Genomic DNA, 53,235 nt, shown 5'->3' on the forward strand with positions numbered 1-53,235 from the left:
GCGCGCCTGAAGCCGCAGGAAAGCCTCGCGCACGGGCACGTGGCTTGTCTCAAACGCTCGGGCAATGTGATCCTGCCGCAGCTTTTCATCCGGTGCCAGATCGCCCCGGATGATCTGATCGCTCAGAGCCTCCGTGATACGGTCGGAAATGGTGGATTTCGCGGCGGTTTCCATGGGTTTTTGATAGGGCGGCGAAGCCCCCGATGCAACGGAAATGGGCAGGCCAGCCCGGCGGCAAGCGCCGGGCGTTTCGCTTTATTTCTTGCGCATCGCGTCCAGCAGCGCGGCGCCCAGCGCGCCGTTGCCAGCCTCTTTCGGCGCGGCCCCGCCCTTGCGCGGCGGCTGCTTGCCCCGTGCACCGCCCGAAGGCTTCGGCGCGGCCCCACGCTCCGCGCGGGAGTCCTTGGCCGAAGTACCACCATCCTTGCGCATCGAAAGCCCGATGCGCTTGCGGGGCACGTCCACATCCGTCACCCGGACGCGCACCACGTCGCCCGCTTTCACCACCTCATGGGGATCCTTCACGAAACGGTCGGCCAGCTGGCTGACGTGCACCAGCCCGTCCTGATGCACCCCGATATCGACGAAAGCGCCGAAGGCGGCCACATTGGTGACGGTGCCTTCCAGCACCATGCCGGGCTTCAGATCGGTGATCTCCTCAACCCCGTCGGTGAAGGCGGCCGTCTTGAAGCTGGGGCGCGGATCGCGGCCGGGCTTTTCAAGCTCCGAGAGGATATCGCGCACCGTAGGCAGGCCGAAATTCTCCTCCACGAAATCCTCCGCGCGCAGGGCTTTGAGCGCCTTTTCATCGCCCATCAGGCTGCGCAGATCGCGCCCGCAGGCGGCGACGATCTTGCGCGCCACGCTGTAGGCTTCCGGGTGCACGGCGGAGGCGTCCAGCGGCTCGGCCCCGCCGTTGATGCGCAGAAACCCCGCGCATTGCTCAAAGGCGTGCGGCCCGAGGCGGGCGACCTCCAGCAGCTCCTTGCGGGAGGTGAAAGCACCGCGTGCATCGCGATGGGCCACGACGGCCTCCGCAAGGCTCGGCCCCAACCCCGAAACATGGGTCAGCAGCGCGGCAGAAGCGGTGTTCAGATCCACGCCCACGGCGTTCACCGCATCTTCCACCACGGCCTCCAGCGATTTCGCCAGACGGTGCTGGTCCACATCGTGCTGGTACTGGCCGACGCCGATGGATTTCGGCTCGATCTTCACCAGTTCGGCCAGCGGATCCTGCAGCCGCCGCGCAATGGAAACGGCCCCGCGCAGCGAAACGTCCAGATCCGGAAACTCCCGCGCGGCCAGCTCAGATGCGGAATAGACCGAAGCCCCGGCCTCCGACACCACCACTTTCGTGGGCAGCTTCTGGCCCTTGGGGATCATTTTCAGCGCTTCGGTGACCATACGCTCGGTCTCACGGCTGGCGGTGCCGTTGCCGATGGCGATCAGCTCCACGCCATGTTTGGCCACGAGGCTCAGCACCGAATGCATCGCGCCGCGCAGATCGTTCTTGGGCTGGAAGGGGTAAAGCGTTTCGGTGGCGAGCAGGCGGCCAGTGGAATCCACCACAGCGGCCTTCACCCCGGTGCGGATGCCCGGATCAAGCCCCAGCGTGGCGCGGGGGCCGGCGGGGGCGGCGAGCAGCAGATCCTTGAGGTTACGCGCAAAAACGTTGATCGCTTCCTCATGGGCGCGGGCGCGCAGATCGCCCAGCAGATCGAGGAACATGGAGGTCGAGAGTTTCACCCGCCATGTCCAGCCCGCGACCTTGCGCAGCCACTCATCGCCCGGCGCGTTGCCCTCGATGCCGATGGTGCGCGTGATGATCCCCACCGCGCGGTCAGCGCCGGTTTCGGGATCGGGGGCGATTTCCAGCGTCACGATGCCTTCCTTGGAGGCGCGCAGCATGGCCAGCGCCCGGTGCGAGGGCACATCGGCCCAGCGCTCGCGGTGGGCGAAGTAATCGGAAAATTTCGCGCCTTCCTGTTCCTTGCCTTCCACCACGGTTGCGGTGAGGAAGGCCTCCTTCTGCATGAAGCCACGCAGATCCGCGAGCAGCGGCGCGGTCTCGGACAGCCGCTCCGTCAGCATGTCACGCGCGCCATCGAGTGCGGCTTTGGCATCGGCGACGTTCTCGGTCAGGTAGCCCTGCGCCAGCGCCTCAGGCGCGGCCGCACGATCCACCAGAATCGCTTCCAGCAGCGGCTCCAGCCCGTTCTCCCGCGCGATCATGGCGCGGGTGCGGCGCTTGGGCTTGTAGGGCAGATAGATGTCTTCTAGCGCAGCCTTGGTTTGCGCCCCGGCGATGGATTTCGCCAGATCGTCGGTCAGCTTGCCCTGCTCCTTGATCGAGGCAGTGATAGCGGCGCGGCGATCTTCCAGCTCGCGCAGATAAGCGGAGCGGTCAGCCAGCGTGCGCAGCTGGGTATCATCCAGCCCGCCCGTCACTTCCTTGCGGTAGCGGGCCACGAAAGGCACCGTCGCGCCCTCGTCCAAGAGCTTCAGCGCGGCTTCCACCTGCTGGGGGCGGGCGCTGATTTCGGCGGCAATGGCATGGGCGATGCGGGCGGCGACCTGGGGGGCGATTTGGGCGGCAGTGCTCAAGGGGATCTCCGGGAACAAGCGGTCTGGGACCGCCTGTGTAGACCGGCGGCGCGGCACAGGGCAACGCGGATTTCAAACCCAAGGGCCTGCCGACGTGGTAGGATCAGCCATCCCGCCGAAGGAGCCCGATTGATGCGCGAAATCCCGCCTGCCCGCCTCTGCCTGATGCTTGGCCATGAGGCTGAAGCCGCCGCACGCTTTTACACCAGCACCTTCCCCGACAGCCACATGGGGGCCATCGCGCGCGCACCTTCAGACAACCCTTCGACCAAGGCAGGGGCGGTGCTGACGGTGGAGTTCACCGTGCTCGGCCTGCCTTGCCTCGGGGTGAACGGCGGTGATCACTTCACCCACGGCGAGGCGTTTTCCTTCCAGATCGCAACGGATACGCAGGACGAAACCGATCGCTATTGGGATGCCATCGTGCGCAACGGCGGGACCGAAAGCATGTGCGGCTGGTGCCGGGATCGCTGGGGCGTGTCGTGGCAGATCACCCCGCGCGTGCTGACCGAGGCCATGGCCGCAGGCGGCGCGGCCGCCGCGCGCGTCTTCGACGCCATGCTCACCATGAAGAAGATCGACATCGCCACGATCGAGGCCGCTCGGGAGGGCTAAGCCCTAGCCGCAGTATTTGCGCACTTCGGTATCGCGCAGGCCGGTTTCCACCAGCATGCAGCGGTTGCGCGCCTCATAGTAGTAACCGCGCGCGTACCACATCACCGCTTCCGGCTCATTGCCATCAGCCACAAGCCAGGCCCCGCGAAGGTATTTCACCGCGTAGTCGAGGTTGGTCTGGGCATCCAGCAAATCGGACGGCTTGCCGGAAAAGCCCATCTGGCCTGCGGTGGCGGGCAGGATCTGCATCAGCCCATAGTAGGGGCCGTTGCGCGCGCCGGGGCGGTAATCGCTTTCGCGCTGGATCACCCGGTGCACAAGGCTGCGCGGCACGCCGTGTTCATCGGCGGTTTGATTGATCATCGCCCGCAGCTCGGGCGTTTCGCCCGGGTACAGCCGCATCAGCTCGGGTCCGGTGTCTTTCGGGGCGCTGCCACAGGCAGACAGAAGGGCGGCGGCGGTCAGGATCAGGAATCGCATCGGGGCTCAAATGGGTTGCTGCTGTGGTAGGTTACTCTGCTGAATGAGGTCTGCCGATCAAGAGGCTTGTCGGGGAATGGGCGGCTTTTGGCCAGCTTTTTCGCGCTTCGCCCCTCAGGACAGTGCGGGAAGCTGGCGGGCGCAGGCCCGAAAGGCACGCACCGGGGCTGCGGCCCCATCGAGCGATACAGCAACGCCCTGAGATCCGGTGAAGGCCGTGGCGCGCGTGTTGAACTCCAGCCCGTCGAGCACATTGCCAAAGCCCCTATCGCTGACGGAAAGGGTTTGGCCCTCAACCGAATGCCTGTCGGTGCCGATGGTGATCGCCCTGCCCCCTTCAAAGGCCATGCCGAAGGTCGGGCTGGCGGCCCAAGGGGCGGATTTCAGGGTCACGTCGAGGCGATAGACAGGCACCGCTGGATCAAACACCACCGTCATCCGCGCGGCCTCCGAGTCATGGGATAGCGTGCAGATCGGCCGGGGCGTGAACTCCCACGCGAGTGTCTGAGTCGGCAACAGGAGCAGAGCAAGGAAAAGACGCATGGCAGGAAGGTAGCGGCCCGCCGGAAAACGGCAAACCCCGACGCGATCGCGCAGGCCCGTTCGGGCTGATCTCTAGGCTGTCATGCAGGGAGGAAAGTGGCGGACTGGGGAGGATTCGAACCCCCGACCCCTTGATTCGTAGTCAAGTACTCTATCCAACTGAGCTACCAGTCCGCTTGGGGTGAGGCGGTGTTTAGACCTGCCGTCTGGGGAGCGCAAGAGCGAAAACGCACTTTTTTCATGCCGTCGGGTCATCCCATGAAATTTCGCCTTTGGGCAGCCAGACGGCGAAGGCGCTGCCGGTTTCATCGCTGCGCAAAAGCTCCAGCTTGCCGCCATGGCCGCGCACCAGTTCGGCGGCAATCGCGAGGCCAAGCCCGGTGCCGCCCTTGCGTGTGCCGCCCTGAAACGGCTTGAACAGATGCTCCCGCGCCTTGGGCGGCAGGCCGGGGCCGGTGTCACGCACATGGATGATCCAGGCCGCGCTGTCTTCCTCAGCGGCAATCGTCACCGTGCCGGGCGTGCCGGTGGCGGCGATAGCCTGCCGCGCGTTGCGGGTGAGGTTGGAGAGCACGCGGTAGAGCTGTTCGGGATCGGCGCGCAGCACGAAATCGGCCGCCACGGTGCTTTCGATCGACACCCCTTCCTCTTGGCCGGCCAGAGATTCGCTCACAACCACATCCTCCACCAGCGTGGCCAGCGGGAAGCGGTTGAGCATCGGGGCGGGTTCCTCGGCCTTGCCGAAGGCGAGCGTGGATTCGCACAAGTTCACCGCGCGGCTGATCGAGCCCATCAGCTTGGGCACCGCGCGTTGCACTGCGGGATCGCTGCTGATCTCCATCCGGTCAGTGAACAGCTGCGCCGTCGTCAGGATATTGCGCAGATCGTGGCTCACCTTGGCCACCGCGCCACCAAGCTGGGCCAGCCGCTCTTTTTGGCGCAGGGCGCTTGTCAGTTCCGTCTGCATGGATTGCAGCGCTTCCTCTGCCTCACGCAACTCGGTAATGCCCGCGCTCGGCTGGATAATGCGGCGGGCATCCTCCGGCGCGACGGCATAGCTCTGCATCGCCGCCACAACCCGTTTGATCGGCGTGACGAGGAAGCCACGCACGGCAAGGAACAGAAGAACGGCCGTAAAGGCCGAGATGACGGCCGACAGGATCAGGATGCGGATGCCGTAGTCGATCATCGCGGCGCGCAAGGAATCGGTTTCGGTGGTGATCTCGATCAAGAGCCCCGCCTCGCGCACGGGCTGGCCGATAACCCGGATCACCTCCGGGTCCGGGTCCACGAGCCGCATCATCGCGTCGCGGATCAGTACCCAGGCGCTGGCATCGCGCAGATCCACCGTGTTGTCGATCGGGGCGGGCATCGGGGAAGACAGGATAAGCTGGCGCACCTCGTCGCGCCGTAGCACCACGTTGAAGACGCCCGCATTGCTCAGAAGCTCGGCCTCCAGATCCGGGTCGATCATGTCGTTGGCCAGCAGCGCGAGCGAGGCGATCTGCGCCTTCTCGAGCTTCAGCAGCAGATAATCCTCCCGGAAGCGCGCCACAGAGGGCACGAAGATCATCACCTCCGCCAGCATGACGAAGAGCACCGTCAGCATCAGGAAGCGCCCGGATAGCGATCTGAGGAACATGGCGCGCGTTATCTCCCTGGCCTACACCCTGCCCTGCCTGCGGCTACGGCAGGTATTTCTGCACGAAGCCAACAACCTTTTTTACTGTCGGATTGTCAAACAGCTTCGGCGAGAAGTAAGCCCCCGCCGCCCGCTTGTTGACCTCGCCCAGCGTCGGATAGGGGGCTATCATGTTGGCAACGGCGGACATTTTCAACTTGTTTGCGATGGCAAGCGACCAGACGCCGATCAGATCGCCCGCCTGCGCCCCGACGATGGACGCCCCCACGGGGCGGCCCTTCACCACCATGACTTTGATCAGCCCGGTGGTGCGGCCTTCCGCGATGGCGCGGTCATTCTCTTCAAAGGCAAAGCGCGCCACGGTTAGCGCCTCGCCATGCGCCGCGCGCGCCTGTGCCTCCGTCAGGCCGACCTGCGCGATCTCGGGATCGGTGTATGTGGCCCACGGAATGTGGTCTGTGCGCGCCTTCGAGGGCAGACCAAAGAGAATAGAGCGGATGATGACCCCCGCGTGGTAGCCCGCCACATGGGTGAACTGGAAACCTCCGGCCACATCGCCGATGGCATAGACGCGGCGGTTGCTGCTGCGCAGATCGGGGCCAACGGTGACGCCTTGCCGGGTGTAGTCCACCCCGGCGGCCTCCAACCTAAGGTTTTCAACATTCACCTTGCGCCCCACGGCCACCAGAAGGTGGGTGCCGGTGAAGCGGCGGCCGTCCTCGGCCTCCACGGTGATTGCGCCTGCCGCGCCGGATACCTGCGCCGCCTTCGTGCCTTCCTCGATCACGATGCCCTCGGCGCGCAGGCGTTCAAGCGCGATGGCGGAGATTTCGGGATCATCCTTGCCTAGCGCCTTTTCGCCTTCGATCACCGTCACCTCGCTGCCCAGCCGCCGATGCGCCTGCGCCATCTCTAGCCCGATAGGGCCGCCACCGATGATCAGCAAGTGGCCGGGCTGCTCGCGCAGATCAAAAAGCGTTTCATTCGTGAGGTAAGGCACATCTGCAAGGCCGGGGATCGGCGGCACGAAGGGGCCGGAGCCGGTGGCGATCACGAAACGGCGGGCGGAGATCACCGTGTCGCCCGCCTGCACCTCGCTCTCCGAGATGAAATGGCCGAACTCGCGGATCACCTTCACGCCAAGGCCCTCAAACCGCTCCTGGCTGTCCACCGGCTCGATGGTTTCTATCACCTTGTGCACATGATCCTTGGCCGCGCCGTAGCTCACCTCGGGCAGCACCGGCGTCACGCCGAAGGGGCGGCCTGTGCCCATGGCATGGGCGTGTTTGCCTGCCGCCAGCAGCGCCTTGGAGGGCACGCAGCCGAAGTTGAGGCAGTCGCCGCCCATCTTGTGGCCTTCCAGCAGGACGACCTCCGCCCCCATCTGCACGGCCCCTGCCGCCACCGAAAGCCCGCCGGAGCCCGCGCCGATCACGCAGATATCGGTTTTGATCTTCTTCATGGCTTACAGGCCTTTCTTGCCGGTCACGGCCTTGAGGAGGATGGGAAGGGCTGCCAGGGCACAGAGGCCGAGGATGGGCAGCAGGATCTGCGGCTCGAAGATGATGCCGAGGTTCGGCGTCTCGCCGCGCGCGAACACCTCACCCAGCCCAGCACCCACGGAGGTATAGACGATGCCGCCCGGGATGATGCCGAGGAAAGTGGAGATGACGAAGCGGTAAAGCGGCACGCCTACAAGCGCGGGCACGAGATTGGCCACGAAGAAGGGCACCACGGGCACCAGCCGGATCAGGAAGAGCATTGACCACTGGTTGTCGTCGATCCCGTCCTTGATCTTCTTGACGGCTCCTTGCGAGCTGTCCATCCGCGCCGAAAGCCGCTCGCCCATGCCCCATTTGGCGGCAAGGAAGATGGCCGTCGCCCCGATCGTAGCCGCCAGCACGTTGAACAGCGCGCCGGGGAAGACACCGAAGAGGAAGCCGCCGGTGAGCGTCGCCACTGTGGCACCGGGGAGCGAAAAGCCTACGATCAGGATGTAGACACCCATGAACAGCAGCGCCGTGAGCAGGTAGTGGGCGTCGCGATAAGCCAGCAGGGCCTCGCGGTTGGCAGCAAGTGTTTCAAACGAAAGGTAATCGCGCAGCGTGAAGGCCCCGACACAAGCCACGATCAGGATCGCGATCATCGGAAGCCTCCGGACGATGCCGGGCTTTTCGGTCAGGGGGGTATCAGTCATGCGTTTCATCCAAAGCCATGCGTTGCCTGTTGCGCTTCAACATGCGATTTTGGCGCACCCCGTGTAAGGCCGTTCACGCCGCCTTGATCGGGAGTGACGGGATTCGCGCCTTTTTGCGCCTACGGGCCGGTGGCTGTAACAAAGTGCCTGTAACAAATGGCGAAAAAGGTGGAAATTCCTGCAACAAACACGGGCTAGGCGAATTGACTTCCGGCAGATGAGCTTCTAAAGACCGGGCTTCGAACGCAACCGGCCTCCGAATCCATCCGGGATTCCTGGCTGACACCTGATGATGGAGACGGGCGATGAAACGCACCTACCAACCTTCGAACCTGGTTCGCAAACGCCGCCACGGCTTCCGTGCGCGCATGGCCACCAAAGCTGGCCGCAAGATCCTGAACGCACGCCGTGCGAAGGGCCGTAAAGAGCTGTCCGCATAAGCTCTTTGCCTGTCAGGCTTGAACGCTCGAACCGTCGGATGCCTCGCGCAGTCGGCGGTTTTTGCGTTTGTGCTGCGCCCAGAGCGCGCCTATCTAGGCTCTGACTGCCCATATTGGAAGCCCCGATGCAGGTTCTGACCAAACGCGCCGATTTCCTGAAAGCCGCCCGCGCGCGGCGGCAGGGAACGTCCGGCTTCACGCTACAGGCCCGCGCCCGCAGCGCCGAGGAGGCTGCGCGCGTGGATCCCGCATTGGTGCGCGTCGGCTTCACCTGCTCCAAGAAGGTGGGCAATGCCGTGGCGCGCAACCGCGCCAAGCGCCGCCTGCGCGAAGTGGCCCGCGCGCTGCTGCCTGAGGGCGGGCAGCCCGGCTATGACTACGTGCTGATCGGCCGCCCCGGCGCCACCGCAGAGCGCGCTTTCACAGATCTGCTGGGGGACATGCGCTACGCCCTGCGGCGCGTGCACGAAGCGCCACGGGAGAAACGCGGATGACACCGCTCGCCCATATCGCCGCGCTTCCCATCCGCGCCTACCGGCTGGTGTTTTCGCCTTGGGTCGGCTTCAACTGCCGCTACCAGCCCACCTGCTCGGCCTATATTCTGGAAGCGCTTGAGAAACACGGCGGCATCAAAGGCACCTACCTCGGCGTGCGCCGGGTCTGCCGCTGCCATCCGCTGGGCGGCTCAGGGATCGACAACGTCCCCGATTAAGCAGCTTTTGCAGATCGCTGCCCCAAAACCTCCAACACGGCCCTCACCCGCGCGGTTTCCTTCAGTTCCGGTGCCGTCAGCACCCAGACCCCCATTGTGAACGCAGGTTCCACATCAAGGCAGCGCAAGGTAGGATCCTGCCCCGCGATCTCGCGCGGAAGCAATCCCGCCCCCAGCCCCGCAGCCACGGCGCGCAGCATTACGCCCGGCGTGGGCACCTGCGCGCGCAGACGCTCCGGCGCGATGTTTGCGCGCAGCCAGCGGTTTGCGGGGGCTGCGCAATCGCGCTCGCCGTAGCTGATGAAATCCGGCTCCGCTCCCAGATCCGCCCGCGCGTAGGCGCAGAAATGCAACGTCTCCAGCTGCCGCCCGAACAGATGCGGCTCCGGCGCATTCGTCAGCCGCAGGCCGATCTCGGCCTCCCGGCGCGACAGGTTGCGCAGTTCCGGTGAGATTTCCAGCGCGAGGTCGATGCCGGGGTAGCTCTGGCGCAGGGCGGCAAGGCGCGGCATGTAGCGCTCGGCGAGCAGATCCACCGTCGAGAGGCTCACCCGCCCCTCCAGCCGCAGATCGCGCCCCTTGATCCGCCGCTCGGCCTCCTGCAGTTCCGCCCGCGCCCGGCTCGCAGCCGCAAGCAGCGCCTCTCCGGCCGTCGTGGGCACCATGCCCTCGCTTCCGCGAAAGAAAAGCTCCGCGCCGTAGTAGTGCTCCAGATCGGCCAGCCGCCGCGCAACGGTCGTATGGGCCACGCCCAGCAAGCGCGCCGCCGCCGACAGGCTGCGCCCCTGCCCCAAGGCCGAGACAACCGCCAGATCACGCTCTCCGGGGGTGAACATTTTTGCACATCCAAACTGCCTAATCGTGAATTGAATGTGCGAATTCGTTCAGCATCCTGTCAAGCATCCCAATCAAAGGCAGGACATCATGGAACTCTTCGCGCTTCTCGGCATCGGCATGCTCACCTTCCTCGCGGCCGCCGTACAGCACCTCTACACCGTCCGCCTGCGCGGGGTGGTCTTCGTGATGACCGACAGGTCCGAGCCCCTAGGCGACGCAGGTTTCGCGGGCCGCGCCGCGCGGGCCCTGCGCAACACGGTGGAGTCGGCGGCCATGTACGCGCCTGCAGCCACGGCGCTTGTGCTTTCCGGCGGGCAAACGCCACTGACAAGCGCTGCAGCAGGGGCCTATCTGCTGGCGCGCTGCGGCTTCCTTCTGGCCTATTGGGTCGGGCTCAACCGGCTGCGCTCCGGCTGTTGGGCCATCGGCATGGCCGCCATCCTGCTCACCTATGCGGCCACGGCTTTCGCGCTCACGTAACCGTGCGCGGCGCAATCGGCGATTGCAATCGCGGCAGGGGGCCATAGGTAAAGGCCATCCCCGCAAGGGCCGACATCAGGAAGGATACTCACATGAGCACCGACAGCTACACGCCCCCCAAGGTCTGGACCTGGGAGCCCGGCAACGGCGGCCAGTTCGCCAATATCAACCGCCCCATCGCCGGCGCGACCCACGACAAAGAGCTGCCCGTCGGCAAGCACCCGTTCCAGCTTTACTCGCTGGCCACGCCCAACGGCGTGAAAGTGACGGTGCTGTTTGAAGAGCTGCTGGAGGCGGGCGTGCGCGAGGCCGAATACGACGCCTGGCTGATCAAGATCAACGAGGGCGATCAGTTCGGCTCAGGCTTCGTGGACGTGAACCCCAACTCCAAAATCCCCGCCCTGATGGACCGCTCCGGCGACACGCCCGTGCGGGTGTTTGAATCCGGCGCGATCCTGCTGCATCTGGCCGAGAAATTCGGGAAGTTCCTCCCTGAAGATCCCGCCAAGCGGCCTGAGCTGCTGTCGTGGCTGTTCTGGCAGATGGGCTCCGCGCCCTATCTGGGTGGCGGCTTTGGCCATTTCTACGCCTATGCGCCGGAGAAATGGCAATACCCGATCGACCGTTTCGCCATGGAGGCCAAGCGCCAGCTCGACGTGCTGGACAGGCATCTGGCCAACAACAGTTTCATGACGGGCGATGAGTACACCATCGCCGATATCGCGATCTGGTCGTGGTACGGCCAGTTGGCCCTTGGCCGGCTCTACAATGCCGCCGAGTTCCTTGACGTAGAGAGCTACAAGAACGTGCAACGCTGGGCCAAGACCATCGACGCCCGCCCGGCCGTAAAGCGAGGCCGCATGGTCAACCGCGGCTGGGGCGAGCCGCAGGAGCAGCTTCACGAACGCCACGACGCCAGCGATTTCGAAACGAAGACCCAGGACAAGCTCGAAGAGGCGTAAAATCAGCCCTCGGACAAAGGAAAAGGCACCCTTTCCGGGGTGCCTTTATTGTTGGAGCCCCTCTTTGCCGGCACCGCCGGCCAGCCCCCGACCCTCCCCATGGGAGGGGGCTTCACCCCTACCCAGGGCCGGGGGCCTGCCTCAATTTCTCTAAAGAGGCCTATTTCTCAAACGTGATGATCACCTCGCCGATTGTCACGCCGAAGCGTTCCATGTAGGCGCGGTTCAGAAGGCGGTCCTCGCTCAGAAGCCACATCCAGTCGTCAAAGGTCACGCGCAGGGTGCCGTCGGGCACCGGCAGATCGATGGTGTAGCCCCAGCGGAAGGTATCGCCGCGCTCTTCGCCCTTGGCCACGCCGATCACACCGGGGGCCGTGCCTTCCCATGTCTGATCACCGGTCTTGCGCAGCGTCCAGATGCGCTGCTCGGTGCTGCCGTCCTCATAGACGAAATCCTCCACGAGCTTCAGCCATTCGCCATCCCACGTGCCGGTGATGTCCACTTCAAACCGGCGACGCACGGTGCCGAAGCGATCCTGAAACTGCCCGTAGGCGCGTGTTTCGCCCGCGAAGAATTCTTCAAGGTTTAACTCCCGGTCGCTCAAGGCGCGATCATCGAGCGAGGGCCGCCCGGTACAGGCCGCAAGCACAAACAGGGCGGAGAAAAGGGCGAGAAGGCGAAGCATGGGGTCTTCCTTTGTGTCAGCGTCTTTGAAGGGAGTACGGCCCAGCCTCGGTTTCGGATGTATTGGCGTTGGCCGAGGCTATCACACAGCCCGCACACCCCTTGCCCGCAAGGCCGATCTGCTCTATCGCAGCGGCCATGCTCGACGATCTCGATGATATCCACCCGCTCTTTGCCGGTGCGCCCTCCACCACGGAGTTCAAGAAGCTCCGCAAACGCATCGTGCGCTATGCGCGCGAGGCGATCGAGCAATATGGCATGATCGAACGCGACGCCCGCTGGCTTGTCTGCCTTTCCGGCGGCAAGGACAGCTACACGCTGCTGGCCGTGCTCTATGAGCTGAAATGGCGCGGGCTGCTGCCGGTGGATCTTCTGGCCTGCAACCTAGATCAGGGCCAGCCGGGCTTTCCGGCCACCGTACTGCCCGCCTTCCTTGAGAAGATGGGCGTCCCGCACCGGATCGAGTATCAGGACACCTATTCCATCGTCGTCGACAAGGTGCCGCAAGGCCGGACCTATTGCGCGCTCTGCTCGCGCCTGCGCCGGGGCAACCTCTACCGTATCGCGCGGGAGGAAGGCTGCTCGGCCGTGGTGCTGGGCCATCACCGCGACGACATCCTCGAGACCTTCTTCATGAACCTCTTCCACGGCGGGCGGCTCGCCACGATGCCGCCGAAGCTCGTGAACGAGGAAGGCGATCTGTTCGTCTACCGCCCGCTGGCCCATGTGGCCGAGGCCGATTGCGAGAAATTCGCCACCGCGATGAACTACCCGATCATCCCCTGCGATCTCTGCGGCAGCCAGGACGGGCTGCAGCGCCAGCAGGTGAAGCAGATTCTGGACCAGTGGGAAAAGAACAGTCCCGGCCGCCGTCAGGTGATGTTCCGCGCCCTGATGAACGCGCGGCCCTCGCATTTGCTGGACCCGAAGCTCTTCGATTTCGCCGGGCTGACCCGTGACCCAGAGGCATTTGATGAAAATGCCGCACAACTTCCCAAGCTGCGTTAACCGTCGGAAGAGCCACAGGCACTAGGGCTGGAAGGCAGAGATTGTCTTTCCTCCGGCCCTGAAAGGTGCCTTGCCGATGCGCGCGATCAGCCGCTCCGAACTCCTCCGCCTGCGCCGCAAGATGCGCAGCACGCTCAATGGCCCACAGATTCTGGCCTTCCTGCCCGCCGTCACGTTGGCCAGCTTCTGGATCGGCGGCGAAAGCGGCCTTCTGGTCTGCGCCCTTGGGCTGCCCGCGGCCTTTGCGCTGGCGGGATCCTTCGAATTCTCCGACGACGAGGCCACTTTCGGGTACCGTTCGGACGGGGAGGACACCTTCGTGCACGCGGTCGACATCGCCCTTGCCGCCGCTGAAAACAGCCTGCGCAAACCGGCCTGCTATCTGCTGCAGCTTGATGAATACAACACGCTTTCCGAACGCTATGGCCCCGACACCACCCGCACCGTGGAGCAGCGCGTGGCCGAACGGCTCGCCCGCAGCCTGCGCAGAGGGGATCGGCTCTTTCCGCTGGGCAATGGCCGCTTCGGACTGATCACCGCAGCCGAAGAGCGGCTGTCGCTCGAAGCGGCGATTCAGATCGGCACGCGGCTGCAATCGGCCATCGCGGAGCCTTTCAGCCTCGACGGGCTGTCGCTCTATGCCTCCTGCTCGGTGGGATTCTGCCTTTGCGGCAACGCCCCGCGCCCCGGTGGCGGCGAGACCCTCCGCGCCGCACAGGCGGCGCTGGATCTGGCGCATCAGCACGGCCCCGGCGCGATCCGCGCCTATTCGCCCGATCTGGCGCTGCGGGCGGAGGAGGATGAACCTCTCGCGGACCGCATGGCCGAAGCCATCGAAGAGGGTCAGATCATCGCCCATTTCCAGCCCCAGATCTCGGCCAGCACCGGGGAGATCACCGGTTTCGAGGCGCTGGCGCGCTGGCAGCATCCCGACCGCGGCCTCCTGCCGCCCGGCGCGTTCCTGCCCGCCGTTGCCGCTGCCGGGCTGTCTGAGCGGCTCTGCCACCGGATGCTGCAGGAGGCGCTCTCGGCCCTTGTCCATTGGCGCGAGGCCGGGCTTTCGGTGCCCGGTGTCGGCATCAACCTCTCCACCGAAGAGCTGCGCAATCCGCAGATCGCCGATCACATCCGCTGGGAGCTGGATCGCCACGGGGTGCCCGCGGCGCAGCTGACGCTCGAAGTGCTGGAGACTGTCGCGGTTGGTCACGGGGATGAGATGATCGCCCGCAACCTCGCGGCCCTCGCTGCGATGGGCTGCCAGATCGATCTGGATGATTTCGGCACCGGCTTCGCCGCCATCGCCAATATCCGCCGGTTCAGCATCCAGCGCGTCAAGATCGATCGCTGTTTCATCACCCATGTCGATACCGATGCGGACCAGCAGACAACCGTCGCCGCCATCCTCGCCTTCGCAGAGCGCCTAGGCATGGAGACGCTGGCGGAAGGCGTTGAAACCCTTGCCGAACAGGCCACGCTTGCGCGGATGGGCTGCGGCCACGTGCAGGGCTACGGGATCGCGCGCCCGATGCCTTTGGCCGAAACAGATACATGGATAGCGCGGCACAGCGCCCGGCTGGCCCACCTTGCCGGAGGTCTGGGCGCGGCATCGGGCAAGGCTCCACCGCCGCCCGCCAGCCGCCATGGCTGAGCCGGCGCCTGTGCAAAAACCAGCGTCGCGCGGCCTTGTGGCGCTGGCGCGAAACCGGAAAATGACTTGACCTTTTGGCCTGCGGCCTGTTGAACCACCTCTGACTTTTTACCCGGAAGGTGGCTGTCCCAGATGGACGATCAGAACAAGAATCTCATCCTCGCAACCGCGCTCAGCTTTCTCGTGATCCTCGTCTGGTTCGTGGTCTTCCCACCGGAAGAGCCCGTGATCGATCCGAACGCCCCCGAGATCAGCGATAGCGCCAATGTCCCGGCTGTGGATACCGCCCCCGTGGCCGCCACCGCTGGCAGTGGCGAGGCTGGCGGTGAGACCGCTGTCGCCGAAGCGGCGCGCATCGCGGTGAAAACCGACGCTCTGAGCGGCTCCATCTCGCTGGCCGGTGGCCGGATCGACGATCTGAAGCTGACGCAATACAACGAGACCATCGAAGACGGCAGCCCGCAGGTGACCTTGCTGCGCCCCGAAGGCACCGCCGGCGGCTATTTCTCGCTCTTCGGCTGGGCCCCGGGCGGCGCGCTCGATTTCGCAGATGTCCCCGGCCCCACCACCGCCTGGACCCAAGTTGGCACCGGCGAACTGACGCCCGAGACCCCGGTCCAGTTGGAATGGAGCAACGGCAAGGGCCTGACCTTCCAGCGCCAAATCGCCATCGACGCCGAGAATATGTTCACCGTCACCCAGACTGTGCAGAACACCTCTGGCGCTGACGTGCGTCTTGCGCCCTATGCAGAAGTGGTGCGCCAAGGCGAACCGGTTGATCTGAAAGGCTTCTTCATCATCCACGAAGGCGCGATCCAGCAAACGGGCGGCTCCCTGAACGAGCTCTCCTACAAGGATATGCGCAACCTCGGCCGTGACGAGACCTGGGGCGCCTCCACCGAGGTGACGGCCGTGGACCAGAACGGCTGGCTCGGCTTCACCGACCACTACTGGATGACGACGATCATCCCCGCCCAGACCGAAACCTTCTCCTCCGTGCTGCGCTACGAGCCGCAAACCGACCGCTACAAAACCATCGCCCGCCGCGATGCGATGACAGTGGCCGCAGGCACCTCCGCCACCGTGGAAACCCGCTTCTTCGCTGGTGCGAAAGAATGGGAACTGCTGCGCAACTACGAGCGCGAAGGCGTCTACCGTTTCGTGGATTCGATCGACTGGGGCTGGTTCTTCTTCCTCACGAAACCGATCTTCCGCCTCCTGCACGCCCTGAACGGCTTCATCGGCAACATGGGCTGGTCGATCATCGTGCTGACCCTGATCATCAAGGGCATCCTCTTCCCGCTGGCCTACCGCTCCTACGTCTCCATGGCGAAGATGAAGGAACTGCAGCCCGAGATGGAGAAGATCAAGGAAAAGGCCGGTGATGATCGCCAGAAGCTCCAGCAGGAGATGATGGCGCTCTACAAGAAAGAAAAGGTCAACCCGGCCTCGGGCTGTCTGCCGATCCTGATGCAGATCCCGATCTTCTTCTCGCTCTACAAGGTGATCTTCGTCACGATCGAACTGCGCCACGCAGCCTGGTTCGGCCCGTTTCAGGATCTGTCCGCGCCCGATCCGACCTCGATCATGAACCTCTTCGGCCTGCTGCCCTTCACCGGGCCCGAAACCGGCACGCTGATGGCGACGATCTTCCTCGGCATCCTGCCGCTGCTGCTCGGTATCTCCATGTGGCTGCAGCAGAAGCTGAACCCGGCGCCCACCGATCCGACGCAGGCCATGGTCTTTGCCTGGATGCCCTGGGTCTTCATGTTCATGCTCGGAAGCTTCGCCTCTGGCCTCGTCGTCTACTGGATCGCGAACAACACGATCACCTTCATCCAGCAGTATTCGATCATGCGCAGCCAGGGCTACAAGCCGGATGTGCTGGGCAACATCACTTCGGGCTTCAAACGCAAGAAACCGGAAAGCAAGGCGGGTAAATGAGCGCCCAGCTCACCGACATCTGGCGTCACCCGATCAAGGCGCATGGGCGTGAACGGCTGGAGGCGGTAACGCTCACCGCAGGCGCGCCCCTGCCCTATGATCGCGCCTGGGCGGTGAGCCACGAACGCAGCAAGGCCCGCAGCGACGCCTGGGTGCCTTGCGGCAACTTCTCTCGCGGGGCCAAGGCCCCGGGGCTGATGGCAATCGATTGCCGTTTCGATGAGGCCACAGGCCTGATCACCCTGACCCATGCCACGCAGGGCGAGGTGACCTTCGACCCCGACGGCGACGTCAGCGCTTTCCTCGCCTGGGTGGCACCACTGATGCCGCAGGACGGGCTGGCCTCCACGGGGCTCGTCCGGGTGCCCGGCATTGCTATGACGGATACGGATTTCCCCTCGATCAGCCTCAACAACCTCGCCTCGCACCGGGCCGTTTCCCAGAAAATCGGGCGCGAGATCTCGCCCCTGCGCTGGCGCGGCAACCTCTGGATCGACGGGCTCGCGCCCTGGGAAGAAGAGGAATGGGTGGGGCACGATCTGCGGATCGGCGAGGTGGTGCTTTCGGTGCGCGAACAGATCACGCGCTGCAAGGCCACCACGGCCAATGAGGTGACCGGCAAGCGCGACGCCGACACGCTCGCGGCCCTGAGTGACGGCTGGGGCCATCAGGAATTCGGCGTCTACGCCGTTGTGAAACAAGGCGGCGTGATCCGCGCCGACGATCCCGTGGAGCGTCTCTGATGGCTTTTACCTTCACCTTCGCGCCGGAGCCGGACGAACTATCTGCCGAGCGCGGCCGCAAGCTGTTCGCGGGCAATACCGATTTCCTCAAAGGCGTTGTCGCCATGGGCGGCATGCCCCCGGCGGACCGGATGGAAGTCTGTTTTGCCGGGCGCTCCAACGTCGGGAAATCCACGCTGATCAACGCGCTGACCGGGCGCAAGGCGCTGGCGCGTGCCTCCAACACCCCGGGCCGGACGCAAGAGATCAACTACTTCACCGTCGCCGACAGCCACTATCTCGTGGACCTGCCCGGCTATGGCTACGCCAACGCGCCTCTGCCGGTGGTGGAGAAATGGCAGAAACTGCTGAAAAGCTACCTTTCGGGGCGCCCTTCCCTGCGCCGCGCCTTCGTGCTGATCGATTCGCGCCACGGCGTGAAGAAGGTCGACAGCGAGATCATGGGTCTACTGGACAAATCCGCCGTCGCCTTTCAGGTCGTCATGACCAAGACCGACAAGGTGAAGGAAAAGGACCGCGCCAAGGTCTATGAACAGGTCAAGGGCGCGCTGGCCAAACACCCCGCCGCCTACCCCGAGATCGTGCTGACCTCCTCGGAAAAAGGCGAAGGCATCGCCACCCTGCGCGCCATCATCGCCGGGCTGGAATAGCTTGATCAGGGCTGGGGGCTCTGCCCCCGCCGCGCCTTCGGCGCGCCTCCCCCGAGATATTTGGGGAACAAAGTGGGGCCCCATCATCTTGGTAAAAATGTCCTCGCCGGAGGCATCCGACGCCAGCCAAACAGGCAGCGCTCAGACGTGCTGAGCGCCGTTGACCTCGATCTCGGTGCCGGAGATGTAGCTGCTCTGGCTTGAGCACAGGAAATAGATGGCATCCGCCACTTCAGCAGGTTGCCCGAGGCGTTTCAGCGGCAGGTTTTCCACGATTTTCTCGGTGCCGGGGCTGAGAATGGCGGTTTCCACTTCACCCGGCGCGATGGCGTTGACGCGCACGCCGAGGGGGCCGAAATCATGGGCCATTTCGCGGGTGAGCGCGGCAAGTGCGGCCTTAGAGGTGGCATAGGCGGCACCGGCGAAGGGGTGGACGCGGGAACCCGCGATGGAGGTGACATTGACGACAGAGCCTTTGGCTGCAGCCAGTTCGTCTTTCAGCCCGCGCGCCAGCACGACGGAGGCGAAGAAATTGACGTGGAAGACCTGCCCCCACGTGCGCAGGTCCGTGTCGATCGTGTTCAGCCGTGCGCCGTTTTCGCCCTTGGGCGAGATCCCGGCGTTATTGACCAGTGCGTCGAGCCGTCCGTCGAGTTTCTCGCGGATCACTTCGATGGCTTCGATGGTGTTCTTCGGGTCCGCCAGATCGATCTGGATGTGGTTGCCCGCCCCGCCCGGCCAGGGGCAGCGCGCATCAAAGGGCTGGCGCGAGCAGGTGAGCACCCGCCAGCCTTCCGCCGAGAAGCGCTTCACGGTGGCATGGCCGATGCCGCGGCTTGCGCCGGTCAGCAACAGGGTTCTGGGGCTTTGGGATTCGGCCATGGGGGACTCCAGCATTTGCTTGAGTGGCAGCCTAGCCAAGCCGGTGCGAAAGGCAATGCGCCCAAGGTTCCCCCTTGGCACAGCCCGGCCAAAGTTCTAACAAAAGCGCCGACATGAGGGATGCTCACATGAAAACGCAGGACGCCATGAACCGCGATTGGATCGCCACCGCCAGAACCCTTTCCCAGGCCCTGCCCTATCTGCAGCGCTATGAGGACGCCATCATCGTCGTCAAGTTCGGCGGCCATGCGATGGGCAGCGACGAGGCGATGGAGAGCTTCGCCCGCGACATCGTGCTTTTGCAGCAGGTGGGCGTGAACCCGGTGATCGTCCATGGCGGCGGGCCGATGATCAACGAGCTTTTGCACAAGCTCGACATCAAGAGCGAGTTCGTGAACGGCAAGCGCGTGACCGATGAGGCCACGGTGGAAGTGGTGGAGATGGTGCTTTCGGGCCGCGTCAACAAGCGCATCGTGCAGGCGATCAACGCGCAGGGCGGCAAGGCCGTGGGACTTTCGGGCAAGGACGCCAACCTGATGATCTGCGACCAGACCGATCCGGCGCTGGGGTTCGTGGGTACGCCCGCGCTGATGAACCCCGAGATCCTGCACAACCTCTTTGCCGCCAACAAGATCCCGGTCATCGCGCCGCTCGGTGCGGGCCGCAATGGCGAGACGTTCAACGTCAATGGCGACACCGCCGCCGGGGCCATCGCTGCCGCCCTGAAGGCCGACCGCCTGCTGCTGCTCACCGACGTGGAAGGCGTGAAGAACGCAGATGGCGAGGTGGTGACCGAGCTGTCGCGCGAGCAGGTGCAGGAGATGACCGCCTCCGGCGTGATCGCGGGCGGGATGATCCCGAAAACCGAGACCTGCCTTGCTGCCTTGGAAGGCGGCGTGCGAGCGGCGGTGATTCTGGATGGGCGCGCGCCGAATGCGGTGCTGCTGGAGCTGTTCACCGAGCATGGCGCGGGCTCCATCATCCGCGCCTTGCCGCGCTGAAGCCACCTGACGCTTTCGTGTTCCCCCGCGCCGCTGTGCCCCGTTGCACGCGGCGCGCATCCGCGCTGAAGTGCGGCCATGGAACATGAAGCGCTCATACGCCTTGCCGTTTTTCTGGGTCTCTTCTGCCTGCTGGCGCTGGCGGAGGCCCTTGTGCCGCGCCTGCCGCGCGCACAGCCCCGCTCCGCGCGCTGGCGAACCAATTGGGGGCTCGTGCTGATCGACACGCTTTCGTTGCGGCTGATTGCGCTTGCGCTGCCGCTGTTGGCAGTGGGGGCGGCGCTCGATGCGCAGGCGCGCGGCTGGGGGCTGTTCAACGGGCTTGCCTGGCCGCTTTGGCTGGAAGCCCTTCTCGCGATCCTGATCCTCGATCTCGCGATCTGGGCGCAGCACCTGATCACCCATAAGGTGCCGCTGCTGTGGCGGCTGCATCGCGTCCATCACGCGGATCGGGACATGGACGTAACGACCGCGATCCGCTTCCATCCGGTGGAAATCGCGCTTTCGATGCTGCTGAAAATCGGGCTTGTCTACCTGCTGGGGCCCTCTGCGCTGGCGGTGATTGCCTTCGAGGTGCTGCTCAACGGCACCGCCATGTTCAACCACGCCAACCTGCGGCTGTCGCCCCGGCTGGATGCGGCCCTGCGGCTGGTGATCGTCACGCCGGATATGCATCGCGTGCACCATTCCGCAGTGCGCAGCGAGCATGACAGCAACTACGGGTTTTCGCTGTCGCTCTGGGATCGGCTCTTCGGCACCTACATCGCCCAGCCCAAGCAAGGCCACGAAGCGATGACGGTCGGGCTTGAGTGGCAGGATGCGCGGCCTGCGAAGCTGGGCTGGAGCCTGTGGCTGCCCTTCGCGCGCAAATGACTCTTGACGAACGCCTCGCCACGCATGGGCTCTTCGTCATGGGCGGGCTGCATCCTGGCACGGGCGGCAGCCTGCTGCTGATCGGGATGGACAGCACTGGCTGGGCGGCCTTCACCGCCGCGCCGGAGGCCTCTGATGGAGGCCCAGACCCTCTGGATCGCTTCTCCAAGCGCGTGATCGGCGGGCTGGCCGAGGCGCTCGGCGGAACCGCGCAATTCCCCTCGGACGGGCCACCCTACCTGCCCTTCATCGCCTGGGCGCTTGAGAGCGGCGCTTTCTGGCAGAGCCCGGTTGGGATGATGGTGCATGCGCGCGCGGGGCTTATGATTTCGCTGCGGGGAGCATTGCTCTTGCCAGAGCGTGTTGCGCTGCCGCCTGTGCCTGCGGGCTCCCCTTGCGAGGCCTGCGCCGATCAGCCCTGCCGCACCACCTGCCCGGTGGACGCGCTTGGAGGGCCTGAGGGTTACAACGTCTCCGCCTGCAAGGATTTTCTTGCAAGCGCGGCAGGAAGCGGGTGCTATGAAGGCGGCTGCCTTGCGCGCCGAGTCTGCCCTGTCAGCGAAGGGTTTGGCCGGACGCAGGCCCAATCGGCCTTTCACATGCGAGCGTTCTTTCCGAAATGACCCTGCGCCTGATCCTCACCCGCCACGCCAAATCCGCCTGGGACGATCCCTTTGCCGAGGATCACGACCGCAAGCTCAATGACCGCGGCATCCAATCGGCGCAGGCCATTGGCGGCTGGCTCGCGCGGCAGGGCTATGTGCCAGAGCAGGTGATCTCCTCCTCGGCCACGCGCACGCGCGAGACATGGGCGCAGATGGCCCCAGCTTTTGATGCGCCGCCAGAGGCCGCGTTCACTCCCCGGCTCTATCACGCGCCGGCCCTGCGGATGCTGGGCGTGCTACAGGAGGCCAGCGCGGCTTGCGTGCTGCTGCTGGGCCACAACCCCGGCATCGCGGATTTCGCCGAGCAGATCCTCGCCAAACCCGCGCGGGACAACGCCTATTTCCAGTATCCGACCTGCGCGACGGCGGTGATTGATTTCACCGCGGTCAGCTGGGCCGAGATGCAGATGGGCACCGGGCAGCTTGTGGATTTCATGGTGCCAAGGCGGCTTCTGGACTGAACTCCCCCTGACCAAAAGCGTTTAGCGCTCGCCCGGGTGGGCGTGGAACGCGCCCGCCAGGGGGCGGGCGGGCGCGGGCCTGTTTCTGGCGAAACAGGCCAAACTAGATGTTTTTCGACTGAAAACTCATCGCCAGCCCGCCGGGCAGCGTCAGGCAATAGACGGTCTCGCCATGCATCTGGAAGGGCCCCTCCGGCGAAAGCCCGTTGGCGCGCGCTGCCTTGGCCATGGCCTCGGCATCCTCGACCACCAGCTGCAGCATGATGCCTTCCGGCATGCCAGGGCCCGAGGCCCAGACCTCGACCCAGCTTTGATCGAGCGCCGAAAAGATGGCGCCGGAGAAGCCCCCTTCCCCGGCGCCCATCGTGTTTTCCAATCCCAGCTTGCCGAAGGTTTCGGCAATGGCCGCGGCCTCTGACACCTCGGCAACCTTGCAGACGCGGATGCCGAGGAGCGTCATGCCTAGTGCCCCAGGATCTGGCTGAGGAAGAGCTTCGTGCGGTCGCTCTTCGGGTTGTTGAAGAACTCCTCGGGCTCGTTCTGCTCCACGATCTGGCCCTGATCCATGAAGATCACCCGGTTGGCGACCTGCCGCGCGAAACCCATTTCGTGGGTCACGCAGATCATCGTCATGCCCTCTTCGGCGAGCTCGATCATCGTGTCGAGCACCTCCTTGATCATTTCCGGGTCAAGGGCCGAAGTCGGCTCGTCAAAGAGCATGATCCGGGGCCGCATGCAGAGCGAGCGCGCGATGGCCACACGCTGCTGCTGGCCGCCGGACAGCTGGCCGGGGTATTTGTCGGCCTGCTCCGGGATTTTCACCTTCTCTAGGAAATGCATCGCCGTTTCCTCGGCCTCTTTCTTGGGCGTCTTGCGCACCCAAATCGGGGCCAGCGTGCAGTTCTCAAGGATCGTGAGATGAGGGAAGAGGTTGAAGTGCTGGAAGCACATGCCGACCTCGGAGCGCACCTTGTCGATGTTCTTGAGATCGTTCGTCAGTTCGATCCCATCCACGACGATCTGCCCCTGCTGGTGTTCTTCCAGCCGATTGATGCAGCGGATCATGGTGGATTTGCCCGAGCCCGACGGCCCGGCCACAACGATACGCTCGCCTTTGTTCACGGTGAGGTTGATGTCACGCAACACGTGGAAGCTGCCGTACCACTTGTTCATGTTGGTGATCTGGATGGCGACCTCGTCGCTCACCTTCATTTTGGAGCGGTCGATTTCGCGTTCGATTGCCAGTTCAGACATGTGTGATTTCCTTAGCGATGATCAGTGGCGAGGCGACGTTCGAGCCACTGGGAGTATTGAGAAATGCCGTAGCAGACGACGAAGAACAGAAGCGCTGCGAAGCCGAGAAGCTCCCAGTAGACGCCGTTCCAGTCGGTCGAGGCGAGGATCGGGCCGCGGATCATGCCGACGAGGTCGAACATCGAGATCACCGACACCAGCGTCGTGTCCTTGAACAGGCCAACCGCCACGTTCACGATCCCTGGGATGGAGATCTTGAGCGCTTGCGGCAGGATGATCAGGCGCATGGCTTGCGGATAGTCGAGGCCAAGGCTGTCGGCGGCTTCGTACTGGCCCTTGGGCAAAGCGGCGAGGCCGCCCCGGATCACTTCCGCGATATAGGCTGCGGAGAACATGGTGATCATGATCACAACCCGCAGGAAGAGATCCACCGTGCTTTCCGGCGGAAAGAAGAAGGACAGCATCACCGAGGCCACGAAGAGCAGCGTGATCAGCGGCACACCGCGAACGAACTCAATGAAGATCACACAAATCCACTTGATCAGCGGCATGTTCGACTGACGCCCCAGCGCCAGCGCAATGCCCAGCGGCAGGGAGAGCGACACGCAGGTCACGCCCAGCATCATGTTCAGCATGAAGCCACCCAGATCGCGGCTCGGCACCGCTGTCAGCATGGCGTTGTCATTGGCCGTCTCGGGCACAAGCGCGCCGCCGATGATCCAGACGGCAAAGGCCGCAATGATCCCGCCGAAGAAGCCCGCCGCGAAGTTGCTCTTGCCGAACTTCTGGAACACGAAGCCACCCCCGGCACAGCCGAGGAAGGCGATGATCGGCACCATGATCGTGCCGCCCCAGATCAGCCAATAGGCCAGGAAGGGGTAGATCGCGGTGAAGATCAGAAGCTTGCGCGGCAGATCGAAGAACAGCACCGGTGCAATTGCGATCAGCAGCAGCAGGAAGGCGATGTTCGGGCGCCAATAGGCATCGGCCGGGTACTGGAACCCGTAGATCAACTGGTGCCAGCGCTCGGTCAGCACCGAGAAACAGGCCCCTGTCGTGCCCTGAAGGATCTCGCGGCATTCCGCCAGCGAGGAGGTCGTCCAGAGGCCGTTCAGGATCCAGGGCAGGCTACCGCTCAGGATCGCATAGATGCAGAACAGGGCCGCCAGAGTGAGGAGGCTGTTCAGCGGCGTGGAGAAGAGATTGTCCTTCGCCCATTTCACCGGGCCCGTCTGGTTGGCCGGCGGAGGCGACGGCGGGATTGTGCCATCGGCCACGAAGGCGATCGGATTTTTCGGATCTGCCATGGCTCAACGCTCCTTCAGCTTAACAGACGCGTTGTAGATGTTCATCCCCATCGAGATGAGCAGCGAGACGGTCAGGTAGAACAACATCAGAAGCATCACGCATTCGATCGCGCGGCCCGTCTGGTTCAGCGTGATGCCGCCCAGCGTGGCCGTGATGTCGGCGTAGCCCACCGCGATGGCGAGCGAGGAGTTCTTGGTGATGTTCAGGTATTGGGAAATCAGCGGTGGGATGATCACGCGCAGCGCTTGCGGGAGAACCACGAGGTTCATCACGCGGCGCGGGCGCAGGCCCAGTGCGGAGGCGGCTTCGGTCTGTCCTTTGGAGACAGCCTGAATACCGGCCCGCACGTTTTCCGCGATGAAGGCACCGGTGTAGATCGACAGCGCGAACCACAGCGCGATCAGCGGCCCGCCAAGCTTGATGCCGCCCTGGAAGTTGAAGCCTTTGAGCTCCGGCATCTGCCACGACAGGCCCATGATCAGCATCAACACGGCGAAAGGCGCGATCCAGACACCAAGGGTGAACCAGAGTGTCTTCGGGCGCACGCCCTCTTTTTCCTGCACTTTGCTGGCCCACTGGCCGATTTTGCGGGAGGCGAACCAAGAGCCGCCAAGCACGATGAGCACCAGAAGCCAGTTCAGCGCAGCACTGTCGAAGATCCCACGCGAGAACCACGGCAGCGGGATGTAGACCCCCCGGTTGGTGAAGGCGACGGCGTTAAAGAGCATGCTGGCTTCGGCGTCGTCTCCGCGGAAGGCCCGCGGCCCCGGCAGCACGGCCGTCATGATCGTGAAGATGATGATGATCCAGATCAGCACCGGCACGTTGCGGAAGATCTCCACGTAGAAGGCCATCAGCTTGGAAACGAGCCAGTTGTTGGACAGGCGCAGCACCCCGGCAACCACGCCGAAAACCGTGGCCGTGATGCAGGCCAGGAAGGCCACCAGCAGCGTGTTCAACGCCCCGACAATCGCGGCGCGCAGATGCGACGACTGGCTGTCGTACTCGATCAGCGTTTGGTTGATATCGTAACCTGCGGCTTCGCCGAGAAAATCGAAAGAAATGTTCAAACCCGCGGCCCGCAGGTTCTGAATGAGGTTGTTGCCGAGATACCAGAACATCAGCGCCAGAGCGATGGCGGCCAAGGCTTGGAATGTTAACGAACGATAGCGTGTATCGTTGATCAACATAGACAGCTTGAACTGCTCCTTGGGAGGGTCAGCGAGTGTCGTCATGAATGATTTCCCCGTCGTCCCGGCGGTTCGCGGCGCATTTCATGCGCTCTTCGGGCCGGACACTTATAACGTGTTTTTCGGTGTTATTATGTGAGAAGGGCGCGGGAAGACCCGCGCCCTTCATCAGGAGTGCTTAGCGGAAGGGCGGAGCGTAGAGCAGGCCGCCATCGGTCCACTGGGCGTTCAGCCCGCGGGCCAGGCCGATGGGCGTGGACTCACCGATGTTCTTCTCGAAAATCTCGCCGTAGTTGCCGCCAGCCATGATGGCTTTGGCAGCAAAGTCAGCGTCGAGGCCGAGCATCTCGCCGAGGTTGCCCTCGGTGCCGAGCAGACGGTTGACTTCCGGGTTGTTGGTGCCGGCTTTCAGCTCGCCGATGTTGGCGGAGGTGACACCCAGCTCTTCAGCGGCGATCAGCGCGTTCAGCGTCCAGCGAACGATGTCGCCCCACTCGTTGTCGCCGTGGCGGACAAGCGGGCCCAGCGGCTCCTTGGAGATGATTTCCGGCAGCAGCACGTGCGCGGAGGCATCTTCAAAGGTGGCGCGGCTTGCGGCAAGGCCGGACGCGTCGGTGGTGTAAACGTCACAGGCGCCGGCCAGGTACTGCTGGATGGCTTCCGCGTTGGTCTCGATCGGCACCGGCTCGTAGCTGATGCTGTTTGCGCGGAAGAAGTCCGCGAGGTTCAGCTCGGTGGTGGTGCCGGTCTGGATGCAGACGGTCGCGCCGTCCAGTTCCTTCGCGGAGGAAACGCCCAGCTCTTTCGGAGCCATGAAGCCCTGACCGTCGTAATAGTTCACGCCGACGAATTCGAACTTCAGGTCGACGTCGCGGCTGAAGGTCCAGGTGGTGTTGCGAGCCAGCATGTCGATCTCGCCGGACGCCAGAGCCGTGAAACGCGTCTTGCCGGTGGTCGAAACGAATTCAACGGCCATGGGATCGCCCAGGGTCGCAGCTGCCACGGCGCGGCACACGGCCACGTCGAAGCCTTCCCAGACACCGTTTGCATCCGGCGCGGAGAAGCCGGCGAGACCCGTGGACACGCCACAGTTCAGCTTGCCCCGGGCTTTCACGTCGTCCAGCGTCGCGGCACCGGCCACGCCAGCACCCATGCTGGCGAGCGTGAGCGCGCCAAGAAATACGGATTTTTTCATGTTAACCTCTTCCTGATGGACCACCCGTTTGCGGGTGGCAGTCCGGCCTGTTCCGGCCGTGGGTGATTTTGGGAGCCGGAGTGGCCCGACGCCCAGTGCATCAAGTTTGGGCAAATTCCCAAACAAAGGTCAAGTGCGCGGGGGGAAAATGCGAAATCGCAATCAGGTGATCGCCCGATCGGGCGGCAGGCAGGGCAAACTGCGGGCGGCTATAGGCAACGAAAGCCCCTTATTGGGTCAGTTTGTAGAAGCGATCGGCATGCAGGAAGCCGTCTTTCTTGGCCTGCGCCATCTCCTGCGCTTCCTCATCCTCGCCCCAAAGCTCGGCTTGCCAGGTTTCATCGATTCGCGACGCGGCCCAAAGCGCTTCGGCAGGTTGCTGCCCGGCGATGGCCGCCAGCCCGATCACAAGCGAGCCGGAAAGCCCGACGAGATCGTGAAACGCCGTCAGTTCGAACGGCGAAAGCCGGAACACTTCGCTGCGCAGACGCGCCAGCGCCTCGGGGTCCTGCTCAAAGAACATCACGCCCTCATTTGTGCCCAGCCGCGCGCCATGCGCTTCGTCGAGCCAGTCCAGCAGCGGATCCCACACTTCCGCCTGCCGGGCGATCAGCTCGGCCGGGCCTTCGGCGCGGTAGCAGAGCAGATCCGTCTCGCCATAGGCAGCGATCAGCGCGGCCACGTCGTCAAACTGGGTGCTGACCTTGTCGATGGCGGAATTCGCTGAGCGCGTCACCGGCATGGTGAGCGGCTGCACCTCGCCCTCCTGCGCCGCCCATTCCTCTGCCACGGCCTGCGCCATGGCCAGCGTCGGCATCACCAGCGCGGCCTTGCCCGGTGTCTTCAGGCGGCGGCCATCCAGCAGCACCTCGAAGCCACCGTCGCATTCCGCTGCCGTGGCCTCTTTCCAGAAGCGTTTCTGTTTCCACTCAGCCATACCGGTCAGCTCCAAAGCTTTTGTTGCAACGCGTCGAAATTATCCACCACCGCCTGCGCGCCCGCCGCCTGCAGCCGCGCGGTGTCATGATAGCCCCAGCTCACGCCGATGGCACGCACGCCCGCGGCGCGGGCCATGTCCATGTCGTAGCTCGTATCGCCGATCATCACCGCATTCTCCGGCGCGACGCCCGTCTCAGCCAGCGCGGTGAAGATCATGGAGGGGTGCGGCTTGGAGGGGTGATCATCAGCCACCTGCGTGGTGACGAAAAGGCGGCGCAGATCGAAGCTGTCGAGGATGAACTCCAGCCCGCGCCGGGATTTCCCGGTGGCGACGCCCAGCAGGATCTCGTCTTGCGCGTGTAGCGCCTTAAGAGCCTCCAGCGCGCCCGAATAAAGCGGTGTCACCTGCGCCTCGCCGCCCTCGGCCCGCAGCCGCGCATAGTGGTGCTTGTAGCCTGAAACGATGGCCGCGTGGGCCTCAGCCTCAAGCGCTGGGAACAGTCCCGGCACCAGCTGCGGCAGCGAAAGTCCGACGCCCGACAGCAGCGCCTGCCGCGCCGGGGCGGCAACGCCCTCGCCTTCGCAGGCCGCCTGCATCGCGGCCACGATCAGGTGCTGGCTGTCCACCAGCGTGCCGTCCACATCGAATATCGCGAGCTTTAGATCCATGGCGCCTTCGGGAAGAAAAAGTCGCGACAGGCTTCACCACGGGCAGGCGCGAAGGTCAACCGTCCTCGGCGTAGGCACCGGCGGAATAGGTCAGCTCGTAGGAGTGGCTGTAGAGCTCCACGAGATTGCCGAAAGGATCTTCGCAATAGACCATCCGGTAGGGTTTCTGGCCCGGATAATACTTGCGCACCTGCTGCATCCGCTGCCGCCCGCCATGGGCCTCGATGCGCTTCACGCGCCCTTCAAGATCGTCGTCCTGCAGGCAGAAATGGAAGATGCCGGGCTTCCAGTATTCAAACGGGGGCGGCGTATCTTCGGTGTTGGGAAACTCGAACAGCTCGATCCCGGTGCCATCGCCGGTGGAGAGATGCGCGATGCGAAAGCGCCCCCAGCCGGGTCCGAAAACGTCATCGCACATCACACCGATGGCGCTGTCGTCCTGCACCACCTCGGAGGGCGGCATGATCACGTAGAAATCGAACGCCTTGGTGTAGAACTCCACGGCGCGTTCCAGATCGGGCACGGTGATGCCGATGTGGGAAAAGGTAACGGCGGGCATGAATACGGGCCTCCTGTCTCAAATCAACAGCCCGCCGGGATGGCGGGCCTGTCTCAGGAAGCTAGCACGTAAGTTTGGCTTGTCGCCCTGCCCCGGCCTACTGCAGTTCCTCGAAAGGATCGTCCGCCGCCAGATCCTCCGTCCAGCCGAAGGTCTCGAAGGTGCGGGCCATATGCTCGGGCAGCGGCGCGGTGATGGTGATCGGCTTGCGCGTGACGGGATGCTCAAAGCTCATGGAGCGCGCGTGCAGGTGCAGCTTGTTGGAGATGATGCCGCCCAGTTTTGCGCCCCAGCCATCACCGAGGTTCTCCTGACCAGAGCCGCCGTATTTGCCATCGCCGATGATCGGGTGGCCGATGCCCGCCATATGGGCGCGCAGCTGGTGGGTGCGGCCGGTGATCGGCTCCATCGCCACCCACGAAGCGCGGCTACCGACGCGGTAGAGCGTGGCATAATGGGTGAGCGCGCGTTTTGCGCCCGGCGTGCTTTCGATCTCGCCCGGATGGACAAGCTGCATCTTCTCGCCTTCGCCGTGGCTGCCGTGACCCGGTGCCTTCACGAGGCCTGTCTTGATCTCGCCAAGGAAGGGATGCGGCACGCCAGCCACCACCGACCAGTAGATCTTGCGCGTGGCCTTGTGGCGGATCGCGGCGGTGAGCGCCTGCGCCGCGGCACGGGTGCGCGCCAGCAGCAGAACGCCGGAGGTGTCCTTGTCGAGTCGGTGCACGAGGCGAGGTTTTTCGTCTTTGCCGAAGCGCAGCGCGTCGGCAAGCCCGTCCACGTGGCGCGTCTGCTTGCTGCCGCCCTGCGTGGGCAGGCCCGGCGGCTTGTTCAGCGCGATGATGTGATCGTCTTTCCAGATCACCGCCTGCTGGATCAGCGCCTCATCGGCCGCCGAGATCTTCTTCACCGGCGGCGTGGCGGCCTTGGCGGCATCCACGGTGGGCAGCGGCGGCACGCGCACGATCTGCCCGGGCTCAAGCCGCGTGGCGGATTTCACCCGGCCGCCATCCACGCGAATCTCGCCCTTACGGCACATCTTCTCGATGCGCCCCTGCGTGATTTGCGGAAACAGGCGGCGGAACCAGCGATCCAGCCGTTGGCCTGCGTCGTCGTCCGACACCGTGATCTGTTGAACGCCACTCATGCGAGGATCCCCCGTGTGATCGTCATGCCTGCAAAAACCGCCCCGATGGAGGCCACAACCGAAAGCGCCACATAGAGCAGCGCCAGCCCCGTCTCGCCGCGTTCCATCAGCACGATGGTATCGAGCGAGAAGGCCGAAAACGTGGTGAAACCGCCGAGCATCCCTACGGTGAGGAAGGGCGCAAGATGCATCGAGCCCCGATGCGCCAGCGTCACGATCAGCACGCCCATCACGAAGGAGCCAATGACATTCACCAAAAGCGTCGCCAGCGGGAAGCCCGCGCCGACAACGCGCAGCACGAGAACCCCCATGAGGTAGCGCCCCACGGCTCCAATCGCCCCACCGGCGGCCACTTGCAGCATCGTTAAAAACATCGGGCCTCTTTCTGCCTGCGCGCAGGGCTTGTCAACCGGATCTCACCCCTCGCCCCGCCGCGCACGCAGCTTGGCAAAGTAATCGAGCCGCTTTTTCAGCTCCCGCTCAAAGCCCCGCTCCGGCGGCGTGTAATAGACCCCGCGCTTCATGGTTTCGGGGAAATAATTCTGTCCCGAAAACCCGTCCTCCGCATCATGATCATACTGGTAGCCGGTGCCAAAGCCCTGCTCCTTCATCAATGAGGTCGGCGCGTTTAGGATATGCATGGGCGGCGGCTCGGAGCCGGTTTTCTTGGCAGCCGCCATCGCCGCCTTATAGGCCACGTAGCCGCCGTTGGATTTAGGCGCGAGCGCGAGGTAGATCACCGCCTGCGCCAGCGCCAACTCGCCTTCGGGCGAGCCCAGCCGCTCGTAGGTTTCCCAGGCGTGCAGGCAGATCGTCTGCGCCTGCGGATCGGCAAGGCCGATGTCCTCCACCGCCATCCGCGTCAGGCGGCGCGCCAGAAATCGCGGATCCTCGCCGCCGGTGAGCATCCGGGCAAACCAGTAGAGCGCCGCATCCGGATCACTGCCGCGCACGGATTTATGCAGGGCGGAAATCAGGTTGTAATGCTCATCGCCGCTCTTGTCGTATTTGGACGCCCGCCGCATCAGCCGCGTGGTGAGCGCCTCGGTTTCCAGCTTGCCAGAGACCTTCCACGCCGCGATCTGTTCGATCAGGTTCAGAAGCGCGCGCCCATCGCCGTCAGCCATCTCCAATAGCGCCTCGCGCGCCCCACCAGACAGCGGCAGCGGTTTGCCAAGCTCCTTCTCGGCCCGCTGCGCCAGCCGCTCCAGATCGGACAGCGAAAGCCGCTTGAGCACCAGCACCTGCGCGCGCGATAGAAGGGCCGCGTTCAACTCGAAACTCGGGTTCTCGGTGGTGGCGCCAACCAAGAGGATGGTGCCATCCTCCATATGCGGCAGGAAGCCGTCCTGCTGGGCCTTGTTGAAACGGTGGATCTCGTCCACGAACAGGAGCGTGCCCTGCCCGTTGCCGCGCCGGATCTTCGCCGCTTCAAAGACCTTCTTCAGATCCTGCACCCCGGTGAAAATCGCGCTGATCTGCACGAAAGCCAGATCCGTCTGATCCGCCAGAAGCCGCGCGATCGTGGTTTTGCCCACACCGGGCGGCCCCCAGAACACGAGCGAGGAGAGCGCGCCGGAGGCCAGCATGACGCCCAGCGGGGCCTCTTCGCCCAACACCTGCTCCTGCCCGATCACCTCGCCAAGCGCCTTGGGCCGCAAACGGTCTGCCAGCGGGCGCGGAGCGGTGTTTGCAGCGGTGTCCCGCACTGCGGCGGAGGTGTCGAACAGATCGGCCATGGCTACAGTCTAAAGCGCAGGCGAACCGCTTGCCCAGAGCGGATCACGATCACATCGATGCCCCGGCCTGCGGCCTTCAGGGCCTTCGCCACATCGGATGGGGCCTCGATATCCTGCCCGCCCACCGAAGCGATCACATCGCCCGGGCGCATGCCCACACGCGCCGCCACCGGGCCGGGATCGGTGACAATGACGCCCTGCGCACGGAACGGCAGGCCAAACTCCTCGCCTACGGCAGGGTTCACACGGGCCAGCGCAAGGCCGGGCAGGATGTCCCGCTCGCCCAGAACAAGCGCCTCGCGTGGCGGATCTTCGGGGGCCCGCATAAGCGGCACCGTCACCGTGAGGCGCTCGCCCCGGCGCAGGATGGTGATGTCCGAGCTTTCGCCAAGCCCGGCCACCGACATGCGGTAGATCATCTCGGGCCCGGAGTTCACCGGCAGCCCGTCCACGGCAAGGATCACATCGCCCTGCGCCACACCGGCGGCGGCAAAGGGGCTTTGCGGGTGTACGTCGCTCACGATGATGCCCTCCGGCACCCCAAGGCCGAGCCCCTCGGCCAAATCGCCGTCCACGGCCTGCCCTTCCAGCCCCGCCCAGGGCCGCAGGAAGCTCTCCTGCCCCGCGCGCGCCTGTTTCAGGAATTGCGCCACCAATGCGGAGGGGATCGCGAAGCCGATGCCGTTGGAGCCGCCCGACCGCGTCAGGATCGAGGTGTTCACCCCGATCAGATCGCCGTTGATGTCGATCAGCGCACCGCCGGAATTGCCCGGGTTGATCGGCGCATCCGTCTGGATGAAATAGCCCCGCGCGCTGCCCGTGGCCGCGCCCGAGCGCGCGAGCCCCGACACGATGCCGCTGGACACGGTCTGCCCCACGCCAAACGGGTTGCCGATCGCCAGAACCAGTTCACCCACCTCGACGGAGGCGCTGTCGCGCAGATCGAGGAAGGGCATCCCCTCGGCCCCCTCCAGCTTGAGAATGGCCATGTCGCTCTGCTCATCGGCCAGCACGACACGGGCGGCAAACTCGCGCCGGTCCGAAAGCACCACGCGGATGTCCGTCGCGCCGCCCACCACGTGGAAGTTCGACACCACGAAACCGTCCTCTGACAGGATCACACCGGAGCCCAGCGAATTCTGCACCCGCGGTTGCGGGCGGGCGAAATCCTGAAACAGCCGCTCAAACAGCGGATCGCCCGCGAAAGGCGAAGCGCTGCGCGCCTGCACCACGCGTTTGGCGTAGATGTTCACCACGGCAGGCGTGGCCTGTTTCACCAGCGGCGCGAAACTCAGGCTGATCTCGGCCGGGCTCTGCGGCACACGCGTTTCCGAAACGGAAGCCCCCGGCACAAGGGCAAGGCAGGCGGCGAGAACGGGAACAATGGTCAGGGCGCGCATCCGGGATCCTTCTGTCGAATTACCTCCCGCATATGCCGTTGGCGTGCGGAAGTTTCAACGCCGCCCGGCGGCTTTGCGCTTGAGGAACTTCAACCCCGACCAATCCGCATCCACCGCGCAGACCTTCACATCCACCCAGCCCAGCGGCAGAACCGCCGTGCGCAGATCATCCTCGGTCACGCCACAGAACAGCTTGGAGGGCTTCTTCGGCCAGGAGATCCAGAGCATCCCGCCCTCGCGCAAATCCGCTAGCGCAGCTGCAGCCGCCGAAGCGATGCCCTCCGGCCCGTGAAGAAAAAGATGCACCGCATCCAACGCGCCGCCCTCGTCCACGAAGTCCACGCCTTCCGCGCCCGCGAGCAAGTCCGGGTAGTGCGCTGGCGCGGCGCGAAGGCCTACGCGAAAGCCGGGCTTGAACCCGAGTTTCTGGAACAGTGGCTTGCCGGAATACCCGGCTGTTTTCACATCGCTCATGGGCTCAGCCTAGCGCGCAACACAGAGTCTTGCGAGGCTCTGCCTCGCGCTCCGGGATATTTTAACCAAGATGAAGGGGGCCCCACTTTGTTCTGAAAATATCTCGGGGGAGGCGCCGAAGGCGGCGGGGGCAGAGCCCCCTTTTCTGGCATCGTACAAAACAAAAAAGCCCCGCCGGGTGGGGCGGGGCTTTGGAAGCAATGGCATGGAAACGCCAGCTTCTTACTCTTCAACCGCCTCTTCGGCAGCCACGCGGGCTTTGTCGGCGGCGCCTTTGGCGTCGACGTCGCGGTCCACGAATTCGATGATCGCCATCGGAGCCTGGTCACCGTAGCGGAAGCCGGCTTTCAGGATGCGGACATAGCCGCCCTGGCGCTCGGCGTAGCGCGGGCCCAGAACGTCGAACAGTTTGGCGACATAGGCGTCCTGCTTCAGCTTGGAAGCGGCCTGACGGCGGGCGTGAAGATCGCCGCGTTTGGCCAGCGTGATCATCTTTTCGATGATCGGGCGCAGTTCTTTTGCTTTGGGCAGGGTGGTTTTGATTTGCTCGTGCTCGATGAGGGAGCCAGCCATGTTGGCGAACAGGGCCTTGCGGTGCTCATGAGTACGGTTCAGGCGGCGGTAGCCACGTGCGTGACGCATCTTTCTTTTCTCCGGTCTTGCCCTCTACGGGCGGTTTTGCTTTGTCCGGCGATCCCTATGCGTGGGGTTCGCTCTCCTTGGGGCTGTGTGCCCTGATCTTCCCCGCCATCTGCGGGCAATCGAGGGGGCCGTTTACTGCCGGCCCCCGCATTCGTCAACCTTAGAACTGGTCTTCGAATTTCTTGGCCAGATCTTCGATGTTCTCCGGCGGCCAGTCCTCGACGTCCATGCCGAGGTGCAGGCCCATGCCCGAGAGCACTTCCTTGATCTCGTTCAGCGACTTGCGGCCGAAGTTCGGGGTGCGGAGCATCTCGGCTTCGGTCTTCTGGATCAAATCGCCGATGTAGACGATGTTGTCGTTCTTCAGGCAGTTCGCAGACCGCACGGAGAGCTCCAGCTCGTCCACTTTCTTCAGCAGAAGCGGGTTAAACTCGAGGCCGTCGTCGTCGTCCTGACGGGAGGCGGCTTCCGGCTCGTCGAAGTTCACGAAGATCGACAGCTGGTCCTGCAGGATGCGGGCGGCGAAGGCCACGGCGTCATCCGGTGCGATGGAGCCATCGGTTTCCAGCTTCAGGGTCAGCTTGTCGTAGTCCAGCACCTGGCCCTCGCGGGTGGGCTGCACTTCGTAGGCGACCTTTTTCACCGGGGAGTAGATCGCATCGATCGGGATCAGGCCGATCGGGGCGTCTTCCGGCTTGTTCTTGTCTGCCGACACGTAACCTTTGCCGGTGTTCACGGTCAGTTCCATGAACAGATCGGCGCCATCGTCGAGGTGGCAGATCACGTGATCCTTGTTCAGGACTTCGATGCCGGCGGATTCGGCGATGTCACCGGCGGTGACGATCGAGGGGCCTTTGGCGGAGATCGAAAGCCGCTTGGGGCCTTCCACTTCCATGCGCAGGGCCACGCCCTTGAGGTTCAGGATGATGTCCGTCACGTCCTCGCGGACGCCAGCGACGGAGGAGAACTCGTGCAGAACGTTGTCGATCTGGACGCTGGTGATGGCGGCGCCTTGCAGGCTGCTCATCAGCACGCGGCGCAGCGCGTTGCCGAGCGTCAGGCCGAACCCGCGCTCCAGCGGTTCAGCCACGACGGTTGCCTGACGTGCGGGATCATTGCCCGGCTTGACGTCCAGCTGCGTCGGCTTGATCAGTTCTTGCCAGTTCTTGTGGATCATGTGTCGCCTCCATTCTTGTTCCCGGCCCATGCCCAGCACGGAAACGCCCGAGGGTGTAATGACGAAAAATCGGGCCGCGCGAGGCGCAGCCCGAATTAGATGTACCTGAGCCTTAGACGCGGCGGCGCTTCGGCGGGCGGCAGCCGTTGTGGGCGATCGGGGTCACATCACGGATCGAGGTGATGTTGAAGCCGACAGCCGCCAGGGCGCGCAGGGCGCTTTCACGGCCGGAGCCGGGGCCTTGCACTTCCACTTCCAGCGTCTTCACGCCGTGTTCCTGGGCTTTGCGGCCAGCGTCCTCGGCAGCCATCTGAGCGGCGTAGGGCGTGGACTTGCGGGAGCCCTTGAAGCCCATGGTGCCGGCAGAGGACCAGGAGATAGCGTTGCCCTGAACGTCGGAGATCAGGATCTTGGTGTTGTTGAAGGAAGAGTTCACGTGTGCAACGCCGGTGGCGATGTTCTTGCGCTCTTTCCGCTTCATACGGGATTTATCACGTGCCATGGATCAAGCCTCCCCTTACTTCTTCTTACCAGCGATGGCCTTTGCGGGGCCTTTGCGGGTACGGGCGTTGGTGTGGGTACGCTGACCGCGAACCGGCAGGTTGCGGCGGTGACGCAGGCCGCGGTAGCAACCGAGGTCCATCAGGCGCTTGATGTTCATCTGGGTTTCACGACGCAGATCGCCTTCCACCGTGTAGGTGGCGTCGATGTGCTCGCGGATGGCCAGGATTTCAGCGTCGGAGAGTTCGTTCACGCGACGGGTCGATTCGATCCCGACGGATTCACAGATCTCTTTCGCGGAGGTGTTGCCGATGCCCGTGATGTATGTCAGGGCGATCGGGACGCGTTTCCCGGTCGGGAGGTTAACGCCAGCAATACGTGCCAAGTGTCATGTTCCTTTTACGTTGCGGTTCCGTAGCACCAGAACCTTTTTTCACAACGGAAGCCCGAAGGCGGATTGCCCACGGGCCACTGCTGAATTCGATGTGGGTTGACTAGGGGCGATTCCCCATGAAATCAATCCGATTCTCACTTGAGATGGGCTGATCTATGGGGTTTTGCCCTGAACGTCAAGGCCCGGCCTTCCCTTATCCGAGGATGTCGGCAATGGCCGCGCCAACGGCGTCAATCTCGCCCAGCCCGTCGACGGATTTCAGATCCCCTTTGGCGTGGTAATAGCCGATGAGCGGGGAGGTCTTCTTGTAGTATTCCATCAGGCGGATCTTGAGGCTTTCGGCGTTATCGTCGGCCCGGACGGGCTGACCGGCTGCGCGGGCCTGCTCGGCACGGTTCACGATGCGATCGATCAGGATCTCGTCGTTGACGCGCAGCTCGATCACCGCATCGAGCCCCTGCCCGTGGCGCTCCAGAAGCGCGCCGAGGGCGTCGGCCTGCGCCAGGGTGCGCGGGAAGCCGTCGAAGATGAAGCCCCCACCCTGCTCGCCTTCGAGCTTCTCTTCGATCAGCCCGATCACGATCTCGTCCGTCACCAGCTCGCCGGCGTCCATGATCGCGGCAACCTTGTTGCCCATCTCGGTGCCGGACGTGCGGGCGGCCCGCAGCATGTCGCCCGTCGAGAGCTGGATCATGCCGCGGTCTTCCACGAGCCGTCCCGCCTGTGTGCCCTTACCGGCACCGGGCGGGCCAAGCAGAATGATGTTCATCGTCTTGCTGTCCCTTTCTTGCCGCCACGCTTCTTGCCGCGCAGCTGCGATTTTTCGATCAGCCCTTCATACTGGTGCGCCAGCAGATGGGACTGGACCTGCTGGATCGTGTCCATCGTAACGGAGACGACGATCAGCACGGAGGTGCCGCCAAAATAGAAAGGGATCGACAATTGTGAACGCAGAATCTCGGGCATAAGACAAACTGCCGCAAGATAGGCGGAGCCCAGCACCAGCACGCGGGTGACCACGTAATCCAGATACTCGGCGGTTTTCTTGCCCGGGCGGATGCCGGGGATGAAGCCGTTCTGGTTCTTCAGGTTGTCGGCCACGTCGTCGGTCTTGAAGGCGACGTTGAACGTGTAGAAGTAGGTGAAGAACACGATCATGGACGTGAAGAACAGCAGGTAGAGCGGCTGTCCGGGGCCGAAATAGGCGAGAATGGTGGACATCACCGGGCCGGTGGAGCCGCCAGAGAAGGTCGCCAGCGTGGTCGGCAGCAGCAGCAGCGAGGAGGCGAAGATCGCCGGGATCACGCCGGCCGGGTTCACTTTCACCGGCAGGTGGCTGGAGCCTCCATCATAGACTTTCATACCGACCTGACGGCGCGGGTATTGGATGTGGATCTTGCGCAGGGCGCGTTCCATGAACACGACGAAGGCAATCAGCGCGATCATCATCAGCATGATGCCCACGATCACCACCGGCGAAATCGCGCCGGAGCGGCCCTGCGAGAGGAACTGCGCCAGAGCGGCCGGAACCTCGGCGATGATGCCGACGAAGATGATGAGCGAGATGCCGTTGCCGATGCCGCGTGCGGTGATCTGCTCACCCAGCCACATCAGGAACATGGTGCCGCCCACGAGGGTGATCACGGTGGCGGCGCGGAAGTACCAGCCCGGATCGGCCACCAGATCGCCGGCTTCCAGCGACACGGCAAGCCCGTAAGCCTGGAATGTTGCCAGAAACACCGTGCCGTAGCGGGTGTATTGGTTGATCTTCTTGCGGCCCTGCTCGCCTTCCTTCTTCAGCTGCTCAAGCGAAGGCACCATGGCCGTCAGCAACTGCACGATAATGGAGGCGGAGATATAGGGCATGATGCCCAGAGCAAAGATGCCCATACGGCCGATGGCGCCGCCGGTGAACATGTTCAGGATGCCGCCGAGCCCGGCGCTGGCCTGATCCATGAACTCACGAAGCGCGTTTCCGTCGATTCCCGGCACCGGGATATACGTCCCGAGGCGGTAAACGATCAGAAGCCCAAGGGTGAAGAAAATTCGCTGGCGAAGCTCGGTGGCCTTCCCGAAAGCCCCCCAGCTCATGTTCGCCGCCATTTGCTCTGCTGCAGATGCCATTCGGCCCTCTTTTCGATACGTAAACGCCGCCGGGTCCGTTTCCCGGATCCGGCGGCGCTTGGAAAACTTTAGGTTATGTAAGCGGCGGCGAGGCCGCTCACAAGCGCTTATTCAGCGGCTGCCGGGGTTGTGACCGTCAGGGAGCCACCGGCTTTCGCCACGGCGTCGACGGCGGCCTTGGAGGCACCGGTCACGGTCAGGTCCAGCTTGGAGGTGATTTCACCTTTGGCCAGAACGCGCACACCGTCCAGTTTGCGGCGCACGAGGCCGGAGGCCACCAGCACGTCCTCGGTGATCGGCGCGGAAGCGTCGAGCTTGCCAGCTTCGACAAATTTCTGGATCAGGCCCAGGTTGATGACGGCGAATTTCTTGGCGTTGGGCTTGTTGAAGCCACGCTTGGGCAGACGCTGGTAGAGGGGCATCTGGCCGCCTTCGTAGCCTTTGATGGCCACGCCGGAGCGGGATTTCTGACCCTTGATACCGCGGCCAGCGGTTTTGCCCTTGCCGGAGCCGGGGCCACGGCCAACACGCATGCGTTTCGGGGCTGCGCCCGGGTTGTCCCGGAGTTCGTTCAGTTTCATGTCGCTTCTCCTTGCCGGATGTGACCCCTGAAGCGTAAGCGGGCCAACCTCGGCGTTTCTTGCTTGTTGATTCTGTGGCACCCGAAGCGCCACCGGGGGCGTATACGCGCCCTGCCCCTTCTGTGCAAGGGGCTAGCCCTGCCCTGCCCCCTTGCAAAGTAAAACGCCCCCGGCGGGAGGAGCCGGAGGCGTTTTTGAGGGGCTTTCCGTCAGCGAGCGCTTATGCGCCGTAGACGTGCTGGCGCGCGATGTCGGAGATGTTGTAGCGGCTGATGCCGATGTCGTTCAGATCGCGATCGCTCAGGGCGTCCAGCTCGTTATAGAGTTCGACGTATTTGCGGCGCAGCGCGCGGTTGGCTTTGAAGCCTTCCAGCAACTCGTTGACGCGGCGCAGGGGGGCAAATTCGTTGTGGGCGGCGGTGTTGATGTAAGCCATTGTCTTTGTGTCCTTTCGTCGGGGCCGAACTGATTTTCGGCCGGTCACTGTTTCAGTCTCTTCCCTTGTGACCCAAAGATAGGACGCCCCGTTACCGGTAACAATTGCCAGAAACGGCAACCCCGCCATGCAAATGCTGCAAGTGCGAAGGGATTGCACCGACGGAAATCTCCCCCCGCGCGTAGAAACAACAGGGCGAGGGTCAAAGGACCGCCCGCGATTTGAACAAAGTAGGGACAGACATGCATTTCAGACCAGCCTTAGCCGCCCTCGCCACCATCGGCCTTGCCCTGCCTGCCATGGCCCATGACCAAGACGAAGTGATCATGTTGGCCGGAATAAGCGCGGCTTTTTCCGCCGCCAACCTTGTCGGCGAACCCGAGATCGTGGATTGCACGCTCTCGGGCGGCGCGCAGACGCATTGCCTCTCGCTCACCGTGCGCCCCGAACCTACAGGCTATGTGCCGGGCCCTTGGTGCCCGACCTCCGCCAGCGACGGCCCGGACGTCAGCGGCATCTGGCTCCATGAGGGCCGTGTCTATGATGCCGACGGGAGTTTCATGGGGCAGCTCGCCACGCTGTTTGACGATCCCGCGTGGCAGATGGTGGATCCGGAGACGGGCAAGATCGCCGTCACCGACACCAAAGAGAAATGCGCCGCAGCCGCGCGCCCCGACGTGGGCGCGGAATACGCCAACACCTGTGTCGAGTGCCTGCCCGAATACCTCGATCCGGATTTGACTGTCACTTACGTGATCCCCTTTGAGCCGGTCACGGCACAGGCACCCTCCCCCACGCAGCAGGCCGGGTCCGGGGTCGCGTTCAACGGCATCCGCCTCGATGCCCCTGCCCCGGTGGACGCCATCCTTGGGGCCTACACGATCGCCCCGTTTGACGATTGCGGTGGCCATATCAACCTTTTCGTAGGCTACCACTACCACGCCGCCACGGATTGCATTGAAACGGGTGCAGACACTGCAGAGGACCACGCCGCCCCCGTGGGACTGGCAATGGACGGCCACGCGATCTTCCCCGCCCTGACGGAGGATCAGGCCACCGCCGCCGCGCTGGATGCCTGCTTTGGACACAGCAGCGACGGCCTCGGCTATCACTACCACGCTGGCCCCGCAGGCGGGAACGCCATCCTGGGATGCCTCACCGCGCAGTACGGCTGCGTTCTTGAAAAGGGCGCAGAAACCTGTGACGCCAGCCAGCGGCGCGGCCCGCCGCCCCGCGACTAAGCGCCCTTCTAGGCCACCAACAAAATACGCCCCGGTCCATCCGGATCGGGGCGCTCGGTGCCGGATCGGCGCAGCCTCAGCCCATTTGGGCGGCGTTGCATTCCTTCGTCATCTCCATCGCTTTCTTGGTGCCGGTCAGATCGACCACAAAGGCGAATTCCGTTTCCGGGAAGACGATCATCTCATATTGCTGGGCGATGTCGGTGGCGAACTGGGGATCATCGCTCAGCACATAGCCGCCGGAATAGCCTTCGGTGATGTTGCCGCGCATGCCGGTGGCCTCGCCGAGGTAGATGTTGCCGCCGATCAGGATCGCCACGGCTTCCTCGTCGCCCTTCTTGATGTTGGTCTCGGCCTTGGTGAAGACGCCCACGTAGCCCACACCACGATCCTCGGTCAGCCCCATCTGGATCACATTCTCAGCCGCGTCCACGCGCTCCATCAGGCAGGATTTCTTCTCGGCATCGGCAAAGACCTTCCAGCCTTCGACCTCTCCGAATTTGGTGTAGGTATCAGCCAGTGCGGGCAGGCCCGCAAAGGTGCATGCAGTGGCCATGGCGGCGGCGGGGATGAGTTTATACGGCATAAGGAGGTGTCCTCTTTGGCAAAAAATCCGGCCCGAATCCTGTGGGCCACCACCACCTTAAGGCGATCCATGCAAAGCCACGACAGCGCTCTGCGCGGCAAGCAAAAAAGCGCCGCCGGTTTCCCGACGGCGCTTCCTGTTCTCTGATCGCGAAGACGGGACTTAGCCGCGCTCTTCGATGATCTCCACGAGGTGGGGGATCTTTTCGACCATGCCGCGCACGGCCGGGGTGTCTTCCAGCTCGCGGGTGCGGTGCATCTTGTTCAGGCCCAGGCCTTTCAGCGTTTCGCGCTGGATGGCGGGGCGGCGGATCGGGGAGCCGATCTGCTTGACGACGATGGTTTTAGCCATGTTTCGCTCTCCTTACGCTTCGGCTTCAGCCGGCGCTTCATCCTTGCTCAGGATGTCGGCAACTTTCTTGCCGCGGCGCTGCGCGACCATACGCGGGGAGGCTTCTTTCTTGAGGCCGTCCAGCGTGGCGCGGATCATGTTGTAGGGGTTCTGCGAACCGATGGACTTGGCGACAACGTCCTGCACGCCCAGCATCTCGAACACAGCGCGCATCGGACCACCGGCGATGATACCGGTACCGGTCGGAGCGGTGCGCATCACGACGCGGCCAGCACCGTGGCGGCCTTCGATATCGTGGTGCAGGGTGCGGCCTTCGCGCAGCGGCACACGGATCATCTGGCGCTTGGCTTGCTCGGTGGCTTTGCGGATGGCCTCGGGGACCTCTTTCGCTTTGCCTTTGCCGAAGCCGACGCGGCCTTTCTGATCGCCCACGACGACGAGGGCTGCGAAGCCAAAGCGCTTACCACCCTTTACGGTCTTGGACACACGGTTGATCGCGACAAGGCGATCTGCGAATTCCGGGGTTTCCTCGCGTTCGCGACGGGGGCCCCGGCGGTTTTCACGTTCTGCCATCAGGCATTCCTTTGATTGAGTGGCGCGCTTGGCACCAATGAACTCGATCCTTGGTGCGGCAGGGCGCAAGGCCCCGCTGCCCGGATCATCGGGGCGGCCCGAGGGCCGCCCACAAGTCTTAGAACTTCAGACCACCTTCACGGGCGGCTTCGGCCAGAGCCTTCACCTTGCCGTGGAACAGGAAGCCGCCACGATCGAAGTAGCACTCTTCAACACCTTTGGCCTTGGCGCGCTCAGCAATAGCTGCGCCCACTTTGGCTGCGGCTTCGATGTTGTTCTTGCCCACAACGCCGAGATCCTTCTCGAGGCTGGAGGCGGAAGCCAGGGTGATGCCTTGCACATCGTCGATCAGCTGCACGCTGATGTTCTTGTTGCTGCGGTGCACGGAGAGACGGATACCACCGACGTTCCGGGCTTTCAGCTTGTTCCGAACGCGCAGACGGCGCTTCAGGAACAGGGTCCGTTTGCTGTTTGCCATTTTTCGCGTCCTTACTTCTTCTTGCCTTCCTTGCGGAAGATGTATTCGCCTTTGTAGCGGATGCCTTTGCCTTTGTAGGGCTCGGGCTTGCGCCATTCGCGAATGTTAGCGGCAACCTGGCCGACGAGTTGCTCGTCGATGCCTTCGATGATGATCTGCGTCGGTTTCGGAGCTGTCACGGTGACGCCAGCCGGAACCTCGAAGTTCACATCGTGAGACAGACCAAGGGCGAGCTTCAGGGTGTTGCCCTGCATCTGGGCGCGGTAACCCACACCCTGGATCTCCAGCTCACGCGTCACGCCGTTGGTGACACCGTTGACGAGGTTCGCCACCATCGTGCGGGACATGCCCCACTGCTGGCGGGCGCGCTTGGACTTGCCGCGCGGCTCGATCTTCACAACGTTGTCTTCAACGGTCAGGGTCACGTCGTCGGTCGCGGTGAAGTTGCGGGTGCCTTTCGGGCCCTTCACTTCGATCGTCTGACCGGACACGGAGGCCGTCACGCCGGAGGGCAGTTCGACCGGTTTCTTACCAATACGAGACATGCTTCCCTCCTTAGAAGACGGTGCAAAGCACTTCGCCGCCAACGTTGGCTGCGCGTGCATTTGCGTCCGACATCACGCCCTTGGACGTGGAGACAATGGAAACACCCAGACCCTGACGAACCTGCGGAATCTCCTGGGAGCCCATGTACACACGGCGGCCCGGGGTGGAAACGCGTTTCAGTTCGCGGATGACGGGGGTGCCGTCGAAGTACTTGAGTTCGATTTCAAGGGTCGGGTGACCATTGACATCGGTGCCCTTTTCGTAGCCGCGGATGTAGCCTTCGTCGGCCAGCACATCCAGAACCCAGCCGCGCAGTTTGGAGGCCGGGGTCGAAACACCGGTCTTGCCGCGCATTTGAGCGTTGCGGATACGGGTGAGCATATCGCCGATAGGATCGTTCATATCGTTCTCTCCCTTACCAGCTCGATTTCACCATGCCGGGGATCTGGCCGTTGGAGCCAAGATCACGCAGCGCGATCCGCGAAACTTTGAGTTTGCGATAGTAAGCATGCGGCCGGCCGGTCAGCTGGCAGCGGTTGTGCAGACGGGTTGCCGAAGAGTTGCGCGGCAGTTTCGCCAGCTTCAGGCGCGCTTTGAAGCGCTCTTCCATCGGCAGGCTCTCGTCTTTCGCGATTTCTTTCAGCGCTTCACGCTTGGCGGCGAATTGGTCCACCAGCTTCTGGCGCTTCTTCTCGCGCTCGATCATTGCTTTTTTAGCCATGTCTCTCTCTCCCCGCTCAGCTGTTGAAAGGCATGTTGAAAGCTTTCAACAGCGCCTTTGCTTCCGCATCGGTGTTCGCGGTGGTGCAGATAACGATGTCCATACCCAGCATGTCGACGACCTTGTCGAAGTCGATTTCCGGGAAGACGATGTGCTCTTTCAGGCCCATGGCGTAGTTGCCACGGCCGTCGAAGGACTTGCCGGATACGCCGCGGAAGTCGCGGACGCGCGGCAGCGCGATGGTGATCAGACGATCGAGGAATTCGTACATCCGGTCGCCACGCAGGGTCACTTTCGTGCCCAGCGGCATTTCTTCACGAACGCGGAAGGTCGCGATGGACTTGCGCGCTTTCGTGATGACGGCCTGCTGGCCGGCGATCAGGGTCAGAGCTTCCTGAGCGTTCTTGACCTTCTTGGTGTCCTTGACGGCGTCACCGATCCCCATGTTCAGAACGATCTTCTCCAACTTGGGGATCATCATCTCGTTCTTGTAGCCGAACTCTTCCTTGAGCGTGGCGCGGATCTGGTCTTTGTAGAGCGTCTTCAGACGCGGGGTGTAGGTAGCAGCGTCGAGCATCAGACCGTCTCCCCGGTGGTTTTGGCGAAGCGCACTTTCTTGCCGTCTTCGAAGCGGAAGCCAACGCGGGTTGCCTTGCCGTTGGAATCGAGCAGCGCCAGGTTGCTCAGGTCGATCGGCATCGCTTGCGGGATGCGGCCGCCCTGGGAGTTCTGGGATTGCTTGGTGTGGCGGATGGCGATGTTCACGCCGTCCACGATGGCTTTGCCGGCAGAGGGGTTCACGGAGGTGATTTCACCTTCCTTGCCCTTGTCCTTGCCAGCCAGCACGACGACCTTGTCGCCTTTTTTCAGTTTGGCAGCCATGGTTACAGCACCTCCGGCGCGAGCGAGATGATCTTCATGAAGTTCTTCGCGCGCAGCTCACGAACGACCGGCCCGAAGATACGGGTGCCGATCGGCTCGTTGTTGTTGTTCAGAATGACAGCAGCGTTGCGGTCAAAACGAATGGCGGTGCCGTCTTCACGACGGACTTCCTTGGCGGTGCGCACGACGACGGCCTTGCGGACGTCACCTTTCTTAACGCGACCACGCGGGATGGCTTCCTTCACGGAGACGACGATGATGTCGCCAACCGAGGCGTATTTACGCTTGGAACCACCCAGAACCTTGATGCACTGAACACGGCGAGCGCCGGAGTTGTCAGCAACATCCAGGTTTGTTTGCATCTGGATCATGTGGTTTCTCCCGACCTTTGGGGGCCTATGCGGGGCTTATCCCCAGGGTTTCGATTAAGCCGAAAGGCTCTGCCTTATGCAGGCAGAACCTCCCAACGTTTCGTCTTCGAGATCGGCGCACATTCCTGAATACGGACAATGTCACCGACCTTGAATTCGTTCTTCGCATCGTGAGCCCGGTATTTCTTGGACTTACGGATGGTCTTCTTCAGAACCGGGTGCGTGAAGCGACGCTCAACGGAAACCGTTACGGTTTGCTCGTTCTTGTCGGAGGTCACGGTGCCTTTAAGGATACGTTTGGGCATGTCTCTCAGGCTCCCTTATTCTGCGGCCGCGTCAGCGGCTTTCTGGTTGAGCACGGTTTTCACGCGGGCCACGTCACGGCGGACCTGCTTGATGCGTGCGGTGTTTTCGAGTTGGCTTGTGGCCTGTTGGAAGCGCAGGTTGAAGGCTTCCTTTTTCAGCGCGGTCAGCTCATCACGAAGCTGGTCCGGCGTTTTATCGCGGAGTTCCTGGGCGTTCATCGCCAATTTTCCTTTTATCAACATCACCGAAGGGCCCCCGTAAGGGTCACCCTGATTCCGGTGGAGTTCATGGATGAGCGGCCCCTTTACGCCCAATCCCCCCGCTTGGCAAGCGCATTGCCGAAGAATTCCACTTGTTTCGGCGCGATTTGGTCAACAGCCCGACCTGTGCCAAGGTAGGCGGCATTCGATACGCCGAAATTAAACTGCCAGATAAGACCCGCCAGCGGGGCAAGGGAGGATACATTGAAACATATACTGAGCGCCTGGGCCATCGCGGCCCTGTGCTGTGGCGCAGCGCAGGCCAGCGATGTTCCCACCGGGGACGCGGCAGCCGAGAACCTGCCAACGCGGCCCTTTTCCCCCTATGCCAACCGGGTGTTTCCCGATCGGCCGCTCTGGGGGGAAACTCATCTGCACACCGGCCTGTCACTGGATGCTGGCGCATTCGGCAATATCCTGCGACCTGACGATGCCTGGCGTTTTGCCAAGGGCGAACAGGTCATTTCCTCCACGGGTCAGCCCGTCAAGCTCAGCCGCCCTCTGGATTGGATGGTGCTCACCGATCACACCGACCTGATGGGCTTCGCACCTGATCTTCAAGCCGGCAAACCCGGTGTTCTGGCCGATCCGAAGGGGCGCGAATGGTATGAGGGCTACAAGGCCGGCGGCGAAAAGGCCGGCGAGACGGCTTTTGACCTTATCACCAATTTCTCTCAGGGCACCCTGCCCGAGCTCCTTCTGGAATCCTATAGTCCCGGCGCCGACGCGTTCTCCAACGTCTGGGAAGAGATCGTGATGGCCGCCGAGGCGCATAATGATCCCGGCAGCTTCACAGCCTTCATCGGCTTCGAATGGACCTCCGTACCGAAAGGGTTCAACCTGCACCGAAACGTCATGCTGCGCGATGGCGCGATCCGCGCGCTGCAGGTGGTGCCGCCCGTCACACAACCGCCCTCCGGCAGCACTGATCCGAAAACGCTTTATGAGTGGCTCGAAGCCTATCAGGAGAAAACCGGGGGCCGCGCCGTTGCTTTTGCGCATAACGGCAACCTCTCGAACGGCTGGATGTTCCCAATGGAAGGCACCTATCACGGCGGCGAGGTGGATGCAGACTACGTGGCCAATCGTGCCCGCTGGGAGCCGCACTATGAGGTCACCCAGATCAAGGGGGACGGCGAAGCACACCCGGCGCTCAGTCCCGAGGATTCTTTTGCCGACTATGAGAACTGGGACGCCGGCAACCTTGATCTGACAGAACTGAAAACGCCGGAGATGCTTGCCGGTGAATACGCGCGGGAAGCCCTGAAGAACGGTCTGGTTCTGGAAGAGAAGTTTGGCGTGAACCCCTACAAGTTCGGCATGGGCGGCGCGACCGACAGCCATACCGCCCTCGCCACCGCCGAAGAGGACAACTACTTTGGCAAGTCCGTCAGCGTCGAGCCTTCCCCGACACGCATCGCGCATCCTTTCGTGAAATCCAATCTCGGTGAAGTGCCCGGCCACAAGCTGGTGGCCTCCGGCTACACCGCCGTCTATGCAACCGAGAACACCCGCGCGGCGATCTTTGACGCTTTCAAGCGCCGCGAAACCTACGCCACAACAGGCCCGCGGATCGGGTTGCGCTTCTTTGGCGGCTGGGACTTCAACGAAGCGGATCTGCTCTCCCGGACCCCTGCCGTTGCGGGCTACGAGCGCGGCGTTCCCATGGGCGGCGACATGCCAACGCGCGAAACGGATGCCGCGCCCTCCTTCCTCCTGTTTGCGCTGCGCGATCCGATCGGGGCAAACCTAGACCGCATGCAGATCGTCAAAGGCTGGCTCGACGCGGACGGCAAAACTCATGAGAAGATCTTCGATGTGGCCTGGTCCGACGCGCGGGAACCAGACGCCAACGGCACACTTCCCGAGGTTGGCAACACGGTGGATATCGACACCGCGAGTTGGCGGAACACGATCGGCGCGTCGGAATTGGCCACGGTCTGGACGGATCCGGAATTCGATCCGGCGCAACGGGCTTTTTATTACGTGCGGGTTCTGGAAATCCCGACGCCGCGCTGGGTCCTCTATGACAAGGTTCGCTTTGGCATCGACCTGCCGGAGGAGGCGCAGCTGATTCTTCAGGAGCGTGCCTATTCCTCGCCGATCTGGTACACGCCGGCACAATAGGCGCACCACATTTGCAAAAAGGCCCCAAAAGCTGGGGCCTTTTTCGTATCTAAGCCTCACTTCCTCGCCCGTCGAAAAGGCTTTGGGCAGAGCATGAGCCCGACATACCCTTTGCCAAACGTATTTGAAGGAAAGCCCTTGCCTTGATCCGCTTTGACGAAACCACCTTCGGCACTCTGAACGCAGACGCCTATGACCAGCTCCACGATCCGGGCACCACGGATGAGAGCGTGGCGCTGATTTCGGAGCTGGCGGGTGCGGGCCGCATCCTTGAGCTGGCCATCGGCACCGGGCGCATGGCCTTGCCTCTGGCCGCGCGGGGCCATGACGTGAGCGGCATCGAAGGTTCGCCTGAGATGATCGCGCAGCTGCGTGCAAAGCCCGGCGGCGCGGCGCTCTTCGTGGTGCAGGGTGACATGGCCGATGTGGCCATCGACGGCCCCTTCGATTTCGCCTTCCTCGTGTTCAACACGCTCTTCAACCTGCCCGATCAGGAGAGCCAGATCCGCCTCTTCGCCAATATGGCGCGCAAGCTCGCCCCCGGTGGGCAGTTCCTTGTAGAGGCCTTCGTGCCCGAGTTCTCAGGCTTCTCCAACCACCAGCGCCTTGCCACCAAGAGCCTGGGCATGGAGACGCTCTGCATCGAGGCCGTGCAGCATGATCCCGTTCAGCAGACGCTGCATTTCCAGCGCGCCCATATCAACAACACCGGCACGCGGCTCGTCCCCCTGCCCCTGCGCTACGCCTACCCCGCCGAGATCGACCTCATGGCGCGGCTCGCCGGGCTCACGCTGCAAGCGCGCTGGGGTGGCTGGCACCGGCAGGAATTTACCGCCGAAAGCAAAATGCACGTTTCTCTCTACAAAAAAGCTGATAGCTGAGCGCCAAACCCCCAAAACCCGCCAGTCAAAGGCCACGCCCATGCCCCAGATCGAGTCCCTCTTCGTCACCCGCCTCTACCGCGACCGCCTCACAGCCTTTGGTGAAACGGTGGATGCCGATGAGCTTGAAGCCTCCTGCTACTCCATCGCCGAAGATGACGAGGCCGGGCAGGAGTGGTGCGAGGCCAATGATTATCCGGGCTACACGAGCTACGCCTCGCTCACCGATCTGGGCTGGCGCTTCCCGATCTTCGAGGAGGTCCGCAAGCTGCTCGACCAGCACGTGGCCGCCTTTGCCGAGGATCTGGAACTGGACTTGGACGGCCGCGCGCTGCGGCTGGAAGACCTCTGGATCAACATCCTGCCCGAAGGTGGCTTCCACTCCGCCCACATCCACCCCCATTCGGTGATCAGCGGCACGACCTATGTCGCCATGCCCGAAGGCACCAGCGCGCTGAAGCTGGAGGATCCCCGCCACGCGATGATGATGGCCGCCCCGCCGCGCAAGAAGACCGCGCGGCAGGAGATGAAGAACTTCATCACCGTGAAGCCTGATGTGGGCGACGTGCTGCTCTGGGAAAGCTGGCTGCGCCACGAGGTGCCGATGAACATGGCCGAAGACGACCGCATCTCGGTGAGCTTCAACTACGCCTGGGCGGACTAAGCGCCAGAGAAAAAAGGCCCCGGTTGATCGCCGGGGCCTTCTTTCATGCTGTTATCGAAGTTCAAAGCGCGTTCTTGTAAACTTTGCCGTCCTTCATGATCAGGTCATAGGTCTCATCCGGCGTGGTCATGACGGAAATATCTTCCAGCGGATTGCCATCCACCAGAAGCAGGTCTGCGTAGGCCCCTTCCGCGATCACGCCAGGCTTGCCCTGCGGGTAGGGGTTCAGAGGACCGGACAGCGCCAACAACTCGCCGCCATTGGACGTCGCCTGGCGCATGATCTGAAGCGGGCTGAACCATTGCGACCGGAAGTCGAACTCATCGGAGATCGTGTCGATCTCCGATGCGCTGCTGATGATATCGGAGCCAAAAACAATGTTTTCAAAGCCGATAGCGTTGGCCGCCGTGAACATCGCGTCAAGCCCAGCATAGGCCGAACGGTGCTTTTCTGCCTGCCCGGGCGTATAACCTTGCGGGATGAAGGTGTAGACTTTCACCTGCGGCGACAGCCAGACGTCGTTGTCCATCATGTATTGCAGTGTATCAGTATCCGTCAGGTTTGCGTGCTCGATACTGCGTACCCCGTTTTTGACGGCCCGGCGGATCCCATCACTGTTGTAGACATGCGCCAACACATACGTGCCGAAATCGCTCGCGGCATCAACGGCTGCCCGGATCTCGTCGTCCCGGTACTCGAGAACTTCCAGCGGGTCGGCAACGGAGCCTGTGCCACCGCCAACGGCGATCTTGATCTGGGACGAGCCGCGGCGGAGCTGTTCCCGGACAATTTTGAGAACTTCCGGCTCGCCATCCGCAATTGCCATGTCGCCTTCGCGGACCAGACGGTCCATCGGGCCGCCCTGCGCCAGCGTGGTTTCGCCCGGGTACCGGTGATCGGCATGGCCCGACGTCTGCGAGATCATCGGCCCAGAGGGATAGATCCGCGGGCCGGGTGTCAGGTCCTCGTCAATCGCCGCCTTCAAACCATAGGTGTTGCCAGCAGCGTCGCGAACGGAAGTAATCCCGGCTTCAAGATACCCGCGAGCGGTTGTAGCCGCCAAAATCGTTCGATACCGCTCATCCGCAAAAAGAAGTTGCGGGGCTGAAGCTGCAGCCATCATCAGGTGTTCGTGCATGTAGATCAGGCCCGGCGTCATGGTCCGGCCACCGGCATCGATAACAGTTGCGCCCTCAGGCACGGTCAGATCCGCTCCGATCGCCACAATCATCCCGTCCTGAATCAACACATCCTGACCATCGATCAGATCGGGGCCAATGCCATCGAAAATACGCGCCCCGGTGATCAGCGCGCCGGGATCGGCAGGTGTGTCCTGTGCCAGTGCCGGTAGCGCAAGCGCTAAGCTCGCCGCGGCCAAAAGCGTTCCAATGGTATTCATAGTCGTTCTCCGTGGATAGGGCGGCTCAAAGCGCGTTCTTGTAAACTTGGCCGCCTTTCATGATCAGGTCCAGCACCTCGGCCGAATTTTCGAGGATGGTGATATCCTCCAGCGGGTTGCCGTCGATCAGCAGAAGATCGGCATGGGCCCCTTCCACGATCTGACCCACGACACCCGGTTACTCGATTTCGTTCTTGAAGATCTCGCCACCCTTCATGATCAGGTCGAAGTTGGTGTACGGATCGGAGATGAGGTCGATGTTTTCCAACGGATTGCCATCCACAAGGATGAGATCGGCATAAGCGCCTTCCGCGATAACCCCAAGGGCACCGCCCGGATAGGGGTGGCGCGGGCCAGAAAGCTCCAGCAGTTCGGCGTTGGTGGACGTGGCGATCTTCAGCACCTCATACGGGGTGTACCAGCGCTGCAGCTTCGCGAGGAAGGCCCCCTGACGTTCGGTCAGAACTGGGTCAAACAGGATGTCGGTGCCGAACGCCACTTTGACGCCCACTTCCTTGGCCGTCTTGTAGGTGATGTCGGTGCCGTTGGTGACGTCGATTCACTTCTGCTGGCTCACCGGATCTTGGAAGGTGAACCCATCCTCGTCGTCCAGCAATGGCTGTGGGGAGAGCCAGACGTCATTATCGCGCATCAACTCCATGGCTTCACGGCTCATGAGGAAGCCATGTTCGATCGTTTTAACGCCCGCTTCCACAGCGATTGCAACGGCCTCGTCCGTGAACAGATGCGCCGCAATATAGGTGTTGTAGGTGTCAGCGACTTCCACGAAGGCCTCGATTTCGGCCTTGGTGTATTGCCGCACGTCCAGTGGATCGTACGTTGACGACACCCCGCCCCCGGCAGAAATCTTGACCAGGCTTGCGCCCATGCGCATCACTTCCCGCGAGCGCTTGATTGCTTCTGGAACACCATCGGCCTGCAGCATGAGGCCAACGCCATACCAGTACCAAAGTGCGTCACCTGGGTTGGCTGGAACAGCGTTGTAAGGACGATAATCGAAATGGCCGCCGGTTTGCGTAATAGGCGGGCCAGCGGACAGCATCCTCGGCCCCTTGATCTCGCCGGAATCTATCATGCGCTTGATTGAAAACGTATTTCCACCAACGTCACGCACAGTAGTGAAACCGCGCATCAGGGTCTTTTCCGCGCCCTGTGCGCCGCGCACGGCCACCTCGAGGATATCCCCGGAAATCACAACGCTTTGCGGACTGCAGCAGTAGAGCGTGTGCCAGTGTACGTCGATCAGGCCGGGGATCAGCGTGCGCCCGCCACCGTCGATCTGCGTGGCCCCATCGGCCGAGATCGCCTCGGCAGAGACCTGCGTGATGAACTCGCCGTCGATCAGAACATTCGCGCTCTCGATCAGCGCTTCGTTGACGCCGTCAAACACGTTGACGTTGGTGATGAGGATTTGACCCGCCAAAGCGGGCGCCGCGCCAAAGGCGAAAGCCGCCGCGGCGAGTGCCGGAATCTTGCTAGGGGTCATGAAAACGCGTTCCCTTGAATGAACACGTGCCTGCGGCACTTTCCGCCGCAACGCCTTGATTTGCAAGCCTTTATTCATCAAGCCGACGTGACGAAAAGCCAGTTGCGGCAAGGATGAAAGCACGCATAAGTAGAAGCAAGTGTGAATGATATACAATTCGTCCGGAGCCCTGAATGGCGCGCCCTGTTACCGAGTACCCTGAGAACACCTCATCCCGAAACGGGTGGCAGGCCGCCGCTGGCAGCCGCGCCTACATCCGGGATCTGCCTGTGGCCGAATACGGCATGGTGCAATTGGAATGCGGGCCGGAAACCTTTTCGTCCCAAAGGGTTGAAAGCGCACATGCGAAGCTCGTGCAGATGCGTTTCGGGCCGCGCAGCACGGGATACCTTGTGCCGGGCGACGGCTGGACCGCTATCCTGATACCGCGCCCCCGGGATGGGTTCTACCGCGTGAACGGCCAGACAGTGCTGGGGCATGGGTGCTTCGTGATCTCCAGCCGGCTGGGATGTCACGCGATCGGAGCCATGCGCGACAACCTC

Annotated in this window: 65 protein-coding genes, 1 tRNA gene and 1 pseudogene (2 of these 67 running past the window's edge); 20 read left to right on the top strand and 47 right to left on the bottom strand. The window is 63.3% G+C overall.

Features of this window, described 5'->3' with window-relative positions; translation table 11 throughout:
• Both KVX96_RS15085 and KVX96_RS15090 read right to left on the bottom strand, forming a co-directional pair.
• Positions 1–174 carry the beginning of a GntR family transcriptional regulator gene (locus KVX96_RS15085; protein WP_261195532.1) on the bottom strand. 438 nt of this gene lie to the left of the window's left edge, so 174 of the gene's 612 nt are visible here — the first part of the coding sequence; its start codon is at positions 172–174; its stop codon lies beyond the left edge, outside the window.
• A gap of 81 nt (positions 175–255) precedes the next feature.
• The gene (locus KVX96_RS15090) at positions 256–2,604 is read right to left on the bottom strand and encodes a Tex family protein (protein WP_261195533.1); all 2,349 of its coding nucleotides are present in this window, start codon (positions 2,602–2,604) and stop codon (positions 256–258) included.
• Between the two features lie 132 nt (positions 2,605–2,736).
• Here KVX96_RS15090 and KVX96_RS15095 point away from each other — a divergent pair, with 132 nt between their 5' ends.
• Complete coding sequence (locus tag KVX96_RS15095; protein ID WP_261195534.1) at positions 2,737–3,219, top strand: VOC family protein; 483 nt, start codon at positions 2,737–2,739, stop codon at positions 3,217–3,219.
• A 3-nt stretch (positions 3,220–3,222) separates the two neighbouring features.
• Here the strand turns inward: KVX96_RS15095 and KVX96_RS15100 are convergent, their stop codons facing one another.
• From KVX96_RS15100 to KVX96_RS15125, 6 genes are all read right to left on the bottom strand, one after another.
• Complete coding sequence (locus KVX96_RS15100) at positions 3,223–3,699, bottom strand: lytic transglycosylase domain-containing protein (RefSeq protein ID WP_261195535.1); 477 nt, start codon at positions 3,697–3,699, stop codon at positions 3,223–3,225.
• 114 nt (positions 3,700–3,813) lie between these two features.
• Positions 3,814–4,242, bottom strand: a complete 429-nt coding sequence (locus tag KVX96_RS15105; RefSeq protein WP_261195536.1) for an excinuclease ABC subunit B — start codon at positions 4,240–4,242, stop codon at positions 3,814–3,816.
• 97 nt (positions 4,243–4,339) lie between these two features.
• A tRNA-Arg gene (locus KVX96_RS15110) sits at positions 4,340–4,416 on the bottom strand.
• A gap of 64 nt (positions 4,417–4,480) precedes the next feature.
• A complete protein-coding gene (locus KVX96_RS15115; RefSeq protein WP_261195537.1) occupies positions 4,481–5,884 on the bottom strand; it encodes a sensor histidine kinase in 1,404 nt (467 codons plus the stop codon).
• Between the two features lie 43 nt (positions 5,885–5,927).
• Positions 5,928–7,346, bottom strand: coding sequence for a dihydrolipoyl dehydrogenase family protein (locus KVX96_RS15120; protein WP_261195538.1), 1,419 nt, complete (start codon positions 7,344–7,346; stop codon positions 5,928–5,930).
• A 3-nt stretch (positions 7,347–7,349) separates the two neighbouring features.
• Positions 7,350–8,081 (bottom strand): TVP38/TMEM64 family protein, encoded by a 732-nt coding sequence (locus tag KVX96_RS15125; RefSeq protein WP_261195539.1) that lies wholly within the window; start codon positions 8,079–8,081, stop codon positions 7,350–7,352.
• Between the two features lie 305 nt (positions 8,082–8,386).
• Between KVX96_RS15125 and rpmH the strand changes: the two genes are divergently transcribed.
• The 3 genes from rpmH to yidD all read left to right on the top strand — a co-directional run bounded on the left by rpmH (position 8,387) and on the right by yidD (position 9,233).
• A complete protein-coding gene (gene rpmH, locus KVX96_RS15130; RefSeq protein WP_261195540.1) occupies positions 8,387–8,521 on the top strand; it encodes a 50S ribosomal protein L34 in 135 nt (44 codons plus the stop codon).
• A 125-nt stretch (positions 8,522–8,646) separates the two neighbouring features.
• Positions 8,647–9,015: a ribonuclease P protein component gene (rnpA, locus tag KVX96_RS15135; RefSeq protein ID WP_261195541.1), complete on the top strand. Its 369-nt coding sequence runs from the start codon at positions 8,647–8,649 to the stop codon at positions 9,013–9,015.
• On the top strand, positions 9,012–9,233 hold the full coding sequence (gene yidD, locus KVX96_RS15140) for a membrane protein insertion efficiency factor YidD (protein ID WP_261195542.1): 222 nt from the start codon (positions 9,012–9,014) through the stop codon (positions 9,231–9,233). The genes rnpA and yidD overlap by 4 nt, the downstream gene beginning before the upstream one ends.
• Here yidD and KVX96_RS15145 read toward each other — a convergent pair.
• Positions 9,230–10,069, bottom strand: a complete 840-nt coding sequence (locus KVX96_RS15145; protein ID WP_261195543.1) for a LysR family transcriptional regulator — start codon at positions 10,067–10,069, stop codon at positions 9,230–9,232. The genes yidD and KVX96_RS15145 overlap by 4 nt on opposite strands.
• 88 nt (positions 10,070–10,157) lie before the next feature.
• On the opposite strand from KVX96_RS15145, the gene KVX96_RS15150 reads away from it, so the two are divergent.
• On the top strand, positions 10,158–10,550 hold the full coding sequence (locus tag KVX96_RS15150) for an MAPEG family protein (protein ID WP_261195544.1): 393 nt from the start codon (positions 10,158–10,160) through the stop codon (positions 10,548–10,550).
• Between the two features lie 92 nt (positions 10,551–10,642).
• Positions 10,643–11,512, top strand: coding sequence for a glutathione-dependent disulfide-bond oxidoreductase (yghU, locus tag KVX96_RS15155; protein ID WP_261195545.1), 870 nt, complete (start codon positions 10,643–10,645; stop codon positions 11,510–11,512).
• Positions 11,513–11,672: 160 nt separating this feature from the next.
• Here yghU and KVX96_RS15160 read toward each other — a convergent pair whose 3' ends face one another.
• Positions 11,673–12,197, bottom strand: a complete 525-nt coding sequence (locus KVX96_RS15160) for a DUF3833 domain-containing protein (RefSeq protein ID WP_261195546.1) — start codon at positions 12,195–12,197, stop codon at positions 11,673–11,675.
• A gap of 137 nt (positions 12,198–12,334) precedes the next feature.
• Between KVX96_RS15160 and ttcA the strand changes: the two genes are divergently transcribed.
• The 5 genes from ttcA to yihA all read left to right on the top strand — a co-directional run bounded on the left by ttcA (position 12,335) and on the right by yihA (position 18,189).
• A complete protein-coding gene (gene ttcA / locus KVX96_RS15165) occupies positions 12,335–13,204 on the top strand; it encodes a tRNA 2-thiocytidine(32) synthetase TtcA (RefSeq protein ID WP_261195547.1) in 870 nt (289 codons plus the stop codon).
• A gap of 76 nt (positions 13,205–13,280) precedes the next feature.
• Positions 13,281–14,852 (top strand): putative bifunctional diguanylate cyclase/phosphodiesterase, encoded by a 1,572-nt coding sequence (locus tag KVX96_RS15170; protein WP_261195548.1) that lies wholly within the window; start codon positions 13,281–13,283, stop codon positions 14,850–14,852.
• 132 nt (positions 14,853–14,984) lie between these two features.
• Positions 14,985–16,796 carry a membrane protein insertase YidC gene (yidC, locus tag KVX96_RS15175; RefSeq protein WP_261195549.1) on the top strand — a complete coding sequence of 604 codons (1,812 nt, stop codon included), beginning with the start codon at positions 14,985–14,987 and terminating at the stop codon, positions 16,794–16,796.
• Positions 16,793–17,539 (top strand): MOSC domain-containing protein, encoded by a 747-nt coding sequence (locus KVX96_RS15180; protein WP_261195550.1) that lies wholly within the window; start codon positions 16,793–16,795, stop codon positions 17,537–17,539. Before yidC ends, KVX96_RS15180 begins: the two co-directional genes overlap by 4 nt.
• Positions 17,539–18,189 (top strand): ribosome biogenesis GTP-binding protein YihA/YsxC, encoded by a 651-nt coding sequence (yihA, locus tag KVX96_RS15185; protein ID WP_261195551.1) that lies wholly within the window; start codon positions 17,539–17,541, stop codon positions 18,187–18,189. Before KVX96_RS15180 ends, yihA begins: the two co-directional genes overlap by 1 nt.
• Before the next feature lie 141 nt (positions 18,190–18,330).
• Here the strand turns inward: yihA and KVX96_RS15190 are convergent, their stop codons facing one another.
• Positions 18,331–19,071 carry an SDR family NAD(P)-dependent oxidoreductase gene (locus KVX96_RS15190; RefSeq protein ID WP_261195552.1) on the bottom strand — a complete coding sequence of 247 codons (741 nt, stop codon included), beginning with the start codon at positions 19,069–19,071 and terminating at the stop codon, positions 18,331–18,333.
• Between the two features lie 128 nt (positions 19,072–19,199).
• On the opposite strand from KVX96_RS15190, the gene argB reads away from it, so the two are divergent.
• The 4 genes from argB (at position 19,200) to KVX96_RS15210 (ending at position 22,071) form a co-directional block, all read left to right on the top strand.
• Complete coding sequence (argB, locus tag KVX96_RS15195; RefSeq protein WP_261195553.1) at positions 19,200–20,072, top strand: acetylglutamate kinase; 873 nt, start codon at positions 19,200–19,202, stop codon at positions 20,070–20,072.
• 78 nt (positions 20,073–20,150) lie between these two features.
• Positions 20,151–20,945 (top strand): sterol desaturase family protein, encoded by a 795-nt coding sequence (locus KVX96_RS15200; RefSeq protein WP_261195554.1) that lies wholly within the window; start codon positions 20,151–20,153, stop codon positions 20,943–20,945.
• The gene (locus tag KVX96_RS15205) at positions 20,942–21,568 is read left to right on the top strand and encodes a ferredoxin (protein ID WP_261195555.1); all 627 of its coding nucleotides are present in this window, start codon (positions 20,942–20,944) and stop codon (positions 21,566–21,568) included. The genes KVX96_RS15200 and KVX96_RS15205 overlap by 4 nt, the downstream gene beginning before the upstream one ends.
• Positions 21,565–22,071, top strand: coding sequence for a SixA phosphatase family protein (locus KVX96_RS15210; RefSeq protein WP_261195556.1), 507 nt, complete (start codon positions 21,565–21,567; stop codon positions 22,069–22,071). The genes KVX96_RS15205 and KVX96_RS15210 overlap by 4 nt, the downstream gene beginning before the upstream one ends.
• A 103-nt stretch (positions 22,072–22,174) precedes the next feature.
• Here KVX96_RS15210 and KVX96_RS15215 read toward each other — a convergent pair whose 3' ends face one another.
• The 21 genes from KVX96_RS15215 to KVX96_RS15315 all read right to left on the bottom strand — a co-directional run bounded on the left by KVX96_RS15215 (position 22,175) and on the right by KVX96_RS15315 (position 39,800).
• On the bottom strand, positions 22,175–22,531 hold the full coding sequence (locus KVX96_RS15215; protein WP_261195557.1) for a hypothetical protein: 357 nt from the start codon (positions 22,529–22,531) through the stop codon (positions 22,175–22,177).
• 2 nt (positions 22,532–22,533) lie between these two features.
• The gene (locus KVX96_RS15220; protein WP_314733133.1) at positions 22,534–23,325 is read right to left on the bottom strand and encodes an amino acid ABC transporter ATP-binding protein; all 792 of its coding nucleotides are present in this window, start codon (positions 23,323–23,325) and stop codon (positions 22,534–22,536) included.
• An 11-nt stretch (positions 23,326–23,336) separates the two neighbouring features.
• On the bottom strand, positions 23,337–24,632 hold the full coding sequence (locus tag KVX96_RS15225) for an amino acid ABC transporter permease (RefSeq protein WP_261195558.1): 1,296 nt from the start codon (positions 24,630–24,632) through the stop codon (positions 23,337–23,339).
• A 3-nt stretch (positions 24,633–24,635) separates the two neighbouring features.
• Positions 24,636–25,868 (bottom strand): amino acid ABC transporter permease, encoded by a 1,233-nt coding sequence (locus tag KVX96_RS15230; protein ID WP_261195559.1) that lies wholly within the window; start codon positions 25,866–25,868, stop codon positions 24,636–24,638.
• A gap of 133 nt (positions 25,869–26,001) precedes the next feature.
• The gene (locus KVX96_RS15235) at positions 26,002–27,018 is read right to left on the bottom strand and encodes an amino acid ABC transporter substrate-binding protein (RefSeq protein WP_261195560.1); all 1,017 of its coding nucleotides are present in this window, start codon (positions 27,016–27,018) and stop codon (positions 26,002–26,004) included.
• A gap of 229 nt (positions 27,019–27,247) precedes the next feature.
• Positions 27,248–27,955, bottom strand: coding sequence for an ATP12 family chaperone protein (locus KVX96_RS15240; protein ID WP_261195561.1), 708 nt, complete (start codon positions 27,953–27,955; stop codon positions 27,248–27,250).
• A gap of 5 nt (positions 27,956–27,960) precedes the next feature.
• Entirely contained in the window at positions 27,961–28,626 is a 666-nt protein-coding gene (locus KVX96_RS15245; protein WP_261195562.1) for an HAD-IA family hydrolase, read from the bottom strand.
• A 55-nt stretch (positions 28,627–28,681) separates the two neighbouring features.
• The gene (locus tag KVX96_RS15250) at positions 28,682–29,185 is read right to left on the bottom strand and encodes a lactoylglutathione lyase family protein (RefSeq protein ID WP_261195563.1); all 504 of its coding nucleotides are present in this window, start codon (positions 29,183–29,185) and stop codon (positions 28,682–28,684) included.
• 97 nt (positions 29,186–29,282) lie between these two features.
• On the bottom strand, positions 29,283–30,332 hold the full coding sequence (locus tag KVX96_RS15255; protein WP_261195564.1) for an RluA family pseudouridine synthase: 1,050 nt from the start codon (positions 30,330–30,332) through the stop codon (positions 29,283–29,285).
• Positions 30,329–30,706 carry a fluoride efflux transporter CrcB gene (gene crcB, locus KVX96_RS15260; RefSeq protein WP_261195565.1) on the bottom strand — a complete coding sequence of 126 codons (378 nt, stop codon included), beginning with the start codon at positions 30,704–30,706 and terminating at the stop codon, positions 30,329–30,331. Before crcB ends, KVX96_RS15255 begins: the two co-directional genes overlap by 4 nt.
• 42 nt (positions 30,707–30,748) lie before the next feature.
• Positions 30,749–32,071 carry a replication-associated recombination protein A gene (locus tag KVX96_RS15265; protein ID WP_261195566.1) on the bottom strand — a complete coding sequence of 441 codons (1,323 nt, stop codon included), beginning with the start codon at positions 32,069–32,071 and terminating at the stop codon, positions 30,749–30,751.
• 2 nt (positions 32,072–32,073) lie between these two features.
• A complete protein-coding gene (locus KVX96_RS15270) occupies positions 32,074–33,471 on the bottom strand; it encodes a trypsin-like peptidase domain-containing protein (RefSeq protein WP_261195567.1) in 1,398 nt (465 codons plus the stop codon).
• Between the two features lie 54 nt (positions 33,472–33,525).
• Entirely contained in the window at positions 33,526–33,945 is a 420-nt protein-coding gene (locus KVX96_RS15275) for a hypothetical protein (RefSeq protein WP_261195568.1), read from the bottom strand.
• Between the two features lie 222 nt (positions 33,946–34,167).
• Positions 34,168–34,587, bottom strand: a complete 420-nt coding sequence (gene rplQ, locus KVX96_RS15280; protein ID WP_261195569.1) for a 50S ribosomal protein L17 — start codon at positions 34,585–34,587, stop codon at positions 34,168–34,170.
• 160 nt (positions 34,588–34,747) lie between these two features.
• Positions 34,748–35,764: a DNA-directed RNA polymerase subunit alpha gene (locus tag KVX96_RS15285; RefSeq protein WP_261195570.1), complete on the bottom strand. Its 1,017-nt coding sequence runs from the start codon at positions 35,762–35,764 to the stop codon at positions 34,748–34,750.
• Between the two features lie 112 nt (positions 35,765–35,876).
• Complete coding sequence (rpsK, locus tag KVX96_RS15290; protein WP_261195571.1) at positions 35,877–36,266, bottom strand: 30S ribosomal protein S11; 390 nt, start codon at positions 36,264–36,266, stop codon at positions 35,877–35,879.
• A gap of 15 nt (positions 36,267–36,281) precedes the next feature.
• Positions 36,282–36,650: a 30S ribosomal protein S13 gene (gene rpsM / locus KVX96_RS15295; RefSeq protein ID WP_261195572.1), complete on the bottom strand. Its 369-nt coding sequence runs from the start codon at positions 36,648–36,650 to the stop codon at positions 36,282–36,284.
• Positions 36,651–36,852: 202 nt separating this feature from the next.
• Positions 36,853–37,428, bottom strand: a complete 576-nt coding sequence (locus KVX96_RS15300; RefSeq protein WP_261195573.1) for an adenylate kinase — start codon at positions 37,426–37,428, stop codon at positions 36,853–36,855.
• Positions 37,425–38,783, bottom strand: a complete 1,359-nt coding sequence (gene secY / locus KVX96_RS15305; protein ID WP_261195574.1) for a preprotein translocase subunit SecY — start codon at positions 38,781–38,783, stop codon at positions 37,425–37,427. Before secY ends, KVX96_RS15300 begins: the two co-directional genes overlap by 4 nt.
• A 107-nt stretch (positions 38,784–38,890) precedes the next feature.
• Positions 38,891–39,364 (bottom strand): 50S ribosomal protein L15, encoded by a 474-nt coding sequence (gene rplO, locus KVX96_RS15310; protein WP_261195575.1) that lies wholly within the window; start codon positions 39,362–39,364, stop codon positions 38,891–38,893.
• A gap of 220 nt (positions 39,365–39,584) precedes the next feature.
• Positions 39,585–39,800 carry a DUF1127 domain-containing protein gene (locus tag KVX96_RS15315; protein WP_261195576.1) on the bottom strand — a complete coding sequence of 72 codons (216 nt, stop codon included), beginning with the start codon at positions 39,798–39,800 and terminating at the stop codon, positions 39,585–39,587.
• 242 nt (positions 39,801–40,042) lie between these two features.
• On the opposite strand from KVX96_RS15315, the gene KVX96_RS15320 reads away from it, so the two are divergent.
• A complete protein-coding gene (locus KVX96_RS15320) occupies positions 40,043–41,041 on the top strand; it encodes a YHYH protein (RefSeq protein ID WP_261195577.1) in 999 nt (332 codons plus the stop codon).
• A 76-nt stretch (positions 41,042–41,117) separates the two neighbouring features.
• Here KVX96_RS15320 and KVX96_RS15325 read toward each other — a convergent pair whose 3' ends face one another.
• The 12 genes from KVX96_RS15325 to rpmC all read right to left on the bottom strand — a co-directional run bounded on the left by KVX96_RS15325 (position 41,118) and on the right by rpmC (position 46,073).
• Positions 41,118–41,627, bottom strand: coding sequence for a hypothetical protein (locus KVX96_RS15325; RefSeq protein WP_261195578.1), 510 nt, complete (start codon positions 41,625–41,627; stop codon positions 41,118–41,120).
• A 162-nt stretch (positions 41,628–41,789) separates the two neighbouring features.
• A complete protein-coding gene (gene rpmD / locus KVX96_RS15330; protein ID WP_261195579.1) occupies positions 41,790–41,978 on the bottom strand; it encodes a 50S ribosomal protein L30 in 189 nt (62 codons plus the stop codon).
• 12 nt (positions 41,979–41,990) lie between these two features.
• A complete protein-coding gene (gene rpsE / locus KVX96_RS15335; RefSeq protein ID WP_261195580.1) occupies positions 41,991–42,551 on the bottom strand; it encodes a 30S ribosomal protein S5 in 561 nt (186 codons plus the stop codon).
• A 118-nt stretch (positions 42,552–42,669) separates the two neighbouring features.
• The gene (rplR, locus tag KVX96_RS15340) at positions 42,670–43,029 is read right to left on the bottom strand and encodes a 50S ribosomal protein L18 (RefSeq protein ID WP_261195581.1); all 360 of its coding nucleotides are present in this window, start codon (positions 43,027–43,029) and stop codon (positions 42,670–42,672) included.
• A gap of 11 nt (positions 43,030–43,040) precedes the next feature.
• On the bottom strand, positions 43,041–43,574 hold the full coding sequence (gene rplF, locus KVX96_RS15345) for a 50S ribosomal protein L6 (RefSeq protein WP_261195582.1): 534 nt from the start codon (positions 43,572–43,574) through the stop codon (positions 43,041–43,043).
• A gap of 10 nt (positions 43,575–43,584) precedes the next feature.
• Entirely contained in the window at positions 43,585–43,977 is a 393-nt protein-coding gene (gene rpsH, locus KVX96_RS15350; RefSeq protein ID WP_261195583.1) for a 30S ribosomal protein S8, read from the bottom strand.
• A gap of 13 nt (positions 43,978–43,990) precedes the next feature.
• The gene (gene rpsN, locus KVX96_RS15355) at positions 43,991–44,296 is read right to left on the bottom strand and encodes a 30S ribosomal protein S14 (protein ID WP_261195584.1); all 306 of its coding nucleotides are present in this window, start codon (positions 44,294–44,296) and stop codon (positions 43,991–43,993) included.
• A 16-nt stretch (positions 44,297–44,312) separates the two neighbouring features.
• A complete protein-coding gene (rplE, locus tag KVX96_RS15360; RefSeq protein ID WP_261195585.1) occupies positions 44,313–44,873 on the bottom strand; it encodes a 50S ribosomal protein L5 in 561 nt (186 codons plus the stop codon).
• Positions 44,873–45,178, bottom strand: coding sequence for a 50S ribosomal protein L24 (gene rplX / locus KVX96_RS15365; protein ID WP_261195586.1), 306 nt, complete (start codon positions 45,176–45,178; stop codon positions 44,873–44,875). Before rplX ends, rplE begins: the two co-directional genes overlap by 1 nt.
• A 2-nt stretch (positions 45,179–45,180) precedes the next feature.
• A complete protein-coding gene (rplN, locus tag KVX96_RS15370; protein WP_011567679.1) occupies positions 45,181–45,549 on the bottom strand; it encodes a 50S ribosomal protein L14 in 369 nt (122 codons plus the stop codon).
• A gap of 74 nt (positions 45,550–45,623) precedes the next feature.
• The gene (gene rpsQ, locus KVX96_RS15375; protein ID WP_261195587.1) at positions 45,624–45,854 is read right to left on the bottom strand and encodes a 30S ribosomal protein S17; all 231 of its coding nucleotides are present in this window, start codon (positions 45,852–45,854) and stop codon (positions 45,624–45,626) included.
• Between the two features lie 15 nt (positions 45,855–45,869).
• The gene (rpmC, locus tag KVX96_RS15380) at positions 45,870–46,073 is read right to left on the bottom strand and encodes a 50S ribosomal protein L29 (protein ID WP_261195588.1); all 204 of its coding nucleotides are present in this window, start codon (positions 46,071–46,073) and stop codon (positions 45,870–45,872) included.
• Between the two features lie 246 nt (positions 46,074–46,319).
• On the opposite strand from rpmC, the gene KVX96_RS15385 reads away from it, so the two are divergent.
• The 3 genes from KVX96_RS15385 to KVX96_RS15395 all read left to right on the top strand — a co-directional run bounded on the left by KVX96_RS15385 (position 46,320) and on the right by KVX96_RS15395 (position 49,787).
• Positions 46,320–48,242, top strand: a complete 1,923-nt coding sequence (locus KVX96_RS15385; RefSeq protein WP_261195589.1) for a DUF3604 domain-containing protein — start codon at positions 46,320–46,322, stop codon at positions 48,240–48,242.
• Positions 48,243–48,385: 143 nt separating this feature from the next.
• Positions 48,386–49,123 (top strand): class I SAM-dependent methyltransferase, encoded by a 738-nt coding sequence (locus KVX96_RS15390; protein WP_261195590.1) that lies wholly within the window; start codon positions 48,386–48,388, stop codon positions 49,121–49,123.
• A gap of 40 nt (positions 49,124–49,163) precedes the next feature.
• On the top strand, positions 49,164–49,787 hold the full coding sequence (locus KVX96_RS15395) for a TIGR02466 family protein (protein ID WP_261195591.1): 624 nt from the start codon (positions 49,164–49,166) through the stop codon (positions 49,785–49,787).
• A 61-nt stretch (positions 49,788–49,848) separates the two neighbouring features.
• Here the strand turns inward: KVX96_RS15395 and KVX96_RS15400 are convergent, their stop codons facing one another.
• From KVX96_RS15400 to KVX96_RS15410, 3 genes and pseudogenes are all read right to left on the bottom strand, one after another.
• The gene (locus KVX96_RS15400) at positions 49,849–51,186 is read right to left on the bottom strand and encodes a metal-dependent hydrolase family protein (protein ID WP_261195592.1); all 1,338 of its coding nucleotides are present in this window, start codon (positions 51,184–51,186) and stop codon (positions 49,849–49,851) included.
• A 25-nt stretch (positions 51,187–51,211) separates the two neighbouring features.
• Entirely contained in the window at positions 51,212–51,355 is a 144-nt protein-coding gene (locus tag KVX96_RS15405) for a hypothetical protein (protein WP_261195593.1), read from the bottom strand.
• A gap of 9 nt (positions 51,356–51,364) precedes the next feature.
• Positions 51,365–52,771: pseudogene (locus KVX96_RS15410) on the bottom strand (amidohydrolase family protein).
• A 95-nt stretch (positions 52,772–52,866) separates the two neighbouring features.
• On the opposite strand from KVX96_RS15410, the gene KVX96_RS15415 reads away from it, so the two are divergent.
• On the top strand, positions 52,867–53,235 hold the start of the coding sequence (locus KVX96_RS15415) for an AraC family transcriptional regulator (protein WP_261195594.1). Its footprint extends 618 nt past the window's final position; 369 of the gene's 987 nt are visible here — the first part of the coding sequence; it begins with the start codon at positions 52,867–52,869; its stop codon lies beyond the right edge, outside the window.

The organism is Pseudoruegeria sp. SHC-113 (assembly GCF_025376885.1).
In the GTDB taxonomy this organism is placed as follows: Bacteria; Pseudomonadota; Alphaproteobacteria; order Rhodobacterales; family Rhodobacteraceae; genus Pseudoruegeria.

Coding starts and splice junctions, on each gene's coding strand:
- KVX96_RS15220 (WP_314733133.1), bottom strand. CDS start 23,325: ATGTCTGAACTGGCAATCGAACGCGAAATCGACCGCTCCAAAATGAAG.
- KVX96_RS15245 (WP_261195562.1), bottom strand. CDS start 28,626: ATGGATCTAAAGCTCGCGATATTCGATGTGGACGGCACGCTGGTGGAC.
- yihA (WP_261195551.1), top strand. CDS start 17,539: ATGGCTTTTACCTTCACCTTCGCGCCGGAGCCGGACGAACTATCTGCC.
- rplE (WP_261195585.1), bottom strand. CDS start 44,873: ATGCTCGACGCTGCTACCTACACCCCGCGTCTGAAGACGCTCTACAAA.
- KVX96_RS15145 (WP_261195543.1), bottom strand. CDS start 10,069: ATGTTCACCCCCGGAGAGCGTGATCTGGCGGTTGTCTCGGCCTTGGGG.
- KVX96_RS15325 (WP_261195578.1), bottom strand. CDS start 41,627: ATGCCGTATAAACTCATCCCCGCCGCCGCCATGGCCACTGCATGCACC.
- rplN (WP_011567679.1), bottom strand. CDS start 45,549: ATGATCCAGATGCAAACAAACCTGGATGTTGCTGACAACTCCGGCGCT.
- KVX96_RS15205 (WP_261195555.1), top strand. CDS start 20,942: ATGACTCTTGACGAACGCCTCGCCACGCATGGGCTCTTCGTCATGGGC.
- KVX96_RS15215 (WP_261195557.1), bottom strand. CDS start 22,531: ATGACGCTCCTCGGCATCCGCGTCTGCAAGGTTGCCGAGGTGTCAGAG.
- rplX (WP_261195586.1), bottom strand. CDS start 45,178: ATGGCTGCCAAACTGAAAAAAGGCGACAAGGTCGTCGTGCTGGCTGGC.
- rpsK (WP_261195571.1), bottom strand. CDS start 36,266: ATGGCACGTGATAAATCCCGTATGAAGCGGAAAGAGCGCAAGAACATC.
- yidD (WP_261195542.1), top strand. CDS start 9,012: ATGACACCGCTCGCCCATATCGCCGCGCTTCCCATCCGCGCCTACCGG.
- crcB (WP_261195565.1), bottom strand. CDS start 30,706: ATGTTTTTAACGATGCTGCAAGTGGCCGCCGGTGGGGCGATTGGAGCC.
- KVX96_RS15225 (WP_261195558.1), bottom strand. CDS start 24,632: ATGGCAGATCCGAAAAATCCGATCGCCTTCGTGGCCGATGGCACAATC.
- KVX96_RS15250 (WP_261195563.1), bottom strand. CDS start 29,185: ATGCCCGCCGTTACCTTTTCCCACATCGGCATCACCGTGCCCGATCTG.
- KVX96_RS15285 (WP_261195570.1), bottom strand. CDS start 35,764: ATGATCCACAAGAACTGGCAAGAACTGATCAAGCCGACGCAGCTGGAC.
- KVX96_RS15235 (WP_261195560.1), bottom strand. CDS start 27,018: ATGAAAAAATCCGTATTTCTTGGCGCGCTCACGCTCGCCAGCATGGGT.
- yghU (WP_261195545.1), top strand. CDS start 10,643: ATGAGCACCGACAGCTACACGCCCCCCAAGGTCTGGACCTGGGAGCCC.
- KVX96_RS15230 (WP_261195559.1), bottom strand. CDS start 25,868: ATGACGACACTCGCTGACCCTCCCAAGGAGCAGTTCAAGCTGTCTATG.
- rplR (WP_261195581.1), bottom strand. CDS start 43,029: ATGGCAAACAGCAAACGGACCCTGTTCCTGAAGCGCCGTCTGCGCGTT.
- KVX96_RS15320 (WP_261195577.1), top strand. CDS start 40,043: ATGCATTTCAGACCAGCCTTAGCCGCCCTCGCCACCATCGGCCTTGCC.
- KVX96_RS15180 (WP_261195550.1), top strand. CDS start 16,793: ATGAGCGCCCAGCTCACCGACATCTGGCGTCACCCGATCAAGGCGCAT.
- KVX96_RS15395 (WP_261195591.1), top strand. CDS start 49,164: ATGCCCCAGATCGAGTCCCTCTTCGTCACCCGCCTCTACCGCGACCGC.
- argB (WP_261195553.1), top strand. CDS start 19,200: ATGAAAACGCAGGACGCCATGAACCGCGATTGGATCGCCACCGCCAGA.
- ttcA (WP_261195547.1), top strand. CDS start 12,335: ATGCTCGACGATCTCGATGATATCCACCCGCTCTTTGCCGGTGCGCCC.
- rpmD (WP_261195579.1), bottom strand. CDS start 41,978: ATGGCTAAAACCATCGTCGTCAAGCAGATCGGCTCCCCGATCCGCCGC.
- KVX96_RS15315 (WP_261195576.1), bottom strand. CDS start 39,800: ATGGCTTACATCAACACCGCCGCCCACAACGAATTTGCCCCCCTGCGC.
- KVX96_RS15125 (WP_261195539.1), bottom strand. CDS start 8,081: ATGACTGATACCCCCCTGACCGAAAAGCCCGGCATCGTCCGGAGGCTT.
- KVX96_RS15100 (WP_261195535.1), bottom strand. CDS start 3,699: ATGCGATTCCTGATCCTGACCGCCGCCGCCCTTCTGTCTGCCTGTGGC.
- rplO (WP_261195575.1), bottom strand. CDS start 39,364: ATGAAACTGAACGAACTCCGGGACAACCCGGGCGCAGCCCCGAAACGC.
- KVX96_RS15170 (WP_261195548.1), top strand. CDS start 13,281: ATGCGCGCGATCAGCCGCTCCGAACTCCTCCGCCTGCGCCGCAAGATG.
- rnpA (WP_261195541.1), top strand. CDS start 8,647: ATGCAGGTTCTGACCAAACGCGCCGATTTCCTGAAAGCCGCCCGCGCG.
- KVX96_RS15275 (WP_261195568.1), bottom strand. CDS start 33,945: ATGAGCGATGTGAAAACAGCCGGGTATTCCGGCAAGCCACTGTTCCAG.
- KVX96_RS15105 (WP_261195536.1), bottom strand. CDS start 4,242: ATGCGTCTTTTCCTTGCTCTGCTCCTGTTGCCGACTCAGACACTCGCG.
- KVX96_RS15120 (WP_261195538.1), bottom strand. CDS start 7,346: ATGAAGAAGATCAAAACCGATATCTGCGTGATCGGCGCGGGCTCCGGC.
- KVX96_RS15160 (WP_261195546.1), bottom strand. CDS start 12,197: ATGCTTCGCCTTCTCGCCCTTTTCTCCGCCCTGTTTGTGCTTGCGGCC.
- rpsQ (WP_261195587.1), bottom strand. CDS start 45,854: ATGCCCAAACGTATCCTTAAAGGCACCGTGACCTCCGACAAGAACGAG.
- KVX96_RS15115 (WP_261195537.1), bottom strand. CDS start 5,884: ATGTTCCTCAGATCGCTATCCGGGCGCTTCCTGATGCTGACGGTGCTC.
- rpmC (WP_261195588.1), bottom strand. CDS start 46,073: ATGAACGCCCAGGAACTCCGCGATAAAACGCCGGACCAGCTTCGTGAT.
- KVX96_RS15190 (WP_261195552.1), bottom strand. CDS start 19,071: ATGGCCGAATCCCAAAGCCCCAGAACCCTGTTGCTGACCGGCGCAAGC.
- KVX96_RS15150 (WP_261195544.1), top strand. CDS start 10,158: ATGGAACTCTTCGCGCTTCTCGGCATCGGCATGCTCACCTTCCTCGCG.
- rpsH (WP_261195583.1), bottom strand. CDS start 43,977: ATGAACGATCCTATCGGCGATATGCTCACCCGTATCCGCAACGCTCAA.
- KVX96_RS15300 (WP_261195573.1), bottom strand. CDS start 37,428: ATGAACATCATTCTGCTTGGCCCGCCCGGTGCCGGTAAGGGCACACAG.
- KVX96_RS15200 (WP_261195554.1), top strand. CDS start 20,151: ATGGAACATGAAGCGCTCATACGCCTTGCCGTTTTTCTGGGTCTCTTC.
- rpsN (WP_261195584.1), bottom strand. CDS start 44,296: ATGGCTAAAAAAGCAATGATCGAGCGCGAGAAGAAGCGCCAGAAGCTG.
- rpsE (WP_261195580.1), bottom strand. CDS start 42,551: ATGGCAGAACGTGAAAACCGCCGGGGCCCCCGTCGCGAACGCGAGGAA.
- KVX96_RS15210 (WP_261195556.1), top strand. CDS start 21,565: ATGACCCTGCGCCTGATCCTCACCCGCCACGCCAAATCCGCCTGGGAC.
- KVX96_RS15095 (WP_261195534.1), top strand. CDS start 2,737: ATGCGCGAAATCCCGCCTGCCCGCCTCTGCCTGATGCTTGGCCATGAG.
- KVX96_RS15265 (WP_261195566.1), bottom strand. CDS start 32,071: ATGGCCGATCTGTTCGACACCTCCGCCGCAGTGCGGGACACCGCTGCA.
- KVX96_RS15240 (WP_261195561.1), bottom strand. CDS start 27,955: ATGGCTGAGTGGAAACAGAAACGCTTCTGGAAAGAGGCCACGGCAGCG.
- rplF (WP_261195582.1), bottom strand. CDS start 43,574: ATGTCTCGTATTGGTAAGAAACCGGTCGAACTGCCCTCCGGCGTGACG.
- KVX96_RS15270 (WP_261195567.1), bottom strand. CDS start 33,471: ATGCGCGCCCTGACCATTGTTCCCGTTCTCGCCGCCTGCCTTGCCCTT.
- KVX96_RS15255 (WP_261195564.1), bottom strand. CDS start 30,332: ATGAGTGGCGTTCAACAGATCACGGTGTCGGACGACGACGCAGGCCAA.
- rplQ (WP_261195569.1), bottom strand. CDS start 34,587: ATGCGTCACGCACGTGGCTACCGCCGCCTGAACCGTACTCATGAGCAC.
- rpmH (WP_261195540.1), top strand. CDS start 8,387: ATGAAACGCACCTACCAACCTTCGAACCTGGTTCGCAAACGCCGCCAC.
- yidC (WP_261195549.1), top strand. CDS start 14,985: ATGGACGATCAGAACAAGAATCTCATCCTCGCAACCGCGCTCAGCTTT.
- KVX96_RS15400 (WP_261195592.1), bottom strand. CDS start 51,186: ATGAATACCATTGGAACGCTTTTGGCCGCGGCGAGCTTAGCGCTTGCG.
- secY (WP_261195574.1), bottom strand. CDS start 38,783: ATGGCATCTGCAGCAGAGCAAATGGCGGCGAACATGAGCTGGGGGGCT.